This is a genomic window from Psychrobacter immobilis (genome assembly GCF_904846185.1).
Classification (GTDB): domain Bacteria; phylum Pseudomonadota; class Gammaproteobacteria; order Pseudomonadales; family Moraxellaceae; genus Psychrobacter; species Psychrobacter immobilis_B.
In genome coordinates this window covers 1-57671 of sequence record NZ_CAJGZQ010000017.1, presented here as the reverse complement: position 1 = coordinate 57671, position 57671 = coordinate 1, and the positions used below count along the sequence as shown (strand labels likewise).

The following is a 57671-nucleotide window of genomic DNA, read 5'->3' as shown; positions in this document are numbered from 1 at the left end:
ATCGCAAAGCCGTCTTCCCAGCAGGCGTTGCGGTACTGCGTGCAGTCATGAAAGTGCTGGGTGTCGATACCATTACTTACTCAGATGGTGCACTACGTGAAGGTGTGATGTACGACATGCTTGGACGCTTTGCTAGCGAAGATGTTCGTGACCGCAGTGTGCTGGCGCTGATTAAGCGTTATTCGGGGGACAAAAAACAAGCCAAACAAGTGGTGAAAACCAGTCGTCATTTATTTGAGCAAGTGAAGAGTCAGCTTGCCCTTACCAACGATGATTGTGATTTACTCAGACGTGCGGCTTTCTTGCATGAGATAGGATTGGCCATCAGTCATAGTAGTTATCATAAGCACAGCGCGTATTTGCTTGAGTATTCTGATATTCCAGGATTCTCGCAAGTCGATCAAAAGCGTATGGCACAGCTGATGCTCAATCATCGTCGTAAGCTCAAGGCCGATATGTTAGAGCAGACCTGTACTATCGGTGGTAATCAGCTCGTTTATCTTTGTCTGCTGCTACGTTTGGCTGTACTGGCGCATCACAGCCGCAGCGATCATGAATTACCAGAATTACAGTTACAAGCCATGGATGATCATTGCTGGCAAATCACCGTTGCCGATAACAGTGAGCATTATGCTTTCTTATTGCCCGATTTGCATACTGAGATTGAGCAGTTTGCCAAATGGGGCGTGACGCTGAGCGTGGTTGAGGGCTAGGCAGCGCTGCTTTGCACTGACGATCAACATGATGCCGTTACTATTGTAATGAGTATGCTATAGATTAACGTAACAAAAGCGGCTTTGTCAGTAATGTCATGCCATTTAAGATGTGCTACTATAGCTTCTATTGAGTTTACAACTGTACTTTCATTATCTGAAAATCGATAACGATATTATTCTTAAACATAAATACATTAAGTATAATTATTAAAGGGAAGCGTCTATGAGCACTGTCTGGGATAGTGTGCAGCTTGCACGGCACGCCAAGCGTCCATTATTTATGGACTATGTTAATCAGCTGTTTACCGAATTCGATGAGCTGCACGGTGACCGTGCTTTTGCCGATGACAAAGCCATTCTTGGTGGTCTGGCACGTTTTGATGGTCAGCCTGTGATGGTGATTGGTCAACATCGCGGTCACAGTACCCGTGAGCGTATTGCCCATAACTTTGGCATGGCCAATCCTGAAGGGTACCGCAAAGTGATTCGTTTGGTCAAAATGGCTGAGCGCTTTAATATTCCTGTGATGACCTTTGTCGATACCCAAGGCGCTTATCCGGGTATCGGTGCGGAAGAGCGCGGACAAGCGCAAGCCATTGCCGAAAGTATCGCCGTTTTTTCTAGCCTAAAAGTGCCTATTATCGTGACTATCATCGGTGAAGGCGGCTCAGGTGGGGCGTTGGCAATTGGTGTTGGTGACAAAGTCAATATGCTACAAAATAGTATTTATTCGGTTATCTCTCCGGAAGGCTGTGCCTCTATCCTGTGGAAAACAGCTGAAAAAGCACAAGACGCTAGTGAAGCCTTGAAATTAAATGCGATTAATTTATATCAGATGGGGCTGATTGATGCCGTCATTGAAGAAGGTGAAGGCGCACATATCAAGCCGCAACCAGTCATGATTGCCTTGAAAGCACTTATTGCTGAGCAGTTAGATGAGATTAAAGATTTAGACGCACACGCGCGTTGTGAGCTACGTTATGAGAAGCTGAAAACCTTTAATTCAGAAGTGATGTTGCCTGCTTAATTGGTCGCTATGACACCTCTGTTACAAAGCCTCTATTCATGGACACAAAGCTTTTTATATTAGAGACTCAGTCTTAATGCTAAAATAAAAACGTGTCATTTTATGGCGCGTTTTTTTGTGGCTGTTAATATAGGTGCTAACTGACGCTGTAACTGATGTCGTAGCTGACGTATAAGCTGATTCATTTATATGTCAATTCATGTATGCATGCTAAATAAATAAGGCTGATTATGACCAGCAGTGCAATCCTCCCGCATCCTATGAAGCCAATCGCAGACTTGCCTGTCGATGCCGATCTGGCACAAGCATTATTGAGCAGTATGGTTGAATATGGTGAACAGCTGCACGGTCGACGGCTTTGGCTGGCGTGTAGTGGTGGTCGTGATTCATTAGCATTGGCTGCGCTGTGTTTGCAGCTCTATCGCCAAGGTAAGTTGCCATTTTTGCCGCAATTGCTGCATGTCAACCATGGTTTGCAAGCAGATAGTGACACTTGGGCGATGCATGTCGCTCATTGGGCAGCAGTGCAGCAGATACCGTGTCGGATTTTACGTGCGCAAGTGAATGGTCATGATGAGCAAGCCGCAAGGCAAGCTCGTTATGATGTCATGCGAGCGCAACTCAATCAAGATGATGTATTGCTCTTAGCACATCATGCCGATGACCAAGCAGAGACGGTGCTGATGCGGCTGATACAAGGCGCTGGGGTGAATGGTCTGTCGGGTATGCAGCCGTGGCGTATCCAAACGCAGGGCGCACAGCGTATGGCATTATGGCGACCTTGGCTGATGGTCAAACGCGGCAATATCAGCAATTACGCTCAGCGCCTAAAGCTCCCTTATATCGATGACCCAACCAATGATGCTGGCGATAATGTACGTAGTGGGCTACGCCTCGACATCATGCCAGTATTGGCGACCTATAATTCTAATGTCATTGACAATATCGCCCGTAGCGCACAGCTATTGCGTGATGCCCAATTAATAATCAATGCACAAGCGGCAGAAGATTTACAGCAGATAGAGGTAGCATCATTACAGCTATTGTCTGCCCAGCGTGTGCTAAGTATAGACAAGCTACAAGCATTACCCATTTATCGTCAGCGCCAACTATTGCATCATTGGCTCGGTCAATATGAACCGTTACCGCCTGCTAAGCAGCTGGTCGATGATGTATTTATGCTAAGCCAGCGTGAAGATCCTGATCACCAAACGGCGCTTTTTTGGCAAGCTCGCAAGCAGTCCTATACGATTTGCCGCTATCGTCAGCAGCTTTATCGTTTAAGCAGTGAGTGGCGCAAGTGGTTAGCATTGCCGCTTACCAAACAGATTCAACCCTTATCTAATTTTGTTGTGGCTGATGCTGATTCAGCGGCTGCCCAGCCTGTATCAGTTACCTTACGCAGGGATAATAAATTTACTTGGCAAGCGCAAATGATGCCAAATGCCTTGGCAGAGCTATTAGACAGCGACCAAGATGGTGATGAGAAGTTTGAGATTACCTTTGCACCATTAGGTCGTCAGCAGCGTGTGCAAACTGCATTGGCATCACGTCCACAAGCGGGTAAGAAGCTATATCAAACGCTTGGTGTACCTGTATGGTTGCGCGAGAGTTTGGTGGTGGTCAGTGCCGTATCCGTACAGCAGAATAAGGAGTGGCCATTATTGCTGGTTTCACCTTTTGAGAGCTGGATACTAGGGACGAGTAGTTCGCTAACAGACACGACAGACAATATTGGCATTTTAGACAGTGCTATTAGAAGCAATGTTATGAGAAATAGTGCTATTAGAAACAGTCTAAGCATCAATAACGCTTTTTAATATTTGTAACCTAAACCTTCTAGGAGGTCAGGTTATCTAGGGCTAGGTCATCAAGTCATCAGAGCATCAAGTTTTCTAACCATTTTGATATCTATTATTTGCGTGCTTTTGTAGCATTCTTCACTCTTTTCGCCATTAGCTACAAAGCCAAATTTTTGATAGAAATCAATAGCAGCCACATTATTTTCTAATACCCATAAATAAAAATGGGCATGGATATGAGATTCTAAGAGAGCTTTCAATGATACTGTCATTAATTGAGTGCCTATACCCAATCCTTGGTAGTCGGGCAAAACATACAACGTGGTAATTTCATAATTTTTATTATTAACGAAGTAGCCAATAAACCCCAAATTATGATGATGAGCATCATATGCTATCCAGACAATAACATCAGGATGCGCCATTAACTCCTGCCACATTTTTGTCTTATTACATAAGTTGTTTTTATCATTGATATAGGACACTGGTAGCAAATCTAAATAGGCTACATGCCAACTTTTGAAGTGAATGTTAGCAATGTCTGCATAATCCTCTGGGTTAGCTTTACGAATGAAAAACATAGTACTCTCCGTCACTGATTTTATATAATGCCCTTGTTAATTTAACCGTTTGGTTGTGCAATAGTCCATGGCAATTAAGTGATTCAACGGAGCTTACAGCCGGGTTAGATGCCGTCAATTTATCAAACGATGCCAGTAGCAGTATGGTAAACTGAGTGTCATTTTACCTATCATTATGTTAGTTTGAATACCTTTGGATTGTTGAATAGGAGACATGTATGTCAGTATTAGATAATAAGAAAATCAGCTTTATCGGCGGCGGTAATATGGCACAGGCTTTGATTAGCGGGCTTGTCAGCTGCGGTGTCAAACCGAGTTTAATTACCGTTGCTGATCCTAGTAGCGAAGCGCGCGAGCAATTGGCTGCTAAAGGACTGAACACGGTCGATCCAACTGCTGATGCAAAAGCTGCCGTTATCGATGCTGACATTGTAGTGCTGGCGGTCAAGCCGCAAGTGATGAAAGCGGTAGTCAGTAGCTTTGCGGATGTCTTAGACAAGCAGCTGGTGATTTCGGTGGCAGCAGGTTTGTCGACTGAGCTTTTATCTGAGATGTTGGGTGGCTATGACAATATCGTCCGTGCGATGCCAAATACCCCTGCAATGATTCAAATGGGCGCAACGGGTCTGTACGGTACTGATAATATTTCTGCTGAACAAAAGCAGTTAGCAACGGCGGTGATGGAAGCATCAGGATTGGTCATGTGGGTCGATAATGAAGAACACATGCATGCGGTAACCGCCGTATCAGGGTCAGCACCAGCGTATATGTTTTACTTTATTGAATCCATGATTGACGGGGCAGTGGCTTTAGGTTTGGATAAAGAGCAGGCTTCAGCGCTCGCTATGCAAACCATGCTAGGCGCGGCAAAAATGGCGATGAATAGTGAAGACGCACCTGCTGAATTGCGTCGCAAGGTCACCTCGCCAAATGGGACAACCCAAGCCGCCGTTGAGTCAATGCAAGCCAATGATATCGGTGGTCAAATCGTTGAGGCTATGCAGGCTTGCTATGACCGTAGCCAAGCCTTGAGTGAAGAGATGAGTAACTAATCATCCCTATATCAGGCGCATTATTTGCTAAAAGCGAATGACGCGCCTGAGCTGTAATACTAAGCATCAATACCAAGCACCAATACCAAGCACCAATACCAAGTACCTAGTAATGACAGTCGTCATCCCAAAACTTGTTAATAATGTCACATTGAGTAGCACTTCATGAACAACATGTTATTTCAAATCTTTGATTTGGTCACCACCTTCGCCATGATGTTGGTGTTTATTCGCTTTATGCTGCAATTTGCAGGGATGGATGCCAGCAACCCCATGATTGCGCCTGCCTACAAAGCAACGCATATTGTCGATGTGTTTGGGCGTATTTTTCCAACCGTTGGGCAAGGGCGTATCAGTATTGCGGCTATCGTCCTGATGTTTTTGATTCGTTTAATCGATATCTCTGGAAGAGCAGCACTGACACATAAAGGTATCGCTCCTGTACCGTTATTTTTTACTGGTACTATCAGCTTGGTATTAGACTTTTTACGTATGTGTCGCTATCTCGTCATTGGTTCCATCATTGTCAGCTGGATTGTGGTATTTACCCAATCTCAGCATCCGATTATTGGTATCATTGTCAATTTAGCGGAGCCAATCTTGGCACCATTTCGTCGAATCACGCCAAACTTGGGCATGATTGATTTATCACCAATGGTCGCATTCATTGCTTTTATTTTGCTTGAGATGTTTATTGGTGGCTTTGCCGCGAGCTTCATGCCAATGTTGGGTTGAGCTGAATTAATGGTCACTTGAAAGCTGCTATCTAAAATTACCAATAGCTATCTAAAAAAGGGCGCTCTACGAGATATAGAGCGCCCTTTTTTTTATTGATTATTTAGAGGTTATGCTGAAAGTCTATAAAACGATTGGGTATCAATTGGGCTTGCTCATTATTAGGGTGCGGTGCATCAGCTGCACGCAGCGTCTGGGTAATCCAGCTGTCTGCTGCCCTTACTGCATCGATAAGCGCATCACCCATTGCTAAGCGCCCAGCGATAAAGCTGGCAAGCGAACAGCCAGAGCCATGAAATTCGCCCGTTAAGCGCGGCAAGGTGCTTTTATGTACCATCTCACCCTTTATGTACAAATACTGCTCTATATCGCCGCTATCAAAGTCGTGTGAGGTCTTTACCAATACGGCATAGGTGCCTTGGGCGCATAATTCTTGCGCGCCAATATGTAAGTCTTGCTCACCGCTTAATGCGCGTAGCTCATGAGTATTCGGTGTGATAAGGGTCGCGTATGGTAACAGCTCTCTAAATGCGCTAACGAGCGTCTTTTCATCGCCCAAACTGCCACCACTATTGGCAACCAATACGGGATCTAATACAAATGGCGTATCAGCGGTGATAAGGCGCTCGGCAAAAAATTGAGTCAGCATAGCAATATTATCAGTCGTACCCAACATACCTGACTTAATAGCTGCAACAGGCAAATCATCGAGCACTGCGGTGGCCTGATCCTTTACCAAATTTGCTGCACAAGCTTCAAAACCAAAGACTTGCTGCGAGTTTTGTATGGTAATAGCTGTACAAGCAATGGCAGCATGCGCACCTGCTTGACCGATGGCCTCTATATCCGCTTGTAATCCAGCGCCGCCTGAGGGGTCTAATCCTGAAAAACACAGTACCACTGGTCGCATAAAAATTCCTTTTACATAATCTACAATGAGTAACAAATACTATAGACACCCACTGCTAAAAAAGCCATAGTAGGTGAGAGATGGTACATAGACAATCCATCCATTAATCAATCAATTAACAACAACCCAGAGCGTGCCGACCAACTTAAATATCGTTTTTACTAGTTTTTATTGATATTTGAGCTGCTTAAGAGGCTATGAAACCATATAAACAAATAAATATGATAAAAACTGCATTAAATTTGTAGACAGTGCTTGCAATTCGTTTTGGCTTTGCTATAATACTCGCCCACGGGATAAGACGTATTATCAGCAATAATACTATTTTTTAGAACTTAAAAAGTCTTACGTCGTTTGGTGAAGTGGGTGAGTGGCTGAAACCAGTTCCCTGCTAAGGAACCATACGTTTGCGCGTATCGAGGGTTCGAATCCCTCCTTCACCTCCATTTATTCGGTTTTTAGTAGAGTAGTGACGCGATATAAAAGCGTTAATAATCTTCTATTTTATTAAAGCAAAAAATAATTTGATTTTAATAAAAAAAGATGTTGACACAAGCGAAATTATCTATATAATAACCAACCTAATTTGCTGCAATTGTTTCTTAACAACGCAGTAAATGATGTGCAAAGTACGCGCTTGTAGCTCAGTTGGATAGAGCACTTGGCTACGAACTAAGGGGTCGGGAGTTCGAATCTCTCCAAGCGCACCATTTGCATCATCACTTCTTTAACCCAGTTAAAGAAACCTTAAAATAATCGCCTGTCTTATGACAATTTGGCGATTTTTTTATGTCTGCAATTTCTGTGTGATAGTCTTATGAGCTGATGAGTCATACGACATGGTTATACCACATTGTTATATGACTTACGGCATCTTAGGATAATGTACGATAAGACAGTGAATTACGGTACAATAGAGTCACTATTCACTGCTTGCTATGAGCTTGTACCATGTCAAAGAGTTTACCTAAACGACCTACCAAATCTTCTGCTAAAACTAAAGCATCAGCACACCATGCCTCTGACGTTGAAGAGCTGACGATTGCCAAAGCTGGTACCCGTATGGCAGCGATTCTTTATGATGGCATGTTGATTTTAGCGTTGTTGTTTTTAGTCGGTACCCTGCTAACCGTGATTGGTACATTGCTGACCATGAATACCGGTACAGACTCTTCTCAAGCGCAGTCGCTGCCAACGTGGTATCAAAACGTGATTATGACGCCGTCTTTTATTCTGACGTTAGTGGGATTCTATGGGATATTTTGGCGTCGCGGTGGACAGACACTAGGTATGCAGACTTGGCGGTTAAAGACGGTCAATAGTAATGGTCATTTGCTAACATGGGGACAGTCATTTAAGCGGATTTTAGCGGCCAGTATCATGCCACTTATATTTGGTATCATTGGTAGTGTCATCGATGGCTCGCGTGCTGTTCTGTTGACCAGTGCCTTTCTGGGCTTTGTCTTTAACTATGCTTTTTGCCTCTTTAACCCACGTGGTCTCGCAGTGCAAGATATGCTATCGAATACCATTACCTTAAAAATGCCAAAAACAGAGAATGAAGGACTATGGCGGGTGATTAGAAATCGCAAGCAAGGAAAATAAACCACATTATCTTCGCCATAGTCTGTTCATGCATTTTTAGGTCTGTTAATACACTCTAAGCGTTACAGGTTGACGGTTTGTATCAGCCATAAAGTATAGCCGACAAAGAATAAGACCAAAGTCGACCCAGAAGTGCGACCGAATGGACGCTTACTCATAAAGGCAAACCCGCACAATACCAAGAGTAACAAGGTGACCAATCCCATCGCCACTATATCGCGCGATAAGATAATTGGACTGACTGTGATTGGCGCTATAAGCGCTGCGAGACCAACGACGCCCAAGGTGTTAAATATATTAGAGCCAATAATATTACCCAATGCCATGTCGTGTTCGCCTTTACGGGCGGCTGATAAGCTCGATACCAGCTCAGGTAACGAGGTCCCCACAGCAACAATCGTCAATCCAATCACCAGTTCGCTCACGCCCCACAGCGTTGCCAATTCTACTGCACCCCAAACTATAGCCCGCGAGCTAATGACCAGTAAAAGCATGCCGATAACTAAGCTGATGAGTCCCCGTGTTAGGGTTTGCTCGATATGTTCAGCATCAACGCTTTCTGCTATGGGTTCTCCTTCGTGCTCATGGTTACCTTCACGTAAGCTTAGTACAATCTGAATGCCTAAAGTCACGACCAGCAGTGCTATCAATACAATCGCATCTGCTTGGTCTAATTGCCCATCACGCAGCTGCCATGCGGCGACCATAGTAATCAATACTAATAGAGGTAAATCACGCTTGATGATACCATTACGAATGATAATAGGGCTAATCAATACGGTTGCACCCAATACCAGCGCAATATTGATGATGTTTGAGCCATAAGCGTTGCCTAATGCCAAATCAGGGCTGCCTTCTAGTGCCGCCAATACCGACACGACCATCTCAGGGGCGGATGTACCCACACCCAAAATCAACACACCTATTAAGAAACTGGGGACGTTGAATTTTTTTGCTAAGGCAGTGGCGCCATCAACAAAAAGGTCTGCACTCCAAACAAGAATAGCTAGTCCGATCAATACTGCAATAACTGCCAACCACATCAGTTTGTTTCCTTTTAGTGTTAATACCAAACCTAAAAATACGCTTAGCCGTGCCAAATTCATTTAGCTTAAAAACATAGCGCTGACATTTATTTTTCTGACGACTTCATCTTTTAAGAGTGGTATAAAATGTGAATTTGCCATATAAAAATGGCATAAAAAAAGCTGAATCAGAATGGAGATTCAGCTCTCATATTAGCATAGCGGTTTTGGTTGGATAATAAGAATAACTTCAACAGCTTAGTCGATTATTTATCCTTGCTTTATCCAAAAATCTTCAGTGTTCCGGTGTTCCGGTGTTCCGGTGTTCCGGTGTTCCGGTGCTTTAAGCCACCTGTACCGGAATGATGTTTGCTGTGTCTTTTACGGTGTTGTCTTCGTTGCAATACACCAGTTTTGGCTGGTAGGTTGCCGCTTCTACTTCATCAAAATGAGCATAGGCACAGATGATAACGATATCGCCTAAATCTGCCATGTGAGCCGCCGCACCATTTAGCGAGATGATACCAGAACCCGCTTCAGCGCGGATAGCGTAGGTGCGAAAGCGCTTGCCATTGGTCACATTGTAGATATCGATAGACTCATTTTCGCGCAGACCAGCAAGATCCAATAAATCACCATCGATACCGCATGAGCCTTCGTAATGAAGTTCGGCATGGGTGACGCGAGCACGGTGTAATTTGCATTTAAGCATATTAAGTAGCATAGGTTGCTTCCTTAGCGTAACTGAGATTAATGATTCAAATCAAAAGGTTAATGGGGGATAACTTGCTAAAATAAAAGGCTATTATAGTTAAAGCATGATTTTATTCTGGTAGTTTGAAGCCATTAATTTGTGAACGTGCTTTTTCAATATCGCCATTTAGTAATAATGGAAGCGCTTCAAATGCTGCTGTCAGAGCACTATCAATGGCAATCTGTTCATCGGGCGCAGCTTTTGAGAGCACATGACCACTAACTTTAGACTTATGACCAGGATGACCAATACCAATACGCAAACGATGGAAGTCGTTGCCGATATGAGGGGTGATATCGCGCAGACCATTATGACCGCCATGACCACCATTCGTCTTAAGTTTGATACTGCCAGCTGGAATATCGAGCTCATCATGAGCAATCAGTAACTCATCATTTTCAATGCCATAAAATTTCACCATCGGCACCACTGACTGACCAGACTTATTCATAAAGGTGAGCGGCATCAATAGGCGTACATCATGCCCATGAATCTGCCCACGTCCTGTGATTCCATGAAACTTTTTATCATGAGAGAGGGTAATGTTGAACTGCTGAGCCAAGTGATGGACAAACCAAAACCCTGCATTATGACGTGTAAACATATACTGCTGACCAGGATTACCAAGACCGACAATAAGCTTTATGGCCATAAAAACACCCTGCTTAAATTGAATAAATGAGGCATAAGATTTGCGATTATGCTATTTATTCATAGCATATCTGTTATTTTTCAAACCTTACTTACAAAAACAGCAGGAGATATTTATCACCTGCTGTTTTTTGACTAAACAAACCTTGTATTACATAGCAGACGCTAGATTGCGTGCTCTATGTAACCGTGGTTTATTATTCGCCGTCTTTGTCTTCAGTACCTTGCTCAGTAGCAGGTACGTCAGCAGCATCAACTTCTTCAGCGTCTGCGTCAACTTCTTCAACCGTTGGTGGCTGCATGTTAACGATAGTACGGTCGTGAGCATCTTCCATGTCAAGATCAAAGATGATAACGCCTTCAGGCAGTTTGATGTCTGATAGACGGAATAGATCACCGATTTCCATGCCTGATACGTCAATTTCTAGGTATTCAGGTAATTGTGATGGTAGGCAAACGATTTCGATATCAGATACTAGCGTTGATAGAACACCACCAGCTTTAGTACCAGGCGCTTCTTCACGACCAGCAAAATGCACAGGAACGTTCATGTTGATTTTCTGACCTTTCACAACGCGCTGGAAATCAGCATGCATTGGGAAGCCTTTAGCTGGATGGCGTTGCAAGTCTTTGATAACCGCTTGATGCTCTACGCCATCAACATTGATTGTCAAAATGTGTGAGAAGAACGCTTCGAATTCAAGTGACTTTACTAGCTCGTTGATCTTGATAGAGATAGACGTTGGCTCTTCGTTACCACCATAGATGATAGCAGGAACTAGGTTCTGCTTACGTAGGCGGCGGCTCGCACCTTTACCTTGTTGCTCAGCAGAACGATCAACAGCGTTTAGTTCAAAATGATTAATGCTCATGGATATAATCCTATAAAAAGAATGATGAAGTGTCTGGTCATAAAAAAGTGGATTTGCGACCAATCCACTAATACGTGATGATAGCTAACATTTATGATTACTAATAAAATTCACAATTGATAAATGTAGCCATTTGCTCATCATAACGATTTTTTGGATAGTCATTATCATGACAATCGTTACTTTTGGGCATGATCAGCACTTTTGAGAATGCCAACCTAATTAAATCGAACAAATGGTTGGCACAGGCGCGCATTATACGTGATTTTGTAGTAATAATAAAGACCTACGCAAAATGACTGTGCAGCACCAATAGGCAAAAAAAGCGTCAAGTAAAGATACTTGACGCTTTTTTTTAAACTTAAGCAGTGTTTTATAACGAGCATTGCTAACAGAAAGTAGAGCGAGTGCTCATTAAAAGTCTAAGCGTCAAACATGGCGCTGATAGATTCTTCGTTATTGATACGGCGTAAGCTTTCAGCAAGCATCGGTGCGATACTCACTTGGCGGATTTTGCTACAGGCTTTTGCCGCTTCAGACAATGGAATCGTATCGGTAACAACGACTTCGTCTAGCGCAGATTCGCTGATATTTTGTAGTGCGTTGCCTGATAGGACAGGGTGCGTAATATAAGCCAATACGCGACGTGCACCGTTTGCTTTCAATGCTTCAGCTGCTTTACATAGCGTACCTGCGGTATCAACCATGTCATCAACGATGACGCAATCACGGTCACGAACATCGCCGATGATGTGCATGACTTGCGACTCATTGGCACGGGCACGGCGTTTATCGATAATCGCCATGTCAGTATCGCCCAACTGTTTAGCCATAGCACGCGCACGCACCACGCCGCCCACATCAGGTGAAACAACCATGATGTTGTCGTAATCTTGTTTTTGTAGGTCGTTAAGCAATACAGGCGTGCCGTAGATATTGTCTACAGGAATGTCAAAGAAGCCTTGAATCTGATCTGAGTGCAAATCAACCGTCATCACGCGATCGATACTCACGATGTTTAGCATGTCAGCGACGACTTTAGCAGAGATAGGCACACGAGCTGAACGAGGGCGACGGTCTTGACGGGCATAACCGAAGTAGGGCATGACTGCTGTGATGCGACCCGCACTAGAGCGACGCAGCGCATCGGCCATCATCATGATTTCCATCAAATTGTCATTGGTTGGTGCACAAGTTGGCTGCATGATAAACACGTCTTTACCGCGCACGTGTTCTTTGATTTCTACGGCGATTTCGCCATCAGAAAAACGCGTGATGTCAGCTTTACCAAGAGGTATATGGAGATGATCGGCTACGGTTTTTGCTAATTCAGGGTGGGCATTACCCGTAAAAATCGCCAAATAAGGCATGACAGAAGTCCTATTGATTGACTCAAGCAGCGACCGCTAAGCAGTGTCAAACTGCTCAAATTCAGAAAAGAGTGGTGAAAAGTTTTGATGACTACTATTACAGTAAAAAATGGCAGGGGTAGCTGGACTCGAACCAACGGATGTCAGGATCAAAACCTGATGCCTTACCAACTTGGCTATACCCCTGTAATGTCTAAGCTGTGTACGTCGATATCTAAAAGCAACTTTTAATAAAAGTCATTGTTAGAATAGCGTCACGACCTGTTCGCTATATTTTAAACGGATAAACCATTTAAAACATAACTGTTCCCTAGCGGTGTCCATTGCGAACTATACCGAAACTGGGATGACGTTGTCAATGTCAATAAGATAAGCGGCTATTTATAAACCACCTATGATCACTGCATATCAAACGCTTCGTACTAAAAAATGGCAGGGGTAGCTGGACTCGAACCAACGGATGTCAGGATCAAAACCTGATGCCTTACCAACTTGGCTATACCCCTATTGAGGCGACCTATTATAATTAAATTTTCAGATTTTGCAAGTCATTTGCGCCTTTTTATGGCGTTTATTGAAAAATAGGTTAAAAACAAAACGAATATGGGGTCAACAAAGCGCTTTACGCTGTATTTATAATCATTTTATCTTCGCACTACAGCTCAAATCTAATTCATAGATGACGAACTAAATAGGCAGCACAAGGCGCCTCTTCAATCCACTTTGCTAAAAGTGCTTTGTCAGTAACCACGCTTGCATCCAAAGGCAAAAACACTGCGCTACCAGAGCCCGTCATTCGTGCTGTGCCGAGTGCTTGCGCCTCTAACCCTTGTAAGTAACGTAATGCTGCGCTGACGGCAGGGGCGAGGCTCGTCACTATAGGGGTAAAGACATTTTGATAGGGCGTGGTCAGAGTTTGTACATAGTCAGCTTGTTCATTTTTAATTGTCTCAACCGATAGCACAGCGATATCACGTTGTAATTTAGGATGCGCGAACAGCTGGGCAGTATTAACGTGAGCATTGGGGGTCAATACTAAATATTGCTGGTCAGGCAACTTGATTGCGGTTAACTGTTCTCCAATACCCATCGCAATCGCATCTTGCCCAAAGATAAAAATCGGCACATCTGCGCCAATAGTGGCAGCAATTTTTATAAGCTCATCTTGCGTCAATTTAAGCTGCCAAATTTCATTAAGTGTCATCAATGTGGTTGCGGCATTGGATGAGCCGCCACCCAAGCCTGCACCCATCGGCAAATGCTTATCTAAAGCGATATGCACTTGTGCTAACTGCTCAGGTAGAGTGTTTGACTGTATGGCAGCCGCTAGCAATACACGCGCTGCTTTAAAGATTAAATTGTCTTCTATATCGGCAGTTATAGTCTCTGTACCAGCCAATATTACAAGTTGGTGACAGAGCTCATTGGCATCTAAGGCATTATCTACCGTAGAAATCACCACATCATCCGTGACTGAAAAATGTAAATAATCTCCCCAATCAAGCAGGCGAAACACGGTTTGCAAATTATGATAGCCATCAGCACGCTTACCTGTGATATGCAAAAACAGATTAATCTTTGCCGGTGATAAGCGGGTGATGGTGGAAAGTGTGGCTATGTTTTTAATCATAATATTTGGTTGTAGACGGCTATGGTAATAAGTAATAAGCAAGTTTTATCGTTTTTGCGTGACGTCTTAATGATTGATCGTCATTACCACCTTATTGCCTTGTGGCAGCACAGCACTAATTTTATTTGGTAACTTATCGGACCCTTTATAGGTGAAGCTTGCAGTCCATTCACCATTGACTGAACTGATTAAACGATTCTGATCATCGAGCTGTGGTGTGCTATCGGAAGGCGCTGGGCGACCAGATATCCAATAGGGCATTTGTGAAATAGGCGCTTGCCACCCTGTGGCCTTTTTGAGCAAAGTCTCAGGATCATCAGCAGTTAAGGTATCTGTTTTTTCGCTGACTAAAGTGGCGGTTTGACCATTATACTCGATGTTGGTTTTACCAATACCGAGCGCGCCGATCAGCTCAATGGCAAAGCGATCATTCTGCTGCCCCCATGCATAGAACGCACTACCACCTTGAGTGCCTGTGGTGTCATTGGCGGGCATCGTTACACCGATTTTGCCAGTGATATGAAAGTTCTCAAGCTTTTGCGGCTGCTCAGCGTTTTGACCTTGTAAGGTCGCGCTGGGTTGGTTAGTAGCGTTGGCTGTTTTTAGTGATTGACAACCAGACGTGATGACGAGCGCGGTTGTCACGGCAGCGAATAGCGCCAATTTATTAGGCTTATTAGCATGGACCAATACTGACATGATGTTTCCTCAAAGATAGACAAATTTACGAAATCATTGTTTCGAAAATAGATTAGCTTAATGGTTGTATGTTACTCAGTTATGCGTGGCTGTTAGTATCTTATGAGTGCCTTGTAAGCATAGCACGCGACGATTTGTCCACTATAAAACGGCGGGTCAGTAAAGCTGTATGCGGTCATTGATATTGTGTTGCCCAAATGAGAAGCGCTGCTGCAAGTCTGCGAGTAATGCCTCGACTTTTTCATTGTTGCCTAAACCTTGATAAGCGCGTAGTAGTAAGCTGCCAGAGCGTAAGGTAGGAAACACGTCGTAAGGGGTCTGCAGGTAGTCGATGACTTGTTGATAGTTTTCATTGGCCAATGCATTGCCAGCCAGCACATTCAGCGCTTGCAAGTGCAGCTCATTGTCATAACGTGGGTCATCATAGCGAATTTGAATGATGGCGGTGGCCAATGCCAATCCTTGTTCCGAACTGCGTTCATTGGCTAGCAATAACTGCGCGTAACTGAGCTGGTAGGAGAGGTTGGTTGGGTCAAGTGCTTGCAGATGATTGAGCAAGGTGCGCTTAACGATATAGTCATCTTTGTCGTCAAGGAGCTGGGCGCGTGCAAACAAGAGCATCTCATTATCAGGATACTTGCGAGCAGCTTTGGTTAGTAGGCGCAGGGCTTCTTCGGACTCATTTTGCTGCCATAAAATATCAGCTTGTAGCACAAAGGTATCTGGCGCAAAGACGTTAAAGTCTTTACGCAGCTTTTCTAAAGTAGCAATCGCCGCATCTACATCGTCGTTAAGCAGTTCAAAAGCCACTACTTTTCTACGAGCCTCTAATACCAAGTCTTCTTGCATGACACCGTTGAGATAGTATTTGGCTTGGTCAAAGTGCTGCTGACGCTCGGCACTGATGCCAAGGTAATAATAAGCTTGATCAAGGTAAGCGGGGTTTTTTGCGAGCATATTGAGTAGCTCATCGGCACTGTTATATTCTTCGATATCTAAGCTCACCAATGCAGCCAACAAAGTAATCTCGGCATCATCAGCAAAGCGACCATGGGCATCCAGCAATAATTGCCACGCTTCTTGGCTTTGCTTTAAGTCAAGCAAGTAGCGAATCTCATACAGATAGAGACTTTTACTATCGGGATTACGCAGGCGTGCTTGGCTCACATAATTGACGACGGTTTCAGCCGTGACGATTTTGCGCAGTATGTCTGCCTTTAGCGTAATAAAAGGTACATAGTCAGGCTGGCGTTCTAGCGCCCGATTGATATGGACAATGGCAATCTCAGGCTCGTTAAATTGGTAAAGCAACCCTGCTTTCAATACCGACAATGAGGCATTCTGCTCGCTATCTAGTGGTTGCAAAGCGGCAAGTAATTCACGTTTGTCTTCATCATTGTTTGGATAGATACCGATAAGGATTTCGCTTAAGTCCGCTCGAGGATCATAAAGCAAAATACGATTCAAGGTTTCGCCAGCTAACAGATAATCGTGTGCTCGCAGGGCCAAATGCGCCACATAAAACCAAGCAGGCACGTGATCCGGATTTTGGTCTTGCCATGACTTGGCAAATTGTAACGATTTCTCAACCCTTTCAGTGCGTAAAGAAAGGCTGAGCGCTCTTTCAAACACGGCAGTTGCATCTTCTTTAAATGCTTGCTGCTTATAGATAGTAATCGCTCGTTGTCTATCACCGCGATCTGCTGCAAATTCTGCATCAAGCAGCGCATACAGGCTAGGCTCTTTGAGCTCAGGTTGCCATAAGGTAGTTGGCGCTAATCCATTAATATTGGCGACATTTTCTATTGGTTGTGTGTTGTTAGGAGCAATTGCTGGTAGCGTTGAGTGGCTATTATCAATGCCGTCGCTACTGACAGCCTTGTCGTTCTTATCAGCAATGGATAGTTTGGGTACATGGGCTTCGAGCGAGATATCAGGATGACTGGCATGAACGGAAGACGATCCTAAGCATAGGCAAAAGGCCAATGACAAGGTTAGCTTATAACGCTGGCACAGACGTTCGATAACCGCATGCAATAGAGCACGCAGATTAGATTGGTCGTCATGCGCAAGTTGTGATCGAAATAATGATCCAAAAAAAATCATAGATAACCGTATTCGCCCATTGTTCATCTATATCGATAAGACAATTTTATTTTAATCATTTCAAACTAACTATTGGTAACGAGTACCCATGCCTGACATTATAAAAGCAGATCGATGGGATAAACAATAGTGCCCGTGTTACTCCGTTATTAATAGCAGCCGCTCTACCAAATTTTTGCTAACAAAGTAGGATTGGCCGATAATCTGTATCAACGGGGTCTTTCATTGGTTGTAAATCTTAGCCTAAATATTGTGAAAATATAACAAGTTAACGTCAAGTAAGCGAATGATTTCTATCCATTTCTATAAGCACTCGCTAAAACATAGATATTGGTTTTAACAATCGTATCGGTAGTTGATTTGTTACTCATGTGCCCAGATACAAGCAAATAGCTATCATCGATAGCTGAGTGTTAATTAAAGCTGGCAATAATGATATAATAGGCGGCTTTTAGAGTCTTCCTTTCAGCGCTGTCGTCTACAACTGTCTTTTAAAAATAATGAGATAGCGTGGGCTGGCAGGTGAGCGTCATGTTTATGGTCTATCAATAATGAGATTAGTGGTCATTGGGGTCAATCACAAAACTGCACCAGTCGCTCTGAGAGAGCGCTTGGCGCTTGTGGGTGACGATGTGAATATCGCTCTCAAACAATTAGAGGCCTTTACTGATGGCAGTGTGATTGTTTCGACTTGCAATCGTACGGAAATCTATGCGCTCGTGCCGCAGCTAGCAGAGCCGCAAGATGTCCCCTCTATGTCTGCTAATGGCGCGGTCGGTGCTCAGACATCTTCGGCGGCCATTAGTGCTCATATCTTAAAAATTAAAGCGTGGCTTGCTGACTTTAAGCAGTTGTCACTGTCTGAGATTGATCCCTATCTTTATGTACACCGTGACACTCACGCGCTGACCCATTGGCTTAGAGTTGCCGCAGGGCTTGACTCTATGATATTGGGTGAGCCGCAGATACTCGGTCAAATCAAGCGCTCAGTACAGCTCGCGCAAGAACAAAAAGCCCTGAGTAATCAGCTTGGCTGGATTATCGATCAAGTATTTGCTGCCGCCAAACGCGTACGTAATGAAACCCAAGTGGGTGCTCAAGCGGTATCGCTTAGCTATGCGGCCGCCAAATTGGTGACGCAAATATTTGATGATTTGCCCAGTCGCACATTGCTGGTGGTCGCGGCAGGCGAGATGAACCGTTTGGTTGCCACCCACATTGCTGGGCTTGGTGTAGGTCGCGTGATTATTTGCAACCGCAACCCTGAACGCGCTGAAGCGCTGGCAGTGGAGCTGCGCCGCGCAGGTCACTTGGTAGAAGTCAGACCTTTACAAGAGTTACCACAAGTTTTAGCAGAAGCCGATATCGTTAGTAGCTGTAGCGGTAGTATGGATGTGTTGATCGATAAAACCATGACTTTGCGCGCGCTGAAACATCGCCGTTATCAGCCTATGTTGATGATTGACTTAGCCGTACCGCGTGATATTGACTCGACCATTAGTCGTATCGATGATGTTTATCTTTACTCTGTCGATGATCTACAACACGTGATCGCTGGCAATATCGAACAGCGTAGGCAAGCGGCAGTCGATGCGGAACTGCTCGTTAGCCAATTAGTCGTTGAGATGGATCGCAGCTTTCAAGTGCGCCAAGTCGGTAAAGACATTCAGCAGTATCGCGCGCATACGCAGGACCAAGTAGATAAACTCCTGCATGAATCCATTGCCAAGCTACAACAGGATAATGCCAGTCCTGAAGACATTATCATTGAGCTGTCACGCCGCTTGACGCAGACGCTAACCCATGCACCATCGAAGCTCATGCGCAAGGCTGCCCGTGAAGGGGATAGTGAATTGCTAGACTTTGTGGTATCTGGGCTGCAAGAGGCTCATCGCGGACGTCGATAGCTATTATTGACTGATCAAAAAAACATAAGTGGCGCAAACCTTATTATTGCGCAAACATATCGTTGTCAACCTGCATTATCAGTGCTAATATCAAGCTGTTATGAGTATATTAAGTGATGATAATCTTTTATTATACGCGAGCGGTTATTCTCCAAAACCTTAGTGTATACGTTCTCGCTTGATGCCTATTCATCTCATCAGTTGTTAGTGACCATTATTAGCCTACCACCGCGTAGCCCCTATAGTGGCGCACCTGTTCTGTACGACTTTGTCTAAAATCAATAAAAACACGGCGTGCAAAACACAATCACCAACGGCAATAGCGCTAGGATAAAGTGCTATATCGTCAACCCTGCGTCATGCTCTCGACTATTACCCCATATTAATATTCAGTTAATACTACCCCTAGTAGTATCTAGCTGCTATGCAATCTAACGACTATGCTATTGGTCAGCAATGGTATTTGATAGCCAGATTATTTAACAAAAACGTTATTTCACACCCATGTTATCTAATAGAAGCATTATTTGGCTAAGTTGGCGAACAGTAGGTTTCTAGATTGGTTAGCGTTATTAAGGCAGGTTGGTTTAAGAGAGTATCTGGATTTTGCTATAGCCAATGCTTGAGAAAATTAAACTATCTAACTATAAACTAGGAGCTTCCTATGACTGCATTACGTCAAGATATTGATCCAAACGGCTTATTAGAATACTCAGTGGTCTATACTGACCGCGCCTTAAACCACATGTCAAAAGTCTTTCAGCAAGTGATGAATGACTTATCTAGCGACCTAAAATCTGTATATAACGCCGAAGCAGTGGTCATTGTACCCGGTGCTGGTACTTATGGAATGGAAGCCGTTGCGCGCCAATTGGCCAATGATGAAGATTGCCTCATTATTCGTAACGGTTGGTTTAGCTATCGCTGGACGCAAATTTTAGAAAAAGGCAAAATCGCCAAGTCGTCTACGGTATTGACGGCACATCGTGAAGAGGGTGAGTCACCAAAACCATTTGCCCCCGTTGATATCGATGAAGCGGTTGCTAAAATTAAAGCAGAGAAACCAGCAGTAGTCTTTGCGCCGCACGTCGAAACCTCATCGGGTATTATTTTATCATCAGACTATATCAAAGCGCTAAGCGCGGCTGTACATAGCGTTGGCGGTTTATTGGTCATTGATTGTATCGCTTCAGGTTGTGTGTGGTTGGACATGAAAGACTTGGGTATTGATGTTCTCATCAGCGCCCCGCAAAAAGGGTGGAGTAGCACTCCGTGTGCAGGCTTAGTCATGCTAAGCGCTGCGGCAATCGAAAAAGTAGACAATACAGAATCAGATAGCTTTAGCTTAGACTTAAAGCAGTGGTTAAATGTCATGCGTGCCTATGAAAATGGCGGTCACGCTTATCATGCCACCATGCCAACCGATAGCTTACGTCAATTCCGCGATACTATTTTAGAGTCAAAAGAGATTGGCTTTGATAAACTGCGTGATGCGCAGTGGCAATTGGGCAACCGTATTCGCGAAGTATTAGCCGCTAAAGGCATTGAAAGCGTCGCGGCAAAAGGTTTTGAAGCGCCAGGCGTTGTGGTTGCTTATACCGATCGCGATGATATGCATAAAGGCAGTGCGTTTGCCGAAACAGGCATGCAAATCGCTGCTGGTGTACCGCTAAAAGTTGGTGAGCCGGATAACTTTAAAACGTTCCGCTTAGGTTTATTTGGTCTAGATAAATTGACTGATGTAGACGGAGCGGTACAGCGTTTTGAAACTGCACTTGATGAAGTATTGGCGAAATAATATCCTTATCTCGTAAGATATTCTTTAAGTAAAAAGAATACTGAGCCCTTGTAACGAGGGTTCAGTATTTTTTTACCTATTTATTATATTTTATAATATAATGTATTTATATAAAACGAAATTCAAAACTGTTTTGATAAAAATTGGCTTAGGTAAATATTATGAGTATACAAATAGATTGGCAGGCCTTTACGCCAATTTCCTTGGTAGGCGGGCTGATGCTAGGCGTTGCAACGGTCATCTTGCTATTGGGCATTGGTCGTATTGCGGGTATTAGTGGTATTTTCTCAAGTCTTCTTAAACCCAAGCGCGTCGAGATGTGGCAGGTGTTATTTATACTTGGTCTTGTTATCTCGCCATTACTTTATGGTCTGGTGAAACCGTTGCCCGATATAGAGATTAGTAACTCTTTGCCGCTGCTTATTGGGGCAGGATTACTGGTTGGTTTTGGCACACGTTTGGGTTCAGGTTGCACCAGTGGACATGGTATTTGCGGTAATGCGCGACTGTCACCACGATCGATGGCGGCGACGGTTACCTTTATGTTGTTTGGCATTGTGACCGTTTATATTGGTCGTCATGTCTTGGGTTTGATTTAAAAATCACATAGACAGTACGTTGCGAAGATAGCGATGACTATTGTTTATATCGGATGGTTATAACCGCTTGGATTAACACATTAGGTGCGAGAAAAAACATGCTAAAAAATATAATTGGATTACTGGCAGGATTATTATTTGGCTTTGGACTGCTGATATCAGGCATGACCGATCCTGTTAAAGTACAAGGCTTTTTGGACGTCTTTGGTGCATGGGATATTTCTCTGGCACTGGTGATGGGCGGCGGTCTAATAGTAGCGATAGTCGGTGTACAATTGGCTAAGCGTCAACAGACCAGCTGGATTGGGTCATCAATTGAGATGCCAACCAAAACTACCATCAATAAAAAACTACTGATTGGCGCGATGCTATTCGGTATCGGCTGGGGTTTGGTTGGTATTTGCCCAGGTCCCGGTATTGTGCTGCTTGGTACAGGGCAGTGGCAGGCCTATGTCTTTATTCCTGCGATGATAGTCGGGATGCTCATTTATCAGTGGCTAGAACCTAAGCTTAATTAACATTGGCTTGGTTTTTTTAGCGTAATAAAAGGGTCAGTCTAATTCAATTAGGCTGACCTTTTTTTATCAATGATGCTTCATTAATATTAACGATACTTCCGTATTATTAAGGCTTAATGATAAAGTCTTACTTAGCGCTAGCCGTTACTTTTGGCGTCTCATGTGCCAATGATTTAGCCGCTTGACGCAGCTCAAATTTCTGCACTTTACCGGTGCTGGTTTTTGGAATTTCAGCAAAGACAATATATTTGGGCACTTTAAAACCCGCCAAATGCTGCTTGCAATGTTCCATCACATGGTCGCGCTGCAAGGTGCTGCCTTCATGAATCTCGATAAAGGCGACGGGCACTTCGCCCCATTTATCATGCGGCGCAGCAACGACGGCACAGCTTTGGATTTCTGGCATTTTATATAAGACGTTTTCGACTTCGATACTAGAGATATTTTCGCCACCTGAAATGATGATGTCTTTGAGCCTGTCCATGATTTTTATATAACCATCAGGATATTTAATGCCCAAATCACCAGTACGGAACCAACCATCAGCAAAGGCTTCTTCGGTGGCTTTACGGCTTTTTAGATAACCTTTCATCACCATGTTACCGCGTAGTGCCAGCTCGCCCATTTCTTCGCCATCCGCGGCAACTGGCTCAGTGGTGCCTTGTTTAAATAGCTCAAAGCCATTCATTAAATGTGACGTTACGCCCTGACGTGATTTCTTTTGTGCACGAGTAGCGACATCCAGTTCATCCCATTCTGCTTGTTCCGCGCAGACGGTGACTGGACCATAGACTTCGGTGAGACCGTAAACGTGCGAGATATGAAAGCCCATGGCTTCCATGGCGGCGAGCATGGTTTCAGACGGCGGCGCACCAGCGACCCAGCCTTTGACTTCATGATTAATCGCTTTTTTATATTCAGGTTTGCCGCTAGCAATCATATTGTGCACCACGGGCGCTGAGCAATAATGACTGACTTTATATTTGGCAATCAGCTGCAAAATCAAATCAGCGTCAATCTTGCGCAAGCAGACATTGACGCCCGCACGTTCGGCAATCGTCCAGGGAAAGCACCAACCATTACAGTGAAATAATGGCAGCGTCCATAGATACATCGGGTGCTTGGGCATATCCCAATCTAAAATATTGGAGACGGCATTGAGCGTCGCACCGCGATGATGATAGACCACGCCTTTTGGCTTACCCGTCGTGCCAGAGGTATAATTGAGGGCGATAGCATCCCATTCATCGAGTGGCTTTTCCCAATTATCCAAATTGTCTGAGCTGGCGATTAATGCTTCGTAGCTCATTTTTCCAAAGCGCTCGATATCAAGCGCTTTATCTGTCGCATGAATCACGATGAGATTAGGAAATGCTTCGTCGATAATTTCAGCATGTTCAGCAAACTCGCTGTCTAGAATCAACACTTTGGCTTCTGAGTGTTGCAGACAAAAGGTCAGGGCATTGATATCGAGACGGGTGTTCAGTGTACAAAGCACACCGCCTGACATGGGCACCCCAAAAGCGCACTCGATCATCGCTGGGGTGTTTGGCATCATGACGGCGACAGTGTCATTTTTATCGATGCCTAATTTACGTAGCCCATCCGCCAATTGACGACAACGATCATAAGTCTGTTGCCACGTTTGCGTCAGATTATTATGTGTTAAATCGTCATAGATAATGGCAGTTTTATCGGGATAGACCTGTGCGCTACGGATAATAAAGTCGATAGGGGTAAGCGGTTGATGATTGGCAGCATTTCTGCCAAGACCTGTGTGGAAGTCTGTCATGGGGATAGTCCTTTATCTTGCTGTTATAATTCGGTGAATACGCTACAAACCTGCTATAAAGTCGGCTTCGTTATTTATCACTGCTTGCTAAGCTATTAATATTTTTGCTGACCTTACTTGTAGCAACTTGTCGATAGATGACTCACGGTAAATATTTGTTTGTTCATTATAGACAATGCTCTGTGAAAAGCGAGTATGTTTTTAGCGCTTTCTTATATTGAATCACATGATCAATTAGCCTAATGCACATAGTGTTCACTCATCAGTCGCTTGTCTGCATAGCTGATGATAATGGCGGTGTGTTACGATACCAGTGATGTTAAATCCTATCGCTTAACTATTTCTAAAAGCCTCATTTTTAAAAATCTTAACTTTTAAAAAGCCCAGCCAGCTTTAACAAGCATTTCCACAAACCATTCATAAGGAAAATGATATGTCCGCCAGCCGCACTGCCAATACGATTGAGACTGCTAGCACCAATGAACACTATCCGCATTTATTTGAGCCGCTAGATTTAGGCTTTACCACGCTTAAAAACCGCATGGTGATGGGCTCAATGCATACTGGGCTTGAAGACCGTTTTTATAACTACGGTAAACTGGCGGCGTATTTTGCAGAACGTGCCAAAGGTGGCGTAGCGATGATGATTACCGGCGGTATCTCGCCCAATCGTGAAGGTTGGTTGCTGCCTGCTGGCGGTACCATGAATACGCGTGCTGACGTCATTAACCATCAGCGTGTGACCCGTGCGGCGCATAAATATGACAGCAAAATCATCATGCAAATTTTGCACAGCGGTCGTTACGGCTATCATCCGTTTGTCGTCTCCTCTAGTCCAATAAAATCACCAATTTCACCCTTTAAGCCGCGTAAGATGAGCATTAAAAACATCGAACAAACGGTAAAGGATTATGCCCGTTCGGCTAAACTTGCCAAGCAAGCGGGTTATGACGGTGTGGAAATCATGGGCTCAGAAGGTTATTTGCTCAATCAGTTTTTATCGCGTCATGTGAATCAACGTACCGATGAATATGGCGGTGATATTCAAGGTCGTATGAAGCTGGCGGTCGATGTCGTCAAAGCCGTTCGTGAAGCAACGGGTGAAGATTTTATTATCTTGTTCCGCTTATCAGTGATTGATTTGGTCAAAGACGGTAACGTGATGGATGAAGTTATCACCGTCGCCAAAGCATTAGAAGAAGCGGGCGTAACCATTATGAATACGGGTATCGGCTGGCATGAAGCGCGTGTACCGACGATTGTCACCAGCGTACCGCGTGCAGCGTTTGTTGATTTTACCGCTGAAATTAAAAAGCATATCAGCATCCCCATGATGGCGGCTAACCGTATCAATATGCCAGACACCGCTGAGGAAATCGTGGCTAGTGGTCAGGCCGATATGATTCAAATGGCGCGTCCGTTCTTAGCCGATGCGCATTGGGTCAATAAAGCCAAAGATGGTCAAGCCGATCGTATTAATACCTGTATCGCCTGTAACCAAGCTTGTCTCGATCATACCTTTGAAAATAAACGCTCGACTTGTCTGGTTAATCCACAAGCGTGTTATGAGACAGAATTAGTTTATAAGAAAACCAAAAAACCTAAAAAAGTCGCCGTCATCGGTGGCGGTGTCGCTGGTATGTCAGCGGCTCACGTTGCTGCCTTGCGTGGTCATGAGGTCACGTTATTTGAGGCAAAAGATATCTTAGGTGGACAGTTTAACTACGCCAAAGTTATCCCTGGTAAAGAAGAATTCTTTGAAACCATTCGCTATTATATTAATGAGCTTGAGCATTTAGGTGTTGAGATTAAACTTAATACCAAAGTCGATAAAGCCATGCTTGAGAAAGCCAAATTCCACCATGTCATCGTCGCAACTGGTGTTGTTCCTAGAAGCCTTGCTGGCAAACTGGAAGGCGCGGATTTGCCACAAGTGATGAGCTATGCGGAATTACTCTCTGGTGAAAAATCAGTTGGTGATACGGTTGCCGTCATCGGTGCTGGCGGTATCGGTTTTGACGTTAGTGAATATCTGACCGCCAAGCATGGTCAGCCGCTTGATGAGCTGGGCCCTGAGCTGCTAAAAGACCCAAGCTATCGTCCAAAAGCGCAGTCTATCGAAGAGTGGCGTGAAGAGTGGGGCGTGACTAATGATACTAACTATCAAACTGAGGGTGGACTGATTAAGCCTGAAGCTATCAAACCTATCCGCCAAGTGTACTTGATGCAGCGTACCAAAGGTCGCTTGGGTAGTGGTCTGAATAAAACCTCGGGCTGGGTACATCGTGCCCATGTCAAATCACACGGCGTCATCCAAGTATCAGGTGCTCAGTACGATAAGATCACCAATGAAGGCATTTGGATCACTAATAACCAAGGTCAAAGCCAGTTGCTACGTGTCGATAGCGTCGTGGTCTGTGCTGGTCAAGAATCAGTGGTTGAGCTGATGCCAAACGTCGGTGATGCACCAGACGCGCAATATCATCTAATCGGTGGTGCAAAACTTGCTGCTGAGTTGGATGCTAAGCGTGCCATAAGAGATGGTGCTGAGGTTGCGGCAGCGATTTAAGGTTTAGTTCAGAAGTAATTAGAGCGGCAAGATGGATTATCTTGCCGCTTTTTTTGGTTTGGTAGATTTAGTTTCTTGTAATAGATCTTCAGTTCAGCATAATATTGCTTCAGGCAATATTAAGACACTCGGCTCACTTACTGATGTTCTAATATAATACTGTCAAAATAGCCGCGCACTCCACAACGCCCTGAGCTAAATTGATAATCAACGTCTCTTAATAGTAACTGATTCTTACCTTTATAAGGTGCAGGATATAACCTTAGCCTAACTTCTTTATCTTGGCTATTATCATAAATCACCCAGTGATTTTGTGACCATGTTGCAATGCTTCCTTCAATCTCACAGGTGTGTAAATTATTAAAAATCAGGATGCTTTCAATTACAGAGATATGAGGTTTATTATCAACCTTATTAATCGATAAAGTATTCGTTGCATCTTGAAAAGTATTGTTGCGTTTGCCGTCTACGTTATATACTGAAATCTGGAAGTTTTTAGAGAATTCTCCAAACGCATTTTTATCAGGTAAATCAGAAGAATCTAAATCATCGTTCCAGTCAGAACCTGTCTTTTCTCCGATATGTTCTTCATACTCACGTATAAGGCATTTGGTATCTTTACAAGTATTCCGTTGAAAATTTAACCATAATTTCTGATCTATAATTGCATTATTTTTATATACTTCGCTGTCTTCGTCATTAGCTGCGTTATTGAGATCTTTTATATATTTTTTTGCCATCGCTTCATCAAGCTTGGATAGCTCAGGACTTTTACAAATAGTTTTTTCTACCCAAGTAGAAGCTTTATTACAATCAAAACTGGCTGAGTTTGCATAAGTGGATAAGAGGTAAATGCCTAAAGTACTGATTGTAGTTAAGGTTAATTTTTTCATATTATTCTCCATAAGCTTGAATATAGCAGTTACTTTATAATAAACATAAGTTTATTTTAACTTTCAGTAATTCATATCTATGCTACGCTAAACCTATCAGCGATACTCAATCGTACGCACCAATCACGCCATAAAAAAAGGATTTTATAATGGTAGTGTTAAAAACCCTGTTTAAATGGATATTTTTACCTATTTTAGCGTTATTAATTCTTATTAGTTTAGGTTTAGTGGTGACGGGCAATGCTTATATCTTTCGCGGTCTGCAACTCACTTATCTTAAAGGTGAAAATACCGCTAATATCGATGATTATATCGATTTTGATAATCGGACTATTGCTGCCAAAGACCCTATCGCTTGGGAAGAAGATGCCAACTTTGAGCACGTTAGTCTGACGCCTACCTTACAAAATGCCTTAGATACCGATGAGACTGTCGCCTTTGCTATTATCAAGGACGGCAAGCTGGTGTACGAAAACTACTGGCAAGGCTATGGTAGCGACTCGCACACCAATAGCTTTTCGATGGCAAAAACCATCACAACTATGTTATATCTAAAAGCGGTAGAAGACGGTTATATCGGTAGTATCGATGAGCCGATTAGCAACTGGCTACCAGAATACGCTGAAAACAAGTATGCGCAAAACTGCACTCTCGCAGATTTATCAGCGATGACCTCGGGTTATGATTGGACCGAGGACTATTATTTTCCGATCAATCCGACTGCTGAATCCTATTATGGTCATGACTTGGTCAAGCAAATGGTCAATCGAGATTTTGTGCAAGAATGCGGCGGTCGGTTTGAATACTCCTCAGGCGATACGCAAATGCTTGGCATTGCATTATCACGGGCGCTCGCAGAGCATGGCTATACTATCTCTAGCTATTTAGAAGAGAAGTTTTGGCAACCACTTGGAATGCAAGGTGACGGCTATTGGTCACTTGATGGTTCAAAAAATATTGAGAAGGTTTATTGCTGTTTAAATGCCAGTGCATTGGACTTTGCAAAATTTGGGCAATTGCTATTGAATGGTGGCGAATGGCAAGGTGAGCAACTGCTTAGCAAAGCGCACGTTGATTTTATGATTACGCCCAATGCCGCAGCATTTGCAGAAGGGCAAGCGCAAGTTTACGGACATTCGGTGTGGACGGATATGGACAGTCCGATTCCATTTTACGCCATGCTTGGTCACTTAGGTCAGCGGGTATTGGTGCTGCCAGAAGAGAACGCGATTATCGTTAGGCTAGGTAAACAAAAAGGCTTACCCACTCCAGTAGAAGGTTTTCATTTAGAGCCAGATTTGGGTCAGTATGTGACTGAAGTGAAGACGATGTTCGATAGTTTGGCGGAGTGATGGAACTGTTAAACATTTCATAAATTAGTGGCTGTATGAGCTAAAAAAATACTGGCTCATACAGCCATCATTATCATTGGCTCATATCTTCAATATCACCTAATGTGAGACCAGTTTCTTGGGTGCTATAAATAACGATACCTGTATCATCGATTTTACCATTCATGACTAATCTACCGATTCGATTACTGGCTTCTTGATTGCCTTGGTCAGCGGCCTTTTTGTACCACTCAAAAGCTTTGTCATAATCTTGCGGCACGCCATAGCCGTTTTCGTAGAGACCACCGATATTAAGTTGTGCCACATCTAACCCTTGGTCAGCCGCTTTGGTATACCACTCAAAAGCTTTGTCATAGTCTTGCGTCACACCATAACCGTATTCGTAAAAATTACCAATATTATTTTGAGCATCAAAAGATCCATTGTCAGCAGCTAATACATACCACTCCATTGCTTTTTGGTAATTTTGCTCAACACCACTACCTTCATAATACATGATGCCTATACGATATTGAGCATCAGAATCTCCTTGGTTAGCAGATTTTTGAAACCATTCAAATTTTTTGAAATCATCTTGCTTAACAGCAATACCTTCGTGGTACATAACACCTAAATCAAATTGAGCATCAGAATCTCCTTGGTTAGCAGCTTGCTTAACCCATTCAAATGCTTTTTGATAATTTTGATCTACGCCTAAACCTTCATAATACATAATACCTAGATAATGTTTAGCAGGGGCATAGCCTTGATTGGCAGCTTTTTCAAATAGTTCAAAAGCTTTGTTATCATCTTCAGGGACTGAGTCACCTTCATAGTAGGCTAGCCCGAGTTTATATATTTCAGTAGGGGTGCTTTGATTAGATAATATAGGTGTGTTTGAATACTCCGCTGAACAAGCAGAAGTTATTAAGCTACTGGATAGCACTGTCGCTAGGAATATAGACTGGGTTAAAGGGATAACTCTTCTTTGATACATCAAAATTCCTTTTGTTAGTTGTTCTAGCTATTAATTTTTAGGGAATAGTATTAATTATTCAATTCTATAGTGCTAGGATTGTTATATTGTTTTTCATTCAAGTCATAACAAGGCAAACTATAGTCATATAATAGTTCTACTAAAGTTCTAACTTTAGTAGAACTATATTCGATATCTTTTTGCATATCGGTCATATATAGAAGAATAGTTGCTTTGTTATTACATAAGATGTGGATATTTTTAGCTGTCTCATTAGATTTTCCTACAGTCAAAGCTGTATAGTTATTTTTATCAACACTATCCGTTACATCTATCCAACCTCTTTTGAGAAGATTATGTTTTAATCTCAATAGTCTATCTTCATTAAAGTCGTAGCCATAATACCAAGAATAAAACCAAACTTCGCGGTTGGTATAGTCATAATCACTTTCATTAAAATTTAAAAAATCTGCAATATTATTCAGTTCAGAAAGTAACCAACTTTCCTTTCCAGTCAATTCTTGTTGGTATATTTCAAGCTTCTTATCTGGTTCTAAGTCTATAGTCCATATAAATAAAATAACAACAAATGCAATAAGTGAAATATCAGACAGATTATATTTTTTACCTCTTATTTTCACTGATTATTTTCCTACATACTTAATTATATTTCTTGCAGAATCATATTTCATATCTCCTGCTTTCTCCATATTTGTAGAACCTTTACTAGTGCCAATAGAAGAGCTATTTTTATTACCTTTAAAAGAGATTTCTTTACCTGCACCGATAACCCCTGCAGTTGTTTTGCCATCGTCGGTAGTTTCAATGGCAGCAGTTGCTGGACCAACTTCGATGGAATATGAATGTCCTTGACCTGATAATATAGCATCAGTAGCGCTAGCATCACCTTTAATATTACTACTTATGATACGTCCAACTCCTACCTGAACACTAATAGATGGCGCTTTATTAGTATTAACATTGGCATTTGCGGTTACGGGCTCATATACTTTCCCGTTATGAGCATTTACAGACATTCCCATATCAATACCAAAATGTTTAACACCCGCACCACCTGATATATACACAAAATCTACGTTTGATCTTTGGCCGAATCGCAGCATAGCAGTTGCTGCTGATGCCTTAGTTCTCTCGGGGAAATCCTTAAATCCAGCTTCTATAACGCCAAGGTTTATAATCATGGCATTTTTAGTATGCTTGGCAACATTGACCGTGTTTTCACCAAACTCTTTCCCTTTCTTTTTAGTGCCACCCCAATATGAAGTTACAGTATCAACAGCTGCTTGATACGAATCTGACGCAAGAGCAGAGAGCTGATTTCCAATACCTTTTTCTTTATACCAAGTTGAATCAGAAACCAATAGATCACTAGGATTATCTGCTAGATTATAGCTACCTAAATAATCTCCATCATCATTGTATTCATCGACTGCAATATTGCTAGAGTTACCTTCTGAACCATAATTACTTATTGAATCTTCTTTATGGTTGAACTCAATTACTTCAATAGCAAAGTGAATTTCTTCAAGTTCTTCCTCATTATCATCTACAAACGAATTACTCATATCCGACTTCGCAAACTGCAAAGGCGCTGCCTGCGCAATACTGCCGACATCAAAACCTGACTCCGCAAATGACTGCTGACTAGCAATCAGTTTCGCACCGCAGCTGGTGACATCACCGCCACGTGCAATGGGTGCGCCATCGACAATAAAGGAGGCATCACCACTAAGAATAGTGGTGACCTTTTTACACTTTTTACAGATGACTTTATCGCCTTTACGCGCGACAGGGATACCGTTATGAGTGGTGTGCGGTGAGCCGGAGATGACCGTCCCACCGTGAGAGGTCTTTGCGCCGACGGTGATATAGGCTGCCATAGTGCTACCTTGCTTAAACGTTTAAAGTTTGGAATTTTATAGCGGATCTATTATTTGCATCACATTATAGATGGCTAAAGCGTAAAATATCAAACTTAAGTTTGTTTAAGGCTGTGTTTTATATAGCAAGCTTGGTCGGCGCAAAGTATAAGAGCTTTTGAAATATTGATAGCAGTAAGGAAGTGAGAGTCTTTACTCAATGTTAATAACAAGCAAAAATCTAACCTTCCATCTCACTAATCAACCACACAGACACGTCATCAATCTGTGCTGCCAACTCAGGATGCTCCTTACCAAATTCATCAAGCTTGGTTTTAAGCTCATGCTTATCGTATTTAATGTCCGTCAGTGTGTCCTTTAATAGCTCAATCAATTCCACGTTTAGTGCGTCAGAGAAGATGACGACCTCGCGTATCACTGCTTGCTTCACATCAAGGTGCAAATCAATAATACCCCAATCAAAGCGCGTCTCGATGTGATGAGTGAATTCAGGAGTTTTGCCAAAGCGCCAATCCCAATCCGCCATTTTCTGATAGTATTTGTTTAGGTTAGGCTGCTTGGCAAGACTGGCTTCATCCAACTCTTCTACAGGTGCAGTATCTCCATAATACTCACGAAACGCCTCAATAATTGCCTCGGATAAAGTCTCGTGATTGATGTCTTCATTAAACTCAACCAAATTGGCGACGCGAGCGCGGACAGATTTAATGCCTTTTGCTTTCAGCTTAAGGGGATGCGGATTAAGATAATCGCCTAGCTTTTGCATGTTGGCATTTACGAGTAATGTCCCGTGATGAAAGCTACGATCAGCGGCATGTTTAAAGGCGCTGCCTGATATCTTCTTATCGCCGACTTGCATATCGTTACGACCAGATAAATCCGCGTCTATGCCTAACTTTTTTAGTGCATTAATGATGATGGTGAAGTTTGCCTCTTGGTCGTAGTCGGCTTTGGGCGACAAAAAGGTAAAGTTGGTATTGCCCAAATCATGAAACACTGCGCCACCGCCACTCTGACGCCGCGCCAAAAACACATTGTCGGCTTCCATCTTATCGATTTTGCATTCAACCCATGGGTTTTGCGAGCGCCCAATGACCACGGTCTCGCTATTGCGCCATAAGAACAGGGTGTGCGAATCTGGGTCTAGCGCTTGGAATATCCAATCTTCGGTCGCGAGGTTAAACCAAGGGTTGGTCACGGCAGATTTTAAGATGCGCAGTTTCATTATTTATCCTTTTTCTCGAATAATTATTCTAGATTGAGTGTTATCAATAAATACTGTTATTGTTGCCGATGCGTGGTTGGAATTCAATGGGTGTGTGGTAGGGAGGAGGGTTTTAGGAATTCAAATATTGTGATGTAGCGGGAGTTTTGGTTAGATTTTGAGAATACGATTTATAGGTTTTTGAGGAATAATTAGTTGTGGGAGCCAATCCTGCTATCCGTTTGTATCTAACTTGTCGATGGCGATGCGGACTATGGCTACTATCAGAGCTAAAACACTCCTCAAGTTGACTATCGATAATTAAAATTCAGGTATAAAAAAAGGCTACTATTTTCAATAGGAGCCTTTTCTGATATAAAATGGATTCTGTAGCAATGACTTTCTAAGCATCACCCTTTGGTAACATAGTCATAGTAATTCTCCGTAGTAGTGGTTTTAGCCTCCACGCTTATAATTTGTTTAGATGAAGACTAGGTTATAGTTTAGACTAATTTACATCCCTGTCAACTACTCCTTAGTCACTAAATCGTTTACTTTATCGACCAGCTCCAACATGTCTAGAGCTTCACTATCATCAAAATCGTAGCTCTTTTTAAAAATTTTAGTTTTAAGTAACTGAGAATATATTCTACATTTATCAATGTCTTCAAGCATATAATATGAGCTAAGAAGAGTATCTAAAATTGTAGCATCTATGTCCTCTGGACTTTTGTAACCATCTTCGATTGCAATTAATTTCTCTCTAATTAATTCACGATTCTCTTCTGTATCTTGAATCTTGTTAATCTCTGTAAGATAGAAAACTAAATTATTTTGATAGTCAATATACTCTTCAGCATGATTATCTTCATTTAAAGCCTTAAAGCCTTCAAGTGTAAATTCGTAAGCTTCTTGATACAAATTTTTAATATACTCATTTTCCAATGATTTGTCTGAATTATATATTTTTAACCAGATATAGTAGCCAACTGTTTTTGGAACTTTAGACAAAATGTATTTAATATCTGTCTCTTTGACTTTAAATTTTGATTTTCGATTAATTGCTTTAGTATAAGACTCTTTGATTAAAGATATAGAGTCGTCAAACTCTCCTATTCTACCCATAGTCTGACCGAGTCTCATCAATATTAAACTATTGTCTGGATCTACTTCTTTTAAAGTTAAGTACATATCTTTAGCGTTTTTCACACCCTTCTCAGTGTTATTAACAAGATTACAGAAGGCATAATTGAGACTACAATAGAATGAAAAAGTATCGTTTTCTAAGTCAGCTTTCTGCTTTAAATAATCATTTTTAATACTCAGAAAGTGATCTGCACATCTTATAAGTTCTTTACCATTACTTTCTTTTATCGCTTTATTTTTTGCTTGTATGGCATCGCTATATTCGTACAGGTATTTTTCTTCAATATTTAAGTCACTAAATAATTCAGATAAACTTTCGGAGCCTTCGGGTATATTCAGAACTTTAGAAAAATCAGTCGGATTTAATTCAATTTCAGATTCTTCAACTATCAAATCTGCATAGTCAACACAAGCATCTACAAACTGTTTTAAGGTTTGTAGATGCTTGTCTAGTGTTGGATGGAATGAGTTACTATCTCTCCTAGCTTGATAGCCATATTTGTGATCAATTTCGCCCCAAGCATCTTCAAAAATTGTTCTAACCTGAATCTCCACTGGGATTTTATAGTTTTCAGGTAATACGTCACTATATTCAGTACTAAGGTCGCAAACTATATGGATACTAGAATAGCCTTCTCGAGAGTTTCTCTCTTTGATATCCATTCCTATTGAGGAGAAACTATCGCGCACCTTATGAGAAATATTAGAAAGTGAAACATTACCTTTGTAATATATTAGCTCTTCAATACTGCAATTATGGAAAGGATTCTTACTATCATTATCTTTAGTTAAAAGACTTATTATTGAATTTATAACAGGAATAACGTCCTGTTTGAATAGTACAATGAATCTCAAACCTATTACATCTGAAATATCTTCTATTTTATAACCTTTCTTATCAGGATCAGTTTTTTTCCTATTGTACTTACCAAGAATATCCTTCTTACTTTTTACTCTAGATTTCCTCGCATAACATAAATTCTGAAGCTCATGATCGTTTAAGTAGCTAACAATATTATGATGATAGGATGTTGCCTTATAGCTAATAGACTCAGCTGTGCCTCTGTCAATCTTTTCCATGAATTTAATACCAAAATTTAAATTACTTAAAGAGTAACTGAAGAATACAAACTTTAAAAGATTTGATTTAACTAAAGTTCAGTGGATAACTAAGATAGGAGCAAAAAACAGGAGTAGCTCCCGCAAACCCAAGCCCAAAAAAATACCCATCTAGAGCGTTCTCATTTAACCAACTTCCAACTCCCTACCCAAAATCTTCCTTCAAAATAGCCGCCATATTACGCTCAGCAAGTCCTGTGATAAATACATATGGATTGACGCCAGCGCTGCCGGGGATTAACGCGCCATCTTGCACGTAGATATTTTTATGCCCTTTGACGCGACCGAACTCATCAGTCGCTTTGCCTAATACGCAGCCACCTAGTGGGTGATAGCAGAAGTCGTCACCAAAGCCTTTGGTAAATAGCAAGCTCGAAGTCGAGCCACCATTTACTTTGGCGAGTTTTTCGATCAGCTCTTTGGCAGCGTTTACCGAGTACTCGTTTTGCTTACGTTTCCAATTGAGCTTGACGGTTTTGGTGGCTTTATCATAGTAATAATTGCCGCGTTCTGGATTGTCGGTGATGGCGAGATATAGTGTCGTCCAAGTTTCAAGCCCTAGTGGCAATGGTGCGAGCTCAGCAAAAATTTTGTATTTTGAGTCGCCTCTATCGCCGTCCCACATATTAATGGCTTTGACCGGAATGGTAGATTGGATGGTGCCAGCAGCATGGACGAAATTGCGTCCAGTCATAATGTTGCCGTTGGGTCCCCAGTGCTGTCCAATATGTTCGTTTAGATGATTAAGCATACCTTCTGCTTGGCTCTTTAATAGTAACTCTGAGGTGCCCGTACTGCCTGCATTAAGGAACAGCTTATCGCAAGTGTAATGCTCAACTTTATCCACGCCGCCAGTTTTATTGATAACGTGTACTTCTAAACGCAGTTGGTCATTATCGAGCGCTTGGATAGTATTAACTTTTCGTAAGGTTTTCACCGTCACATTGCCAGTAGCTTCAGCGTCTTTCAAATAGGTTAAATCCAGTGAGAACTTGCCAGCGTTATTGCCATAGATGACTTCGCCGCCAAGGCCAGATTTATAGACTTCGCCCTTCGCTTCTTTTTGCATATAGTCAAAATCGTAGCTATTACCGAAAAACTCTGTTTTGAGTCCCGCCTTTTCTGCTTGACGTTCAGCAGAGCGGGTGAATTCGTAATGCTCGGACTCATTAAAAAATGACTCAGGAATTTGGCTGACTTTCAGGTTTTTCATCGCGCGGGGAAAGTAAGTATCGTACATCTCATCAGAGTTAATCCACGGAAACACTGCTTCAAAGTGCGAGCGTCTTGGCTGAATGGCAATCGCGCCATTGACGATAGAGCCGCCGCCATAAGCACGCCCAGCGAAGACTTTCATATCCTCATATTCGATTAAGTCTAAAACCCCAGGATATTTTTTAATCGGGATTGGAATGGGAATAGGAGCGTTTGGCATATTGCTAAACCAGCTTGAGCGTTTATCAGCGTTAATCATTTTGCAAAAGGTATCATGCTTGGGGCTTCTATCCCAGCGCATCCCCATCTCAAGGATTAAAATCTTGTGACCTTTTTCGCTCAATCGCAGCGCCGCTACCGCACCGCCATAGCCACTACCGACGATGATATTAGGAAAATGCCCAGCTTGAGTAATTTTGCTTGGTAGCTTTGGCTGCTTGGCAAGCGTTTGACAGCCGCTCACCGCAGCGGAGGTGCTGATAGCGCCTAAGCTTAAACCCATGGCTTTAATCAGTTGGCGTCGTTGCATGGTGTATCCTAATTTGATATTTAAGCTAAAAAGCCCGTATGAAATAATATTAGCTTTAGACTGCAAAGGTGCGCTAAGCCAAGCGAGCATCATATTAGCAAACATAGGTTGCGTTATTATTTCAGTCACACGATTGCTGTAATACTTATAGGCAAATCGGGCTTTCATTCAACGATTATTCTTGTCAGCTTTTAGTCACTAACTCAGCCAGTTAGTTAGACAATTATTTTTAGAGTGACGTGTAAACTTGACCGAATAGAGAATTTCGCTTATCATCTTGTTTCAATGTACTAGAACACAAATACATTCAATTATTCTTATCTTTAAAAAGCTAAATAATTCGGCAAAAATGCCAATACTAATACTCCATTTAAAATAACAAGGCTTAACTATGACAACGCAAAATACAACTAATGGCTACGGTTTACATCAATCAATTTTGCCCAATGACGATGGTTTATACGGAGAGTTTGGTGGCAAAATTGGTCATCCTGAGCTTGCCAAAGCCATGGCAGAAATCGAAGTAGGTTTTCGTGAAATCATTAAAAATGACGATTTTATCGCTGAGATGAAGCGCTTGCGTGAGACCTATGTTGGTCGTCCAAGTCCTATTTATCATGCGCAGCGTTTGACGGAGCATTGCGGCGGCGCGCAGATTTATTTTAAGCGTGAAGATTTAAATCATACGGGCGCGCATAAGATTAATCACTGTTTGGGTGAAGTGTTATTAGCCAAGAAATTAGGCAAAAAAAAGGTAATTGCCGAGACGGGTGCGGGGCAACATGGCGTAGCGTTGGCAACGGCAGCGGCCTTGATGGGTATGGAGTGTGAGATTCATATGGGTGTGGTCGATATTAAAAAGGAGCATCCAAACGTCAGTCGTATGAAGATTTTGGGTGCCAATATCGTACCAGTCTCGCGTGGCGCGGGTACGCTAAAAGAAGCAGTCGATAGCGCCTTTGAAACCTATCTTAATGAGCTCGATACCAGTATGTTTGCGATTGGCTCGGCATTGGGACCTGCGCCCTATCCTGAAATGGTCAGCTACTTTCAGTCAGTGGTCGGACATGAAGCACGGTCGCAGTTTTTAACGACGACGGGTAAGCTACCTAATAAAGTGGTCGCTTGTATTGGCGGCGGCTCTAATGCTATCGGTATGTTTAGCGGCTTTTTTGATGATAAAGATGTAGAAAAAATAGGCGTGGAACCAGCAGGCGAAGGTCTGGATACTCCTAATCATGCGGCGACAATGTCGCTCGGCGTGAAAGGTGAGATTCATGGTTTTAAATGTTACGTGCTGCTCGATGAAAAAGGCGAGCCAGCTCCCGTACATTCGATTGCCTCCGGTCTTGATTATCCAGGGGTTGGACCACAGCACTCGCATCTGCGAGATTTAAAACTGGCCACTTATGAGTCGGCGACTGATGCTGAATGTCTAGAAGCGTTTATGGCATTGTCGCGCCTTGAGGGTATTATTCCTGCCTTAGAGTCGGCACATGCCATCGCTTATGCGATGAAAATTGCCAAAGATATGTCAGCGGATGAGACGATTTTAGTCAATTTGTCAGGGCGCGGCGATAAGGATATTGATTTTATTTTGGATAAAGTGAATTTGTAGAAGAAATCAGTGATAAATACAGAAAATACAACATCAATCGAGCAATTAAAAAGTTATCATCGAGGTTTTTTTATCACACGATACTTTTTACGACTGAGCCTTTTATAACTGCGTTTTTATGATGAATTTATTGATAATAATCATTTCATAATGAGAAGTTCATAAATAGCCATTTTATAAGTAAGGAGCAATCGTCTAACGCTTGATAGGATCACCCCATGTCTAACCGCGACCTCATTATTTTTATCACCTTATCTTTTATGTGGTCGCTGTCTTTTATTTTTTATCGTATCGGCGTGCCTGAATTTGGCTCGTTAGCTTTTGCGAGCCTTCGTGTGGTCTTGGCTGGGCTGACCATGCTGGTTTTTGTTTTAATCAGCCCAAAAAATAGAGCAGGTATCCGTGATAACTGGAAAGTGCTGACCCTAGTCGGACTGTTTTCTGCCGCTATCCCTTTTATCCTGTTTGCCTTTTCAGCGCGCTCGGTCAATGCTGGAGTATTGGCGGTGCTTAATGCGTCCGTACCGATGATGAGCGGTTTTATCGCCAGCACCTTTTTTAAAGACAGATTGTCAAAAAAACAAATTGTCGGCTTAATCATTGGCGTGATCGGCGTGATTATTTTGATGAGTGAAAACTTATTTGGCGGTAGCGGGCAGGGCGCTGAGTCAAGTTCAGGGTTGCTACCAATGGGCTATGCGTTATTGGCCTGTGTCGGTTATGCCGTCGGCGCCAATATCACCAGAAACTACTTATACAATGTCTCGCCAGTCGCTATTACCGCAGGTTCGCTCATCATTGCCAGTATTATCATGCTGCCGATAGCAGTCTATGAATTCCCGTATGGTAAAAGCATTAGCCTTACTGCTTGGGTTTCTGTCATTTGTATAGGCGTATTTTCAACCGCCATTGCCTTGATTTTTATGAATCAATTGATAAAAAGTATTGGTCCTATGCGCGCAACCAGTATTACCTTAGTGATTCCGATTTTTGCGATTATATTGGGTTACTTATTGCTTGGTGAAGCATTGGACACACCTGCGATCATTGGCTCGATGGTGATATTGTTTGGTACTTACTTGTCTTTAGAGTTGTCCATTAAAAAGATTCTCAAGTTGTAAAAATCTTGATTGGGTCATCGTTCAACACGCTCCAAGTAGACTTTTGACTGAGAGGTTATGAGTACACGTTATTGATAAATAATATTATTTTGCCATTTATGTTTTTAAATGATTAAAGCCATTCGCTTAATAGGCTAATAAGAGGCGTTGAATAATGAGTATTATCAATACCGATATCATGCCATATTGATATTTTTATTGGTCATTTTTCCTTGGAATTATCACGTTTGCCCCCTATAAAGACTACGGATTATAAATAGCGTATTGAAAAACGAGCGCGCTATTTATTCATTAATAACAAACCAATCATTATGGTTTTATAACAACAAATAAGGCTTTTTATGGCACACGATAATTTATTTGAACATGTAAAAATGGGTACGCAAACCCTAAAAAACCGCATCATCATGGCACCGTTGACACGTCTGCGTTCGATCGAACCTGGTGATGTACCGACGGCACTTGCTGGAGAGTATTATTCACAGCGTGCGAGTGCTGGGCTTGTTATTACTGAAGCGACGCAGGTATCTTTTCAGGCAAAAGGCTATGCTGGCGCGCCGGGTATCCATACCCAAGATCAAATCACTGCGTGGAAAACCATCGTTGATAATGTCCATGCCAAAGGTGGCAAAATTGTCGTACAGCTATGGCACACAGGATTGGTTGCGCATGAAAGCGTGCAGCCTGATGGCAAAGCACCGATCTCAGCGTCTGATGTGCATGTCGGTGTGCGTACGTCATTGCGTGATAGCAATAACCACGCCATTCGCGTTGAAGCGACTACGCCACGTCCAGCGACACTTGATGAGATTAAGCAAGTCATCGCTGATTTTGCCCAAGCGACCAAAAATGCTGAAGAAGCAGGCTTTGATGGGGTAGAGATTCATGGTGCGCATGGTTATCTATTGCATCAGTTTTGGGTTGAGCAAACCAATCAGCGTGATGATGAGTATGGCGGTAGCCGTGAGAATCGTGCGCGTCTGACCCTTGATGTTATCGATGCTTGTGTTGATGCGTGGGATGCTGATCATGTGGGTATTCGTATCTCGCCACTTGGCACGTTTAACAATGTAGAAGCAGGCTACAACGAAGACGAAAACATTTGGCTAGTTGAACAGATCAACAAGCGTGGTCTGATGTATTTGCATATCTCTGAGCCTGATTGGGCAGGTGGCACGCCTTATAGTGATGCATTCCGTCAGCGTGTCCGTGATGCTTTTGATAATATGATCATCGCTGCTGGTGGCTATACTGCTGAAAAAGCGGAGAAAAATATCAAGGAAGGCTATATCGATGCGGTTGCTTTTGGCCGTGATTATATCGCCAATCCTGATTTGGTTGAGCGTATCCGGGAAGGGGCGGCGCTCAATGAGCAGCACCCAGAGAGTTTTTATGGTGGCGGCAATGAAGGCTATACCGATTATCCATTCCTTAACCAAGCATAATCGATAATCAGCTGCCTTTATGATTAGCTAACCTTAAGGTGTGTTAAAAATACCCTCACCGTTAGCCGATACATAAGCACATAATAAAAAGCCACCTGACGGTCTGCGTCAGGTGGCTTTTTGATGCCTGTATTTTAACTATTTAACAAAGTTGCCCGTTTGGTAATCCCGAAACGTTTGGCGGAGCTCTTCTTGGGTGTTCATTACAAAGGGTCCATAACCTGCGACTGGTTCGCCGATAGGTTCGCCGCTCAATAGTAAAAGCTTGACTGGTGCTGGCTGGCCATTTTCTGTAGCAGGATAATGCAGCTCAATGGTATCAGTAGCCAGTGTTTGCTGAGCTTGCCCATCAGTGCGGTGCTGAGTTGGCGCATCAAATTGAATCAAATTGCCAGCACTGACTGACGTACCATTGACCAGTAGTTCACCTTCTTGTACCAGCAGTAGCGTATTGTGGGTGTTGGGTACTTTTAGCGTCGTCGCGCCCGCAGTATCCAGCTCAATATTCCATAAGTTAATCGGAGTAAAGGTATTTGCCGCGCCTGTGATTTCTTGCCACGCACCAGCAATGATAGCCGCCTTACCAATCGTCGTTTGGTGGTCAGGGTTGCTGCTGTCGATTAACTCAACGATAGGCAGATCTGCCCGTTTGATGCTTTGATAGTTTGGGTCGGTCAGTTTGTGCGCACTTGGCAAGTTAACCCACAGTTGCACCATACTAAAGACACCACCGCGTTGACCGAAAGCCTCCGAATGAAACTCTTCGTGCATGATGCCACGACCTGCGGTCATCCATTGCACATCGCCTTTTTGAATAATCCCTTGCCCGCCTACTGAATCGGCATGACTGATTTCACCTTCGTAGGCGATAGTGACGGTTTCAAAGCCTTTGTGTGGATGCTGTCCGACTCCATGCGGCTGTGTTTTATAATTGGGGTTCGGATCAAAGGTCGTCGGTTTGCCATAATCAAATAACAAAAACGGGTCGGTATGGCTATAATTAAAATGAGGATTATCGTCAAGATGGTTGATTAAGGTCTTTACATAAAAGCCGTCACCTACCCAGTGCGGCGCTTTATCACCATGAATATTTTTAATAGGACGCATTTATTACCTCGTCAGACAAAACGTATTTTTTAATAAAAAAGTTCTGTTAAGTTACGCTACATTTATAGCTACCTATATTGTGTTTATTTTAATAATTTATCAAGGGCTAATATAGATAAAAGGCAACTTAAGTAGAATAAAAATAGGGATGTCTCATTAGGGCGTGTTGGGCATTTAGCCATGACACTGTTTATAAGTGCTGTCTGTAAGCGCTATCTGTAAGTGCTGCCGATAAGCACTGGTTATGATTAAACAATGCTACATCGTTATGATTAAATGAGGCTAAACCACTTCACCGCAGACAAAGCCACTGGCCCATGCCCATTGGAAGTTATAGCCGCCAAGCCAACCAGTAACATCCAGCACTTCACCGATAAAGTATAAGCCCTCTTGCATGTTGCTTTGCATGGTCTTTGAGGAGACTTCATCAGTTTTTACGCCGCCGCGGGTCACCTCAGCGGTACGATAACCTTCTGTACCAGAGGGTTTGAGCTGCCAGCCATTCAAAGTCGCGCCAAGTTCCGTCAGCCGCTCATCTTTAATATTGGCAAGTTCGGTGTCTTTGATATCGTCCCAAAGGTGCGTTTGTAGCGCAGCAAGCAGCTTTTTTGGTAACTTATTACTGTCATCGCCGCTATCGGTATAATCCGCGACGACCGTCCGAATCAGTTGCTTTGGGTGCGATTTTTTGTGCGCAAGGAGCAGCGCTGTCATGTCGATATTTGGCAGCAGGTTGATACTAATGGTCTCGCCAGTGTGCCAATAGTTTGATAGTTGTAGCATAGCAGGGCCTGAGAGCCCGCGATGGGTAAACAACATAGGCAATTTAAAAGAGATGCGCTCATTGCTAGCGATGACTGGCAAACTAATACCAGCCAAAGATCGAATAAGCTCACCCGTTTTATCCGTAAAGGTAAAAGGCACTAAGCTGGCATCGGTTGCGATCAGCGTGTGCCCAAATTGCTGCGCCAATTCATATCCTAAACCACTGGCTCCCATCGTTGGAATAGACAGTCCGCCCGTGGCGACCACGAGTGACTCACAGCGGTAGCCTGTTTGCGGCAGTTTGGTTTGATTGGCGGATTCTTTTCTTTCTTGCTTTTCTTTTTTGCTAAGCTGCTTGCTGGTCAGTAATTCAAATTTGGCGTTCTTGTCATTTGCGATAGCTTGCACACTGTCAATCTGCGCATTCAGCTTTACTTGTACGCCAGCTGCCGTACATTCCGCGAGGAGCATGGTCAAAATATCTTGCGCTGAATCATCACAAAATAGCTGACCGTGTTCGCGCTCATGGTAAGGGATGTTATGTGCTGCCACCATACCGATAAATTCCCAGCTGGGATAACGACTGAGCGCGGATTTACAGAAATGTTGATTGGCACCGATAAAGTGCTCAGGCTCGACATAGTAATTGGTAAAGTTGCAGCGTCCGCCACCTGACATGAGGATTTTTTTGCCCGCTTTATTGGCATGGTCTAATACCAGTACGCGGCGACCACGGCGACCCGCTGTGAGTGCACAGTATAGCCCTGACGCGCCAGCGCCGATGATGATGACATCATAGTGGGTGTATTGTGATGCATTGCGGTGATTGCTCATGGTAGTCTCATAAAATAATAGGTTTAAAAACCAGCCACCAAATCCGTTATCGAATCAACAATAGAGTCGATTGCTTATTTTCATAGCAGCAGGTCAATAAAAGGGTTTGGTGAAGGGTATATTTTGGCGTCGTATCTCGCGTGTAGCTATTGTCCATATTTCATACAAGGTTACAAGGATTAAATATCATATCGTTATCTGATATCTGGACGGTGATGTCTTTGTTTATGCCAAAATCAAAATTTGTGCCAAAATCAAAACATGTTTTAAATTGGTCAATACCAATACCAATACCAATACCAATACCAATAGTAAAAGCGAGTAGATGCAAAACCACACCTCGTCAATAAATTTTATCATGGGTGATCAAGTATACCGCTATATAGGCATATTGTTATGAATGGCTGTTGATACCTTGCAACCGTTCTGCTTATTTGTCAAACTAACCATGAGTGTCACACATTATGGAAGATGACCCTTATCACCTGTACAGGCAGTCGTTTTCGACCGTTATGCGTGCAGGTCATAATAATTAAAAAGGACAAATACGATGACTCAAAAATCATTCCCCATTGCGGCCGAATTTATCGCTGCTGCCAATACTACCGCTGAACAATACCGCGAAGACTACGAAAAATCTATCGAATCACCTCAGGCTAATGATGCTTTTTGGGCGAAGTGTGCCGAGCTGATCGAGTGGATAAAAAAACCGACCAAAATCAGCAATGTTAATTATGATTTGGATGATTTTCGCATAAAATGGTTTGAGGACGGCGAGTTGAATATATCTGTCAACTGTCTCGACCGACATGTCAAAAAAAATCCTTACAAGCCTGCCATTATTTGGGAGGGCGATCACCCTTCACTGCACAAAATCATCTCCTTTAAAGAGCTACATCAAGCGGTCTGTCGCTTGGGTAATTCCATGCGTAAGCTTGGGGTCAAAAAAGGCGATCGCGTGACCTTATATATGCCGATGATACCTGAAGCAATGATAGCGATGCTGGCATGTACACGTATTGGCGCTGTACATTCCGTGGTCTTTGGTGGCTTTTCTGCTGAGAGCTTGGGCAATCGCCTGATAGACAGCCGCTCAAAAATCATCATTACGGCTGATGAAGGCTTACGTGGTAATAAGCATACGCCGCTCAAAGCCAATGTCGATCGGGCACTAGATATGGATGGCACTGATAGCGTGACCAACGTCATAGTCGTTCATCGTACGGGCAATTCTGTACCGATGAGTGGTCGCCGTGATGTTTGGTATCATAACTTGGTCGATGGCGAGTCAGAACATTGCGAGCCAGAAGTTATGAATGCCGAAGACCCGCTATTTTTGTTGTATACCTCTGGCTCTACTGGCAAACCTAAAGGTGTGCTGCATACCACGGGCGGCTATATCACCTATGCTCTCTCTACTTTTCGAGATGTGTTCGATATTAAAGACGATGACGTCTACTGGTGTACTGCGGACGTAGGCTGGATCACAGGTCATACCTATGCAACCTATGCACCGCTTGCCAATGGTACGACGACGGTGATGTTCGAGGGCGTACCAGAATACCCCACATGGGCACGCATCGGTCATATTATCGATAAGCACGATGTGACCATTCTGTACACTGCACCGACGGCGATTCGAGCGATGATGAAGGAGGGCGATGTCTTTGTGCGGGAGTCTGATCGTTCAAGTTTGCGATTACTCGGAACAGTCGGCGAGCCGATCAATCCCGAAGCATGGGACTGGTATTATCATGTCGTCGGCGGTGGCAAGTGTCCGATTGTAGATACTTGGTGGCAAACTGAGACAGGCGGCATCCTTATGGCACCGATACCAGGCACGGTCGCCCTCAAGCCGGGCGCAGCGATGAATCCTTTGTACGGTATCAAACCAGAGATTGTTGATAGTGACGGTACTATGCTAGAAGGCTCTGCTGAAGGAAACCTAGCAATTAACAGCAGTTGGCCGGGGCAAATGCGTACCATTTATAATGACCATGAGCGTTTTTTACAGACGTACTTTAGTGAGTATCCCGGTTATTATTTCACTGGTGATGGGGCGCAGCGTGACGAAGATGGACATTACTGGATCACGGGTCGCGTCGATGATGTGCTTAACGTCGCAGGGCATCGCCTGGGAACAGCAGAAATTGAGAGCGCCGTGGTCGCGCATCCTGCGACAGCGGAGGCCGCCATTGTCGGGATGCCGCACGAGATTCGCGGCATGGGCGTTTGTGCCTTTATCATTTTGAAATCGGGTGAAAAAGAGACAGAGGCGCTAAAGGCTGAGCTGAATCGACATGTTCGCGCTGAGATTGGTCCGATTGCCAATTTGGATGCTATTCATATCGTTGAAGCGTTACCCAAAACTCGCTCGGGCAAAATCATGCGCCGTATTTTACGTAACCTTGCGGCAGGACAATATGTTGGTTTGGGTGATTTGTCTACTCTTGCGGATAGCTCGGTGATTAATCAGCTGGTTGAGGTAGTCAAAGCTGCGCGAGGAGAGTAGGCTAAATTATCGATTAAAAGCACGTTCAGTAAATAGACGATTAGCGTTCAGAAAAGTCATGTTATGAAAACTAGCATGGCTTTTTTACGCAGACGATATTGATATCAACAAACTTTAAAGGTTCAATACTTTCTATAACCATCTTATCTAACGATAACCATACTGTCGAAAACATTCCTACTATTATCACTCCCTTTTTTATCCAACATTATATGAGGCCTGCTGTCATTATGACCAATCAATCTTTGCAAGCTGTCGCTACCCAATCACCAAAAATCGCTATCATTGGTGGTGGTTTGACAGGGCTGTTTACCGCTACATTATTAGAGCGCGCCTTTGCTCAAAACATAGTACAAGATAGTGCGCAAACACCCTTACCGCAAATCAATGTCTTTGAAAAGTCACGTAGCGTAGGGCGTTTAGCCACTCGATATCGTACTGATAGCCACACTAGAAAAAACTGGCAATGGGCATTTGGGGCGCAGTTTTTTACGGCTAAGACGGCAAGTTTTAAGCAATTCATTACGCCTTGGTTAGAGACGGGATTGCTACAGCCATGGTGCGCCAACGTGGTTGAGCTCACGCCAGCGAATGAGAGTACTCTATCGCCTGATATCCAAGCGCCCGATATTCAGAGTAAGGAGCAATGGAACACCACGCAAGCCCGCTATATCAGTACGCCAAAAATGACCAGTTGGGGACGTACACTGGCTGATGAGTTTCAGTACAGCACCATAAAATTTAAAACCCGCGTTGCGCCATTGGCTCAATATGACAGGTCTATAGCGGCAAAGGTTGATAAAAAAACTGAGCTATTTGACGAGACTGGTGTGAGTCTAGGTCACTTTGACTGGGTGATATGTACCGCGCCAAACGGTCAGACCATAGAGTTAATGGCAGAGAGCGGCTTTGCTGAGCAAGCCAAGATTTCTAAGCCAAAAATTCTGGCGTGCTACACGCTGATGCTGGGTTGGGATAATTTTGATACATTACCAAAAATGTTAAGCGCTCAAGCAGCGCCACGCTTGGATGTGGCTTATCTGAATGACTCTATACTCGATAGAATATTTATCGAGCATCAAAAACCTGCTCGCGATGACCTGCTACCCAGTGTCACTATTCATGCGCGCAACGACTGGTCAGAGCAGCATGTCGATGACGATATGGAGACGATCAAAGCGCAGTTATTAACAGCTGCCAAGCAAGTATTGAATTGGAATGATGAACATGCCCCTAGCCAAATAAATTGCCATCGTTGGCGTTATGCCGCCACTGTCACTGATAGTGATAAAGAAGTATTAGGCATCTTGATAGACGAGTCTCATCAATGGATTGTCAGTGGTGATTGGTGCGGACAAGGCAATATCGAAAGTTGCTATCAAATGGCACAACAGACGGTTGAAGCAATCAACAAAGCAAAATAATGGCCAAGTTTACTTAGCGACTGCGCTATCCGAAACTGGACTTTAAGGGCGTTTTCTTAATATGAAAAGGTGATCACGATGTTTGGATTCGATATAGATTTAGAGCTGATGGGCTATCATTTTTTCCAGTTGGGCATCGCCTTTATATTGTCATTACCGATTGCCCTTAATCGTGAGATGAAAGACAACGGCGCGGGGTTAAGGACGTTTCCACTGGTAACCATTGCGTCATGCGCGTTCATGTTGGTTGGTATGGATATTTATGATGCTACTGGTGAAGCGAGAATCATGTATGCCATCATCACAGGTATGGGGTTTATCGGTGGTGGGGCGATTTTTAAAAATGAAAAAGGCTCAAAGGGCACTGCCACGGCAGCGAGCTTATGGAATACGGGCGCCATCGGTATTTCGGTGGCTTACGGTCGTTATGAGATTGCCATTATATTATCGGTCGTTGGTTTTTTGATTTTGCAATTCTCAGAGCCCTTTAAAGTTAAAAAACACTAAGCGATGGGTGCGATGAGTTAACGTGCATATACACTTAAATACTAAAGAGACTATAAATCAATACTATATAGTATCTCTATATCTATATGATATAGCAAGAAATCTATAACTTATTGAAAATAAAGGATAGTTTATGAGTACCAGATTGAGAGGTAGTGTGCTGACTTGTGCCATGCTAGCACGAGGGGATAAGCAGGTTTTATGCGCGGTCAGTAATGAGAGCGACGAGCAGGCGATGGCTAGTATCGATAGCACTGAATATGATTCGCTAAGGCACATTATTTCTTTTGAAAATGATAAATTCTCCTGTAAAGAAGGCGTTGAATGGCAATGCGCCATACCAGTAAAAAAAGTAGAACTTCTTTATGATGATCTAAATCTATAGCCGCTTATAACTGAAAATTTGTGTATTAATTTGTAATACTTTAATTGAAAATAAAGCTACCCAAATTGCTAATAAACAGTTATATTCGTATAACATAATATACAAAATAGTACGAAGTTAGAGGTGAATATAGTGCTTAGAGGAAGTGAGCTGACTCGTGTAATGCTTGAGCATGGCTGCCATGAGATATGGTGTGCGGTAGATGATAATAGTGATGAAGAAGCTATGTGTGATCAAGATTCAAACGATTTTACTGCCCAAATCGTGTCTTATCATAACAACAGATTCTATTGTACTGCTGGTACTGCGTGGCTATTCGCTGTGCCAATTAAGATAACGGCGATGACACTTAGTGATGTAAAGCTCTAAATACCTTTCTTTGTCTAATTAAGCCATCGCCGACTCATCATTTGTATTATAAAAGCCCACCTTATGGTGGGTTTTTCCTTATAAGCAATATGCCGCTTCTTAGATTATTGCTCAAACGATACAGATTTTTGCAGATGGTTATACTTGTATATGACAAACCTTTAATCAAGCATGAATTACAGGCAAAAAAAGAGCCCACAGAGGAGGAACTGTGGGCCGAGGAAAACTGATCGTGTAAAGGAACTACAGAGGCAGTGGTTGTGACCTATTGTTATTATGAGTTTTTCTATATTAACTAATATTAGGGCGGTGGTGATTAATTCAATAACTGCATATATTTACTTACATATTTAAGTGTACAAGTGTTTTTATCAGAATCGCTATCATAGCGCAATTGACAGCGGTTTGGCTATTTTGGTTACATGACATTACGTTTAGAGCTTATGAGAGAGAAAATTAACGTCGTATTTCATCTCCAGTAGATGAGTCTTTTAATCGTGTCATATCTAACATTGAAAAATGCGTATCAAAGTTTTGTAGTTATATATGAAAGATTGATTAATTTTAATAGTCATTCCACTATAAAAATATTGCTGCGTTAACCTCGCTTGAAGTATTAGATATACATCTACATTCGGTTGTCTTGTACAATTTTTAAATTCAACTGACTATTTTTAAATTCAACCGACATTATATCGATAACTGAATAGCTAAAGAGATGGCATGACGACCTGCGTGAAAAATGCTAAGCTATCTACCATTAATATGTTTATATAAAACTGGGTTTGCCATGACTGAGAATACGCATTTGCATACGCAGGAGCCGCAAAATACCAAGAGTATTTTTAACTTGCCTAATAACCTTACTATCGCGCGGATTTTAATGATTCCGCTATTTGTCGCGATTGCTTATTGGCCACCTGCTATGGGGATTGGCATGCCTGCCATCTCAGACAATGTGATTGCGCGGGTCGGTATGAGCGAATTTAGTGATAGCTTGTTACGCCATTTACTTTTGACTAGCGTTTTTATTATTGCAGCGATTACTGATTGGCTTGATGGATATTTTGCCCGTAAGCTTAATGTTATGTCAGCCTTTGGTCGTTTTTTAGACCCTGTCGCTGATAAGTTAATGGTGGCGGCGGCGCTTATTATCTTGGTGCAATGGCATCCCAATATTATTATGGCAATCGCCGCGATTGTGATTATCTCGCGTGAGATTGCGGTGTCAGCGCTACGTGAATGGATGGCAGAGTTGGGCAAAAGTACCAGTGTGGCAGTGTCATATGTCGGCAAGCTAAAAACGACGTTTCAAATGGTGGCTATTACGGTACTTTTATTAAACTGGGAGTCGCTCGAAACGATCGGTTATGTGCTGATGGTTGCTGCTGTTATTTTGACACTATGGTCGATGATGATTTATCTCAAAGCGGCTTGGCCGTACCTAAAGCAAAGCGGGTAAATATATAACGCAGATATGGTCAACAAACAACATAGACAACAAAAAACGCCAGTCGCATTAGCCGCTGGCGTTTTTTATGGTCTGTTTGAAACACGGCTGATGTTGCCTATTTGTCTTAGACATTGTTTGTATGGTTGATATATACTCAAAATTAGTAAACAAAATACAAGAAAATTGATCGAGCTATCATGAAACGGCATTCAAATAAGGAAATAAGCATGACATTACATCAGACACAGTCGGGCGTTGCCGTATTATTGTTGGCATTATTAACGGGGTGTTCTTCTGGCTCAAACATGCAAGAAGAGTCCACCTCAACCATTCAGCGAGAAAAATCTACCCAAACAGATGCTACTGTAGAACGTTCCACTCAGGACGCGGCAGAATCTGAGCGTTTGGGAACAAAATGGGGTGATGATGTCAACTCTGAAGTGACGACTGTTGATCTGCGCCGTACGAGCAGTGAGCCTATCGAGCAGATGCAGGTTCGTTATGCAGACAAAGCCTATAATGGACGTGCGGTAAATAGCATGTCGCTACTGGCGGGCAAGGTTGATTTTTCGATGGAAACAGATACGGGTGCACTATCCCTTTATCGAGACTCGGGCAATTACTATGTCCAAGGTCAAGCGGGTCAGGCCTATCGTTTGGTGTATCATAATAACAGCGACAACACTTATGAAATCGTCGCTAGTGTCGATGGAATCAATGTCCTCAATGTCCTCAATGGTAGCGCTGCCAGTCGCTATGACAGTGGATATGTGCTAAATCCACATGATAATTTGGTGATTGAAGGTTTCCGTAAGAGCCAAAGCTCAGTAGCTTCGTTTATATTTAGCAAGCCAGAGAGTGCTTATGCCGCTAATACCAGCTCAGGCTCTATCAATAACACCGGTGTAATAGGTACAGCAGTTTATGGCCTATATGATCCATCTAAGCCGAAGCTTCAACAGCCGCAAGCTTATCCTGCGGACAATGGTTATGCGAAACCACCACAGTAATGCATGTCAATAGATAATAGATAATGCAACGCCAGTTGCATGAGCCACTGGCGTTTTTGTTTTTGCTATTTCTGGTTTAGATAACTTATAACGTCACAGAGTTATTTTCACCGAGATTGGTCGCTTTTTTACCATCCATTACAGCAGCAGTAGTCATCTTAAACATATTGACGACTGAGCTACCACTGAGCCAGTACTCTGCGCCATGTGGTACGACTTTGATCAGCTGTACATTAGGATCATCTTTACCTTGCTCATAGAATGCATTGTAAATCGGCGACCATAGCTCGTCTAATTTCTCTTGGTCTTCGACCAGTTCCGCTTTACCATTAATTGAGACATAATTTTTGGCATCTTGACTGACATAAGCCAAGTTTACTTGCGGGTCTTTCTCAATGTCACTCACGGTTTCGGTACTCTTGTCACCGATGAACCAAATCTCTTTTGCACCGATGCTCGTCTCGCTCGTTGTCATTGGGCAGGCATGCAAATGACCTTCGTGAGTACGAGTTGTCATCATGGCAAACTTGATATCTTTTACCAATTCTTGCACTTTATTGATATGGTCTTGTCTACTCATAGTAAATTTCCCTTTCTGTATTTTGATTAAGTCGTAGTAATTAAATAGTTGATTATTTATAGTAGTTTTTATTCAGGCTAAGCGTTTTCCAAGTATCGAAAACCAGATGAATTCAGAGAAACGATCGTCGCCTTAACAACTGAAACTAGAATACCTAGTTGTGACCTTGTGTTTATATAGGTTGCCCGTAAGGCGATGTTAGGGTTTGTAAGGACTATAAGCTTTAGGTAAAAATTGTGACGACATCGCTGTTAAGTTTCTGTTGTGAAAGTAGCCTGTTGTAAAAGTAACAAGGGTTTCAACGATGGCGAAGATTTTACTATTATTGAATAGCAAGCATCAGCAATTTATCTTGGTTTTGACCTGCTTATTACAGGGCTTCTTGTTATAATACGCAGACCATTTACTTTGCATGGCAGAGATGCCTTGATCTTACGGATTATGCCTTTATGATGACCATCGCCGGACAACCGTTTCTTACCGATTTTCAGACGCAGCAACTCATCAGTCAGTTCCAGCAAAAAACCGAGCTAAATGTCAGCCACATCCATACTCAGCAAGTTTATGTGCTATCACGGACGCTTGAAGGTGATGAGCAGAAAAAAGCGCTGGACCTGTTTGGCATTAAGCAAGATATCCAACTTGCCGCGCCGCAAGACAACCAATTACAAGTTATCGTTGCACCGCGTTTTGGCACCATATCGCCGTGGGCCAGTAAAGCGACCGATATCTTTAATAACTGTGATATTGAGATTAACCGTGTCGAGCGCGTCATCGTTTATACCCTAACGATTGATGCAAAAACAGACGGTGAGGTAGGTGCAACCAATAACACATTACCTAAAGCCGCTGAGCAATTATTGTTTGACCGTATGACGCAGAGCTTGGTTTATGATTTAAATGAGGTGAATAAGCTATTTGATGATGAGCAGCCAGCATCGCTTAATCATATCGATGTGATTGGACAAGGTCGTACGGCACTAGAAGCAGCCAATACAGAATTTGGCTTTGCGCTATCGAGCGAAGATATTGATTACTTGATGAATGCGTACGTCAATGAGCTAAAGCGCAATCCAACCGACGTTGAGCTGATGATGTTTGCACAGGCGAACTCAGAGCATTGCCGTCATAAAATCTTTAACGCTGAATGGACAGTCGATGGCGCAGTACAGCCGAAATCACTGTTCCAAATGATTAAGAATACTTATCAGTCGAATCCACAAGGTATCTTGTCGGCTTATAAAGACAACGCCGCAGTGATGGCTGGGGCAGAAGGGATGCGTTTTTACCCGATTCCGACTGACGCGATGGACGCAAATTCTGCCCATCCTTACGACTTCCATCAAGAAGAAATCGACATCCTGATGAAAGTCGAAACGCATAACCATCCAACCGCTATCGCCCCGTATGCGGGTGCAGCGACAGGTGCTGGTGGTGAGATTCGTGATGAAGGCGCAACTGGTCGTGGCGGTAAGCCAAAAGCAGGTCTGACAGGCTTTCACGTGTCACACTTGCATATTCCAGAGCTCGCTGAGAAATGGGAGCAATCAGGTCAATTGAGTACTCAGGCTTATGGCACGCCAGATCGTATGGCAACCAGTCTTGAGATTATGACTGAAGCACCACTCGGTTCAGCCAATTTCTCAAACGAGTTTGGTCGTCCTAATCTATGCGGTTATTTCCGCAGCTTCCAACTTGATACATCAGCGGCAAAAGACGGCAGCGAGATGCGTGGCTATCATAAGCCAATCATGCTGGCAGGTGGTTACGGCAATATCAAACGCAACCTCATTGAAAAAAATACCATTCAACAAGGTGATTTATTAATCGTCCTTGGTGGCCCTGCCATGCAAATTGGTCTAGGCGGTGGAGCAGCATCTTCGGTCGATAGTGGTTCACTTGATGAAGGCTTGGACTTTGCCTCAGTTCAGCGTGACAATGCTGAAATGGAGCGTCGTTGCCAAGAAGTGATGGATCGCTGTTGGGCACTAGCCGGTAGTGATGTCGATGCCAGCAATAATGGCAAAGACGGCAACCCTATCGTGTCATTGCATGATGTGGGCGCGGGCGGTATCTCTAATGCAATGCCTGAACTGGTCAATGACCATGAGATGGGCGCGGTACTAGATCTGCGTAAAGTTCCATCATTAGAAGCTGGCATGTCGCCAATGGCCATCTGGTCAAATGAAGCGCAAGAGCGTTATGTCCTTGCGATTCGTCCAGAAAGCGAAGCCCAATTCGATGCGATCTGTGCGCGTGAGCGTTGCCCGTATGCCATCTTGGGAACAGCCACGGATGTCCGTCAGCTAGTCGTTGATGATACGTTATTGGATGAGCAGCCAGTTGATATGCCGATGCAAGTATTGCTCGGTGGCACGCCAAAGATGAAGCGTAGCTTTGAGCGTCATGAAACCAGCTTACCTGCATTAGAGTTAGGCGACGTTAATCTAGCTGAGTCTATCAAAGACGTGTTGCGTCACCCAACGGTCGCTAGTAAATCATTCTTGATCAGCATTGGTGACCGTTCTATCACGGGTATGGTCGTGCGTGATCAGTATGTGGGTCGCTATCAGGTGCCTGTATCGGATTGTGCGGTGACCGCGTCAGGCTTGATTGCGCTAGATGGTCAGGTGATGAGCGGTGAAGCGATGAGTATCGGTGAACGTACGCCAGTTGCCTTAATCAGTCCACAAGCCTCAGCACGACTCGCCATTGGTGAAGCTATTACCAACATCGCTGGTGCGCGTATTGCTCAGTTGTCTGATATCACGATGTCAGCGAACTGGATGGCAGCCTGTGGTGATGATGCGGAAGACGCAGCATTATTTGACGCGGTATATACAGTCGGCGAAGAGCTGTGCCCAGCATTGGGTATCGCGATTCCAGTTGGTAAAGACTCGCTATCAATGCGTGCCAATTGGACTGACAGCAGTGAAGCAGGTGACACGGATAAATCAGTTGTGTCGCCAATGAGCCTCGTGATTACGGCCTTTGCTCCTGTAGTTGACGTGGCAAAAACGCTAACGCCTGAGCTAATCAATGGCGATAGCGCGTTCTACCGTATTGACTTGTCTAAAGGCAAGCTACGTCTAGGCGGTTCAATCCTTGCGCAAACGCTTAGCCAATTGGGTAACGATTGCCCAGATTTGGCGCAGCCAAGCGACTTGGTCGACTTCTTTAACTTTGTCCAAGCGGGCAATGCACAAGGCGTCATCAGCGCCTATCACGATATCGGTGATGGTGGTCTATTAGCAACCATCGCTGAGATGCAGTTCACTAGCCGTCAAGGTATCAAGCTGTCATTGACGGATGATAACTTACTCGGTCAACTGTTCAGTGAAGAGCTAGGTGCAGTCATCCAAGTATTGCCAGAAAACGTCGCGGCTCTCATGCAATTGGCAGAAGAGTTTAACGTTGCTGATATGCTCAGCCTTGTTGGTCAAAGCTCGGAAGAAGACAGCTTACTTATCCAAACGCCAACGCTCATGGGTGATGACACTCTCAGCTTTAGCCGTACTGAATTGCAGCAAGCGTGGACTCAGGTCAGCTATCAAATCGCGCGTCGCCGTGATAACCCAGCGTGCGTACAGCAAGAGTATGACTTGATTGCTGATGCGAGCCATCAAGGCCTGATCGCTGCGCCAAACTTTGATCTCAATCAAAAAGTTGAAGAGCCATACTTAGCCAGTCGCGAGAATAAACCACGAGTCGCTATCTTGCGTGAGCAAGGCGTAAACGGTCAGACAGAAATGGCAGCAGGCTTTACCCAAGCTGGCTTTGAAGCGGTCGATGTACACATGAGTGATCTACTGAATGGTCGCATCAATCTACGTGACTTCGATGGCTTAGTCGCTTGTGGTGGCTTTAGTTATGGTGATGTACTCGGCGCAGGCTCTGGTTGGGCGAACTCTATCTTGTTCCATGACGAGCTACGCATGCAGTTTGTCCGCTTCTTTGCCCGTCCTGATACCTTCTCACTAGGTGTCTGTAACGGTTGTCAGATGATGGCTCAGTTAAAGGACCTCATCCCAGGTGCAGACAACTTCCCACGCTTCATCGCCAACCAATCGGCTCGTTTTGAAGCGCGTACGGTCAATGTAAAAATCGAGCGTACCAAGTCTATCCTGTTCAAAGGTATGCAAGACAGCATCTTGCCTATCGCTGTGGCGCATGGTGAAGGCTATGCCACACTAGATAATAACGAAATCGACGGTATGGCTAAACACGGTCAGCTTGCGATGCGTTATGTCGATAGCCAAGGTCATCCAACTGAGACGTATCCGCTCAATCCAAACGGTTCGGTCGGCGGTGTCACGGGTCTGTGTAGCACTGATGGTCGTGTGACGATTATGATGCCACATCCTGAGCGTAACCTAAAAGCCTATAACCACAGCTGGAAACCAGAAGAGTGGGATGAAGATGGCGCGTGGATGCGTATGTTCCGTAATGCTCGTGCTTGGTTGCGCTAGTAGCAAACCTAGATGCTTGATTAGCTTCGTCAAACTTGCTGAACCTACGACATGTAGTGCTTGCGCATGTTTTTCTCGCTACTCAAACCTCTAGCAATTGCTTATAGTTTTAGATAGCTGTTTTTAAAATAAAAAGGTGGGCTTAGGCTCACCTTTTTTGTGTTTGGAGTTTGAGTATTTAAATGTTTAAAGTAACGCCTTAATTTTGTTATTAAGTAATGTAGAGTAGGTTGGTGTGGAGCTTGCGACACCCAACGATTTTAGGGGAGCTATTTCCCGCCTTCCGCTTGTATCTGCCAGTCTGGACTAGCGGTGATATCTGTTATATTGCTAGACTCAATATCTATAACTAAATTTTAAAAAAATAAAAAGGGAGTTTTATGAGTAATCCAAACGAGCATATTGAAGAGTTTTTAAAACATTACTTTAAGTTACCGAGCTCATCACAGTATGCTGTTTTATTAAAGGGTAAGTGGGGTGTTGGTAAAACTTGGTTTTTGAAAGAAATAATGGCAAGTTTGCATAATCCTAATTATCGAGTCAAAACACACTTATATGTGAGTTTATATGGTATCGCTAGTTTCGAAGAAATAGAAAGTGAGTTTTTTAGACAGCTTCATCCTGTTTTATCTTCTAAAGGTATGGCTTTAGCAGGGAAAATCGGGAAAGGACTTCTTAAAACTGCATTGCAGATTGATCTGAACGGTGATGGTAAAAGTGATGCTAGTGTATCGTCTCAAGTACCAGATATCAATTTGCCAGATTATTTGTCTAATACAGAAGGTCTAATATTAGTATTCGATGATTTGGAGAGAGCTTCAATGGATCTAGAGAACCTATTAGGCTATATAAACTATTTTGTTGAGCATCAAGGTTATAAGGTGGTGATTATAGCTAATGAAGATGAGCTAGTTATAGTAGAGTTCAGATAAAACCGATACAATACATAAAAACTAATCAACTATTCAGATAAACCATGACTTATTCAATCGACTATCGTAAACAAGTGCTGTCTAGCATCGATAATGGTCTGACTGTTA

At 43.2% G+C, this 57671-nt stretch carries 46 protein-coding genes and 4 tRNA genes (1 of these 50 running past the window's edge); 26 read left to right on the top strand and 24 right to left on the bottom strand.

Annotated features, from left to right (window positions below; genetic code table 11):
- The 3 genes from ppx to tilS form a co-directional block, all read left to right on the top strand.
- A protein-coding gene (gene ppx, locus JMW94_RS10235) for an exopolyphosphatase (RefSeq protein WP_087814735.1) crosses the window boundary here: on the top strand, positions 1 to 713 show its end. 814 nt of this gene lie to the left of the window's left edge; 713 of the gene's 1527 nt are visible here — the last part of the coding sequence; its start codon lies off the left edge, out of view; the stop codon is at positions 711 to 713.
- A 226-nt stretch (positions 714 to 939) separates the two neighbouring features.
- A complete protein-coding gene (locus tag JMW94_RS10230; RefSeq protein WP_201604331.1) occupies positions 940 to 1743 on the top strand; it encodes an acetyl-CoA carboxylase carboxyltransferase subunit alpha in 804 nt (267 codons plus the stop codon).
- A gap of 230 nt (positions 1744 to 1973) precedes the next feature.
- Positions 1974 to 3563 carry a tRNA lysidine(34) synthetase TilS gene (tilS, locus tag JMW94_RS10225; protein ID WP_201604330.1) on the top strand — a complete coding sequence of 530 codons (1590 nt, stop codon included), beginning with the start codon at positions 1974 to 1976 and terminating at the stop codon, positions 3561 to 3563.
- A 50-nt stretch (positions 3564 to 3613) separates the two neighbouring features.
- On the opposite strand, the gene JMW94_RS10220 is transcribed toward tilS, so the two are convergent.
- Positions 3614 to 4126: a GNAT family N-acetyltransferase gene (locus tag JMW94_RS10220; protein ID WP_201604329.1), complete on the bottom strand. Its 513-nt coding sequence runs from the start codon at positions 4124 to 4126 to the stop codon at positions 3614 to 3616.
- A gap of 218 nt (positions 4127 to 4344) precedes the next feature.
- Between JMW94_RS10220 and proC the strand changes: the two genes are divergently transcribed.
- Together proC and JMW94_RS10210 are read left to right on the top strand one after the other, a co-directional pair.
- Positions 4345 to 5178, top strand: a complete 834-nt coding sequence (gene proC, locus JMW94_RS10215; protein ID WP_201604328.1) for a pyrroline-5-carboxylate reductase — start codon at positions 4345 to 4347, stop codon at positions 5176 to 5178.
- A gap of 165 nt (positions 5179 to 5343) precedes the next feature.
- On the top strand, positions 5344 to 5913 hold the full coding sequence (locus tag JMW94_RS10210) for a YggT family protein (protein ID WP_201604327.1): 570 nt from the start codon (positions 5344 to 5346) through the stop codon (positions 5911 to 5913).
- 103 nt (positions 5914 to 6016) lie between these two features.
- Here the strand turns inward: JMW94_RS10210 and JMW94_RS10205 are convergent, their stop codons facing one another.
- Complete coding sequence (locus JMW94_RS10205; RefSeq protein WP_201604326.1) at positions 6017 to 6823, bottom strand: hydroxymethylpyrimidine/phosphomethylpyrimidine kinase; 807 nt, start codon at positions 6821 to 6823, stop codon at positions 6017 to 6019.
- 356 nt (positions 6824 to 7179) lie between these two features.
- Between JMW94_RS10205 and JMW94_RS10200 the strand changes: the two genes are divergently transcribed.
- From JMW94_RS10200 to JMW94_RS10190, 3 genes are all read left to right on the top strand, one after another.
- Positions 7180 to 7269 (top strand) — tRNA-Ser (locus JMW94_RS10200).
- A gap of 187 nt (positions 7270 to 7456) precedes the next feature.
- Positions 7457 to 7533, top strand: a tRNA-Arg gene (locus JMW94_RS10195).
- A gap of 241 nt (positions 7534 to 7774) precedes the next feature.
- Positions 7775 to 8428, top strand: coding sequence for an RDD family protein (locus JMW94_RS10190; RefSeq protein ID WP_201604325.1), 654 nt, complete (start codon positions 7775 to 7777; stop codon positions 8426 to 8428).
- A 62-nt stretch (positions 8429 to 8490) separates the two neighbouring features.
- Here JMW94_RS10190 and JMW94_RS10185 read toward each other — a convergent pair whose 3' ends face one another.
- From JMW94_RS10185 to JMW94_RS10140, 10 genes are all read right to left on the bottom strand, one after another.
- Complete coding sequence (locus tag JMW94_RS10185; RefSeq protein ID WP_201604324.1) at positions 8491 to 9471, bottom strand: calcium/sodium antiporter; 981 nt, start codon at positions 9469 to 9471, stop codon at positions 8491 to 8493.
- A gap of 325 nt (positions 9472 to 9796) precedes the next feature.
- Entirely contained in the window at positions 9797 to 10177 is a 381-nt protein-coding gene (gene panD, locus JMW94_RS10180) for an aspartate 1-decarboxylase (RefSeq protein WP_045443274.1), read from the bottom strand.
- 100 nt (positions 10178 to 10277) lie between these two features.
- Complete coding sequence (gene pth, locus JMW94_RS10175) at positions 10278 to 10859, bottom strand: aminoacyl-tRNA hydrolase (protein WP_045443276.1); 582 nt, start codon at positions 10857 to 10859, stop codon at positions 10278 to 10280.
- A gap of 196 nt (positions 10860 to 11055) precedes the next feature.
- Positions 11056 to 11730 carry a 50S ribosomal protein L25/general stress protein Ctc gene (locus tag JMW94_RS10170; protein WP_045443278.1) on the bottom strand — a complete coding sequence of 225 codons (675 nt, stop codon included), beginning with the start codon at positions 11728 to 11730 and terminating at the stop codon, positions 11056 to 11058.
- A gap of 422 nt (positions 11731 to 12152) precedes the next feature.
- Positions 12153 to 13100, bottom strand: a complete 948-nt coding sequence (locus JMW94_RS10165; RefSeq protein ID WP_045452669.1) for a ribose-phosphate pyrophosphokinase — start codon at positions 13098 to 13100, stop codon at positions 12153 to 12155.
- A gap of 110 nt (positions 13101 to 13210) precedes the next feature.
- Positions 13211 to 13286: transfer RNA gene (locus JMW94_RS10160), tRNA-Gln, on the bottom strand.
- 244 nt (positions 13287 to 13530) lie between these two features.
- Positions 13531 to 13606 (bottom strand) — tRNA-Gln (locus tag JMW94_RS10155).
- A gap of 167 nt (positions 13607 to 13773) precedes the next feature.
- Positions 13774 to 14730, bottom strand: a complete 957-nt coding sequence (ispE, locus tag JMW94_RS10150; RefSeq protein ID WP_201604323.1) for a 4-(cytidine 5'-diphospho)-2-C-methyl-D-erythritol kinase — start codon at positions 14728 to 14730, stop codon at positions 13774 to 13776.
- A 66-nt stretch (positions 14731 to 14796) separates the two neighbouring features.
- Positions 14797 to 15429, bottom strand: a complete 633-nt coding sequence (lolB, locus tag JMW94_RS10145) for a lipoprotein insertase outer membrane protein LolB (RefSeq protein ID WP_201604322.1) — start codon at positions 15427 to 15429, stop codon at positions 14797 to 14799.
- Between the two features lie 156 nt (positions 15430 to 15585).
- Positions 15586 to 17535: a tetratricopeptide repeat protein gene (locus tag JMW94_RS10140; RefSeq protein WP_201604321.1), complete on the bottom strand. Its 1950-nt coding sequence runs from the start codon at positions 17533 to 17535 to the stop codon at positions 15586 to 15588.
- Positions 17536 to 18086: 551 nt separating this feature from the next.
- On the opposite strand from JMW94_RS10140, the gene hemA reads away from it, so the two are divergent.
- The 4 genes from hemA to JMW94_RS10120 all read left to right on the top strand — a co-directional run bounded on the left by hemA (position 18087) and on the right by JMW94_RS10120 (position 22357).
- Positions 18087 to 19442 (top strand): glutamyl-tRNA reductase, encoded by a 1356-nt coding sequence (gene hemA / locus JMW94_RS10135; RefSeq protein ID WP_055123581.1) that lies wholly within the window; start codon positions 18087 to 18089, stop codon positions 19440 to 19442.
- A 664-nt stretch (positions 19443 to 20106) separates the two neighbouring features.
- The gene (locus JMW94_RS10130) at positions 20107 to 21240 is read left to right on the top strand and encodes an aminotransferase class V-fold PLP-dependent enzyme (protein ID WP_060490277.1); all 1134 of its coding nucleotides are present in this window, start codon (positions 20107 to 20109) and stop codon (positions 21238 to 21240) included.
- Positions 21241 to 21401: 161 nt separating this feature from the next.
- Entirely contained in the window at positions 21402 to 21839 is a 438-nt protein-coding gene (locus JMW94_RS10125) for a YeeE/YedE family protein (RefSeq protein WP_201604320.1), read from the top strand.
- Positions 21840 to 21937: 98 nt separating this feature from the next.
- Positions 21938 to 22357, top strand: coding sequence for a DUF6691 family protein (locus JMW94_RS10120; protein ID WP_201604319.1), 420 nt, complete (start codon positions 21938 to 21940; stop codon positions 22355 to 22357).
- A 127-nt stretch (positions 22358 to 22484) separates the two neighbouring features.
- Here JMW94_RS10120 and JMW94_RS10115 read toward each other — a convergent pair whose 3' ends face one another.
- Positions 22485 to 24149 carry an AMP-binding protein gene (locus JMW94_RS10115; RefSeq protein ID WP_201604318.1) on the bottom strand — a complete coding sequence of 555 codons (1665 nt, stop codon included), beginning with the start codon at positions 24147 to 24149 and terminating at the stop codon, positions 22485 to 22487.
- 433 nt (positions 24150 to 24582) lie between these two features.
- On the opposite strand from JMW94_RS10115, the gene JMW94_RS10110 reads away from it, so the two are divergent.
- Positions 24583 to 26718, top strand: a complete 2136-nt coding sequence (locus JMW94_RS10110; RefSeq protein ID WP_201604317.1) for an NADPH-dependent 2,4-dienoyl-CoA reductase — start codon at positions 24583 to 24585, stop codon at positions 26716 to 26718.
- 137 nt (positions 26719 to 26855) lie between these two features.
- Here the strand turns inward: JMW94_RS10110 and JMW94_RS10105 are convergent, their stop codons facing one another.
- On the bottom strand, positions 26856 to 27611 hold the full coding sequence (locus tag JMW94_RS10105; protein WP_201539503.1) for a lysozyme inhibitor LprI family protein: 756 nt from the start codon (positions 27609 to 27611) through the stop codon (positions 26856 to 26858).
- Between the two features lie 149 nt (positions 27612 to 27760).
- Between JMW94_RS10105 and JMW94_RS10100 the strand changes: the two genes are divergently transcribed.
- A complete protein-coding gene (locus JMW94_RS10100; RefSeq protein WP_201604316.1) occupies positions 27761 to 28963 on the top strand; it encodes a serine hydrolase domain-containing protein in 1203 nt (400 codons plus the stop codon).
- Positions 28964 to 29036: 73 nt separating this feature from the next.
- Here the strand turns inward: JMW94_RS10100 and JMW94_RS10095 are convergent, their stop codons facing one another.
- From JMW94_RS10095 to JMW94_RS10070, 6 genes are all read right to left on the bottom strand, one after another.
- Complete coding sequence (locus tag JMW94_RS10095) at positions 29037 to 29939, bottom strand: tetratricopeptide repeat protein (RefSeq protein WP_201604315.1); 903 nt, start codon at positions 29937 to 29939, stop codon at positions 29037 to 29039.
- A 50-nt stretch (positions 29940 to 29989) separates the two neighbouring features.
- Positions 29990 to 30559: a hypothetical protein gene (locus JMW94_RS10090; protein WP_201604314.1), complete on the bottom strand. Its 570-nt coding sequence runs from the start codon at positions 30557 to 30559 to the stop codon at positions 29990 to 29992.
- A 3-nt stretch (positions 30560 to 30562) separates the two neighbouring features.
- On the bottom strand, positions 30563 to 31819 hold the full coding sequence (locus JMW94_RS10085; RefSeq protein ID WP_201604313.1) for a PAAR domain-containing protein: 1257 nt from the start codon (positions 31817 to 31819) through the stop codon (positions 30563 to 30565).
- A 220-nt stretch (positions 31820 to 32039) separates the two neighbouring features.
- Positions 32040 to 33044 carry a lipoate--protein ligase gene (locus tag JMW94_RS10080; protein WP_201604312.1) on the bottom strand — a complete coding sequence of 335 codons (1005 nt, stop codon included), beginning with the start codon at positions 33042 to 33044 and terminating at the stop codon, positions 32040 to 32042.
- A 507-nt stretch (positions 33045 to 33551) separates the two neighbouring features.
- A complete protein-coding gene (locus tag JMW94_RS10075) occupies positions 33552 to 35249 on the bottom strand; it encodes a RelA/SpoT domain-containing protein (RefSeq protein WP_201604311.1) in 1698 nt (565 codons plus the stop codon).
- A 184-nt stretch (positions 35250 to 35433) separates the two neighbouring features.
- Positions 35434 to 37032, bottom strand: coding sequence for a GMC oxidoreductase (locus JMW94_RS10070; protein ID WP_201604310.1), 1599 nt, complete (start codon positions 37030 to 37032; stop codon positions 35434 to 35436).
- A 391-nt stretch (positions 37033 to 37423) separates the two neighbouring features.
- Here JMW94_RS10070 and trpB point away from each other — a divergent pair, with 391 nt between their 5' ends.
- The 3 genes from trpB to JMW94_RS10055 all read left to right on the top strand — a co-directional run bounded on the left by trpB (position 37424) and on the right by JMW94_RS10055 (position 41216).
- Positions 37424 to 38650: a tryptophan synthase subunit beta gene (gene trpB / locus JMW94_RS10065; RefSeq protein ID WP_201604309.1), complete on the top strand. Its 1227-nt coding sequence runs from the start codon at positions 37424 to 37426 to the stop codon at positions 38648 to 38650.
- A gap of 218 nt (positions 38651 to 38868) precedes the next feature.
- Positions 38869 to 39771: a DMT family transporter gene (locus tag JMW94_RS10060; protein ID WP_201604308.1), complete on the top strand. Its 903-nt coding sequence runs from the start codon at positions 38869 to 38871 to the stop codon at positions 39769 to 39771.
- Between the two features lie 341 nt (positions 39772 to 40112).
- Positions 40113 to 41216 carry an alkene reductase gene (locus JMW94_RS10055; RefSeq protein WP_201604307.1) on the top strand — a complete coding sequence of 368 codons (1104 nt, stop codon included), beginning with the start codon at positions 40113 to 40115 and terminating at the stop codon, positions 41214 to 41216.
- Between the two features lie 138 nt (positions 41217 to 41354).
- Here the strand turns inward: JMW94_RS10055 and JMW94_RS10050 are convergent, their stop codons facing one another.
- The 3 genes from JMW94_RS10050 to JMW94_RS15015 form a co-directional block, all read right to left on the bottom strand.
- Positions 41355 to 42323 (bottom strand): pirin family protein, encoded by a 969-nt coding sequence (locus JMW94_RS10050; protein ID WP_201604306.1) that lies wholly within the window; start codon positions 42321 to 42323, stop codon positions 41355 to 41357.
- Between the two features lie 282 nt (positions 42324 to 42605).
- Complete coding sequence (locus tag JMW94_RS10045; RefSeq protein WP_201604305.1) at positions 42606 to 43922, bottom strand: NAD(P)/FAD-dependent oxidoreductase; 1317 nt, start codon at positions 43920 to 43922, stop codon at positions 42606 to 42608.
- Between the two features lie 225 nt (positions 43923 to 44147).
- Positions 44148 to 44282: a hypothetical protein gene (locus JMW94_RS15015; protein WP_265088318.1), complete on the bottom strand. Its 135-nt coding sequence runs from the start codon at positions 44280 to 44282 to the stop codon at positions 44148 to 44150.
- A gap of 190 nt (positions 44283 to 44472) precedes the next feature.
- Here JMW94_RS15015 and acs point away from each other — a divergent pair, with 190 nt between their 5' ends.
- The 7 genes from acs (at position 44473) to JMW94_RS10010 (ending at position 51582) form a co-directional block, all read left to right on the top strand.
- Positions 44473 to 46434 (top strand): acetate--CoA ligase, encoded by a 1962-nt coding sequence (gene acs / locus JMW94_RS10040; protein WP_201604304.1) that lies wholly within the window; start codon positions 44473 to 44475, stop codon positions 46432 to 46434.
- A 230-nt stretch (positions 46435 to 46664) separates the two neighbouring features.
- Positions 46665 to 47858, top strand: coding sequence for an NAD(P)/FAD-dependent oxidoreductase (locus JMW94_RS10035; protein ID WP_201604303.1), 1194 nt, complete (start codon positions 46665 to 46667; stop codon positions 47856 to 47858).
- Positions 47859 to 47936: 78 nt separating this feature from the next.
- A complete protein-coding gene (locus JMW94_RS10030) occupies positions 47937 to 48365 on the top strand; it encodes an MgtC/SapB family protein (protein ID WP_055123559.1) in 429 nt (142 codons plus the stop codon).
- Between the two features lie 133 nt (positions 48366 to 48498).
- Positions 48499 to 48750: a hypothetical protein gene (locus tag JMW94_RS10025; RefSeq protein ID WP_201604302.1), complete on the top strand. Its 252-nt coding sequence runs from the start codon at positions 48499 to 48501 to the stop codon at positions 48748 to 48750.
- Positions 48751 to 48882: 132 nt separating this feature from the next.
- On the top strand, positions 48883 to 49119 hold the full coding sequence (locus JMW94_RS10020) for a hypothetical protein (RefSeq protein ID WP_227675952.1): 237 nt from the start codon (positions 48883 to 48885) through the stop codon (positions 49117 to 49119).
- Positions 49120 to 49909: 790 nt separating this feature from the next.
- Positions 49910 to 50581 carry a CDP-diacylglycerol--glycerol-3-phosphate 3-phosphatidyltransferase gene (pgsA, locus tag JMW94_RS10015; protein ID WP_045443785.1) on the top strand — a complete coding sequence of 224 codons (672 nt, stop codon included), beginning with the start codon at positions 49910 to 49912 and terminating at the stop codon, positions 50579 to 50581.
- A gap of 218 nt (positions 50582 to 50799) precedes the next feature.
- Complete coding sequence (locus JMW94_RS10010) at positions 50800 to 51582, top strand: hypothetical protein (RefSeq protein WP_201604301.1); 783 nt, start codon at positions 50800 to 50802, stop codon at positions 51580 to 51582.
- 85 nt (positions 51583 to 51667) lie between these two features.
- On the opposite strand, the gene JMW94_RS10005 is transcribed toward JMW94_RS10010, so the two are convergent.
- A complete protein-coding gene (locus JMW94_RS10005; protein WP_045452613.1) occupies positions 51668 to 52162 on the bottom strand; it encodes a pyridoxamine 5'-phosphate oxidase family protein in 495 nt (164 codons plus the stop codon).
- A gap of 449 nt (positions 52163 to 52611) precedes the next feature.
- Between JMW94_RS10005 and purL the strand changes: the two genes are divergently transcribed.
- Both purL and JMW94_RS09995 read left to right on the top strand, forming a co-directional pair.
- Positions 52612 to 56631, top strand: a complete 4020-nt coding sequence (purL, locus tag JMW94_RS10000; RefSeq protein ID WP_201604300.1) for a phosphoribosylformylglycinamidine synthase — start codon at positions 52612 to 52614, stop codon at positions 56629 to 56631.
- A gap of 380 nt (positions 56632 to 57011) precedes the next feature.
- Positions 57012 to 57563: a P-loop NTPase fold protein gene (locus JMW94_RS09995; RefSeq protein WP_201604299.1), complete on the top strand. Its 552-nt coding sequence runs from the start codon at positions 57012 to 57014 to the stop codon at positions 57561 to 57563.
- The last annotated feature ends 108 nt before the right edge of the window (positions 57564 to 57671 follow it).

What these genes read in the sequence shown, in the direction of transcription:
- JMW94_RS10230 (WP_201604331.1), top strand. Translation starts at nt 940, where the DNA reads ATGAGCACTGTCTGGGATAGTGTGCAGCTTGCACGGCACGCCAAGCGT.
- tilS (WP_201604330.1), top strand. Translation starts at nt 1,974, where the DNA reads ATGACCAGCAGTGCAATCCTCCCGCATCCTATGAAGCCAATCGCAGAC.
- JMW94_RS10220 (WP_201604329.1), bottom strand. Translation starts at nt 4,126, where the DNA reads ATGTTTTTCATTCGTAAAGCTAACCCAGAGGATTATGCAGACATTGCT.
- proC (WP_201604328.1), top strand. Translation starts at nt 4,345, where the DNA reads ATGTCAGTATTAGATAATAAGAAAATCAGCTTTATCGGCGGCGGTAAT.
- JMW94_RS10210 (WP_201604327.1), top strand. Translation starts at nt 5,344, where the DNA reads ATGAACAACATGTTATTTCAAATCTTTGATTTGGTCACCACCTTCGCC.
- JMW94_RS10205 (WP_201604326.1), bottom strand. Translation starts at nt 6,823, where the DNA reads ATGCGACCAGTGGTACTGTGTTTTTCAGGATTAGACCCCTCAGGCGGC.
- JMW94_RS10190 (WP_201604325.1), top strand. Translation starts at nt 7,775, where the DNA reads ATGTCAAAGAGTTTACCTAAACGACCTACCAAATCTTCTGCTAAAACT.
- JMW94_RS10185 (WP_201604324.1), bottom strand. Translation starts at nt 9,471, where the DNA reads ATGTGGTTGGCAGTTATTGCAGTATTGATCGGACTAGCTATTCTTGTT.
- panD (WP_045443274.1), bottom strand. Translation starts at nt 10,177, where the DNA reads ATGCTACTTAATATGCTTAAATGCAAATTACACCGTGCTCGCGTCACC.
- pth (WP_045443276.1), bottom strand. Translation starts at nt 10,859, where the DNA reads ATGGCCATAAAGCTTATTGTCGGTCTTGGTAATCCTGGTCAGCAGTAT.
- JMW94_RS10170 (WP_045443278.1), bottom strand. Translation starts at nt 11,730, where the DNA reads ATGAGCATTAATCATTTTGAACTAAACGCTGTTGATCGTTCTGCTGAG.
- JMW94_RS10165 (WP_045452669.1), bottom strand. Translation starts at nt 13,100, where the DNA reads ATGCCTTATTTGGCGATTTTTACGGGTAATGCCCACCCTGAATTAGCA.
- ispE (WP_201604323.1), bottom strand. Translation starts at nt 14,730, where the DNA reads ATGATTAAAAACATAGCCACACTTTCCACCATCACCCGCTTATCACCG.
- lolB (WP_201604322.1), bottom strand. Translation starts at nt 15,429, where the DNA reads ATGTCAGTATTGGTCCATGCTAATAAGCCTAATAAATTGGCGCTATTC.
- JMW94_RS10140 (WP_201604321.1), bottom strand. Translation starts at nt 17,535, where the DNA reads ATGATTTTTTTTGGATCATTATTTCGATCACAACTTGCGCATGACGAC.
- hemA (WP_055123581.1), top strand. Translation starts at nt 18,087, where the DNA reads ATGAGATTAGTGGTCATTGGGGTCAATCACAAAACTGCACCAGTCGCT.
- JMW94_RS10130 (WP_060490277.1), top strand. Translation starts at nt 20,107, where the DNA reads ATGACTGCATTACGTCAAGATATTGATCCAAACGGCTTATTAGAATAC.
- JMW94_RS10125 (WP_201604320.1), top strand. Translation starts at nt 21,402, where the DNA reads ATGAGTATACAAATAGATTGGCAGGCCTTTACGCCAATTTCCTTGGTA.
- JMW94_RS10120 (WP_201604319.1), top strand. Translation starts at nt 21,938, where the DNA reads ATGCTAAAAAATATAATTGGATTACTGGCAGGATTATTATTTGGCTTT.
- JMW94_RS10115 (WP_201604318.1), bottom strand. Translation starts at nt 24,149, where the DNA reads ATGACAGACTTCCACACAGGTCTTGGCAGAAATGCTGCCAATCATCAA.
- JMW94_RS10110 (WP_201604317.1), top strand. Translation starts at nt 24,583, where the DNA reads ATGTCCGCCAGCCGCACTGCCAATACGATTGAGACTGCTAGCACCAAT.
- JMW94_RS10105 (WP_201539503.1), bottom strand. Translation starts at nt 27,611, where the DNA reads ATGAAAAAATTAACCTTAACTACAATCAGTACTTTAGGCATTTACCTC.
- JMW94_RS10100 (WP_201604316.1), top strand. Translation starts at nt 27,761, where the DNA reads ATGGTAGTGTTAAAAACCCTGTTTAAATGGATATTTTTACCTATTTTA.
- JMW94_RS10095 (WP_201604315.1), bottom strand. Translation starts at nt 29,939, where the DNA reads ATGTATCAAAGAAGAGTTATCCCTTTAACCCAGTCTATATTCCTAGCG.
- JMW94_RS10085 (WP_201604313.1), bottom strand. Translation starts at nt 31,819, where the DNA reads ATGGCAGCCTATATCACCGTCGGCGCAAAGACCTCTCACGGTGGGACG.
- JMW94_RS10080 (WP_201604312.1), bottom strand. Translation starts at nt 33,044, where the DNA reads ATGAAACTGCGCATCTTAAAATCTGCCGTGACCAACCCTTGGTTTAAC.
- JMW94_RS10075 (WP_201604311.1), bottom strand. Translation starts at nt 35,249, where the DNA reads ATGGAAAAGATTGACAGAGGCACAGCTGAGTCTATTAGCTATAAGGCA.
- JMW94_RS10070 (WP_201604310.1), bottom strand. Translation starts at nt 37,032, where the DNA reads ATGCAACGACGCCAACTGATTAAAGCCATGGGTTTAAGCTTAGGCGCT.
- trpB (WP_201604309.1), top strand. Translation starts at nt 37,424, where the DNA reads ATGACAACGCAAAATACAACTAATGGCTACGGTTTACATCAATCAATT.
- JMW94_RS10060 (WP_201604308.1), top strand. Translation starts at nt 38,869, where the DNA reads ATGTCTAACCGCGACCTCATTATTTTTATCACCTTATCTTTTATGTGG.
- JMW94_RS10055 (WP_201604307.1), top strand. Translation starts at nt 40,113, where the DNA reads ATGGCACACGATAATTTATTTGAACATGTAAAAATGGGTACGCAAACC.
- JMW94_RS10050 (WP_201604306.1), bottom strand. Translation starts at nt 42,323, where the DNA reads ATGCGTCCTATTAAAAATATTCATGGTGATAAAGCGCCGCACTGGGTA.
- JMW94_RS10045 (WP_201604305.1), bottom strand. Translation starts at nt 43,922, where the DNA reads ATGAGCAATCACCGCAATGCATCACAATACACCCACTATGATGTCATC.
- JMW94_RS15015 (WP_265088318.1), bottom strand. Translation starts at nt 44,282, where the DNA reads ATGATAAAATTTATTGACGAGGTGTGGTTTTGCATCTACTCGCTTTTA.
- acs (WP_201604304.1), top strand. Translation starts at nt 44,473, where the DNA reads ATGACTCAAAAATCATTCCCCATTGCGGCCGAATTTATCGCTGCTGCC.
- JMW94_RS10035 (WP_201604303.1), top strand. Translation starts at nt 46,665, where the DNA reads ATGACCAATCAATCTTTGCAAGCTGTCGCTACCCAATCACCAAAAATC.
- JMW94_RS10030 (WP_055123559.1), top strand. Translation starts at nt 47,937, where the DNA reads ATGTTTGGATTCGATATAGATTTAGAGCTGATGGGCTATCATTTTTTC.
- JMW94_RS10025 (WP_201604302.1), top strand. Translation starts at nt 48,499, where the DNA reads ATGAGTACCAGATTGAGAGGTAGTGTGCTGACTTGTGCCATGCTAGCA.
- pgsA (WP_045443785.1), top strand. Translation starts at nt 49,910, where the DNA reads ATGACTGAGAATACGCATTTGCATACGCAGGAGCCGCAAAATACCAAG.
- JMW94_RS10010 (WP_201604301.1), top strand. Translation starts at nt 50,800, where the DNA reads ATGACATTACATCAGACACAGTCGGGCGTTGCCGTATTATTGTTGGCA.
- JMW94_RS10005 (WP_045452613.1), bottom strand. Translation starts at nt 52,162, where the DNA reads ATGAGTAGACAAGACCATATCAATAAAGTGCAAGAATTGGTAAAAGAT.
- purL (WP_201604300.1), top strand. Translation starts at nt 52,612, where the DNA reads ATGATGACCATCGCCGGACAACCGTTTCTTACCGATTTTCAGACGCAG.
- JMW94_RS09995 (WP_201604299.1), top strand. Translation starts at nt 57,012, where the DNA reads ATGAGTAATCCAAACGAGCATATTGAAGAGTTTTTAAAACATTACTTT.